Source organism: Aquamicrobium aerolatum DSM 21857 (genome assembly GCF_900113935.1).
Lineage (GTDB): Bacteria > Pseudomonadota > Alphaproteobacteria > Rhizobiales > Rhizobiaceae > Aerobium > Aerobium aerolatum.
The window spans coordinates 111631-155463 of record NZ_FORF01000010.1 but is presented as its reverse complement, the minus strand read 5'-3'; the positions used below and the strand labels follow the sequence as shown (position 1 = coordinate 155463).

Genomic DNA, 43833 nt, shown 5'->3' with positions numbered 1-43833 from the left:
CATCACTGGTCGCAGCACGAGCAGTATCGCCCGCCAGTCGGCGCTTGCCGGCTTCCATGAACTCTTTCGACCAAGTGTAATAAAGGCTCTGCGCGATGCCTTCCTTGCGGCACAGTTCGGCAATGCTGTCTTCGCCGCGCAGACCATCGAGAACGATCCGGATCTTGTCTTCAGCTGAAAAGTGCCGTCGGGTCGCCCGGCGAATGTCCTTCACCACCTGCTCGGCAGGCTTTTTGGTGCTCGGGGATTTAGCAGTCATCTTGGTTCCTTCGTCAGACGACGAGACCAAAACACTCCTTAAAGCTCAACCCTGAATCTGTGCCATGGGCGCTGACGGGGAACACTTGGAAGCACGCGAAGAGCCAGGCGACAGGCTGCTGATCGCGATGATCGATGACTGGGTGGCCGACAATGTCTGACTTTACCCGCAAATGGCTTCCGAGCGAATGGCTCGACGAGACTATCCCCGCACCGCAGGAATCACCCGACGCATTCATCCGCGCGATCGACGGGGGACGGTTCGTGCTCATGCCAGTTGGCAACGATGACGGTGAAGATTTCTATCGCACCGAGATCATCGAAGGCCAGATCGTCGAGTTTTCAGCCGGCGATGACTACGGCAGCATTCGCGTTACGGTCGCCGAGGATCGCAGCTTTACTCTTTCCAGTCTCAACCCAGAAGGCGCAACCCTTTTTTGGATCCCCGGCGAGCCAGACACAATAGCAGGAAGCATCGAAGGCGTCATTAATGACGCACAGGCACCCCTCGAGCCGGGGGAATACACACTCGGAGCATACAGCTGGAAGCACAGCGCCAGCTTCAGGTTCGAAGTTCCTCACGAAAGTGCCCCGCGCCTGGTTCTTTGCGCAGGAGTGAACTGATGGTTCGATCCGTCCCTAAGCCGCAAACTTACAGGCGCTTACGTGCTTCGGCCTTGCTGTTTTGCGATCTTTGCAGGCAAGGAAAACGTGACGTCCATGAGCGTGCGGAGGAACTCGACAAATTCCGCCGCATTATCGCGCTCACCCGTCCCTTCGTGAACCGCCTCATTACCGTCGAGCCTCAACTTGTGCGCCCAATCTGCAATTGGGGTCGTGATGACCGCCCGCGCCTGCAGAAGATTGATTCGCTGGTGCAGCGTTCCCTCGGAAGCACCCAGTTTACGCATCACGACATCAAGAACTGTCCGGCACACGCCTATGATGATCGACGGCGACATATTGCTCATCAGCATGGTCTGCGCATCGCGAAACTGGCGGCGGATTTCAGCCGGCCAATGCGGATCGTCATCGGCCTCCGGTTGAGGCGGATACATGCCCAAAACCGTCACCAGGGACGCACCGCCCTTAAGAGGAGTGGTCTGATCCAGGCATTCAATGATGCTGTCGAGATGATCAGGCCGTGTGCTGAACACGATCATGGACGGCTTGTAGCAACGGATACATTGCGAGATCGCCGCCGCATCGACCTCAGGTTCCGCACTCGCGCGCGACGGCGATCCCGGCGTGCGTCCCACGGGCATGATTCCACCTTGCCGGCCTTTGCCGGCTTCCGGATCTATCGCCGAAAAGCCGAAAGCATGCCTGAACTGGAACTCTCCCAGTTCCTTGCACCACCCACATCTTGCCGTCACCGTAAACATGCGAGGCCCCCTGCGCCATGACAAATCCCACCCACATTGTGAATCGTGTCGACGCCACGATCAAGAGATGCGGTTCCGATTTGTCGGGACTGGAGCAGGAACTACGTCATCTTGCCGACAGGTTCGGCAATGAGGCGCTGATCAGCGCTTTGGCCCAGTGCGCCGCCATCGCCTATCTGCGCCTCAATAGCCAGCAACCATCCGACCAGTGGTCCTTTTTAACGGGATTGAACTGAACCGATGTCAACGAATCCGTCTTTCAACCACGTCTCCGACCTTTCCAAGGCAGCGATCGACATTCTGAACGAACGCGCCCGCCAGATGAACGAGGAAAGCTGGACACCCGCCCACGACGATCAGCATGCCGACTTCAGCCTCTCGCGAGCGGCGATAGCCTATGCAGCCTGCGCCGCCGCGGGGCCGATTGATCGCACCATCATAGACGCCTATGGCGCAGCTGGTCTCACCGCTTTCCTTAAGGCTCTCTGGCCGATCGGCTGGAGCACGCAATGGTTCAAACCCACTTCGCGCCGTCGCGACCTGATCAAAGCAGCAGCGCTGCTGATGGCGGAGATCGAGCGCCTGGACAGACTGGAGCCGCAGCCATGAGCGCGATCTGCTGCAACAACTGCGACTCTCCCATGCCCGACACTGGTCACCGTGCTTGCGCGGACTGCCGGGCCACGTGGCGGCAATATGGTCGTAAGCCCGGCGGCCCTGCCGAGCAAAAAGAAGCTCTGATCGAGCTTGTTGCAGCCGCCAAGGATGTGACGCGCATGCTCGAGGCCGTGCGCTATAGCTCGGGCCTCGGCCAAGGGCAGATTACCCGCCTCATGAATGCGCAAGCTGTCATCGCCAGGGCCGAAGGAGTGCTGCACTCATGAGCATCACGCGCCACGGCGAGCGGCTGCAGGTCTGTTGCGACACCTGCCCCGCGAGCTACCCAAACAAATACCTCGCCGAGGATTTCGGCGTGATGATCGCCGACGCCAGGACTGCCGGCTGGATCATCCGCAAGGCTGTGCCGAAGCGTTCGGACAATGACACGACCGATCTCTTTGGCGCAGCGCCACGTGTAGCCGGCAGAGCTGTCGACGAGCCTTATACCCACACCTGCCCGAGCTGCATCTCGCCGAATCGTGAGGGAGGATTGTTCTGATGAGCGATTCTGCCTGTGAACATCGTGGAAAACTGCCCCAGCCCCTCTTGACGCCGGAAGACGCGGCGCGGGTACTCGGCATCAGCGAAGACACTTTGCGTCAGATGCGAAAGAGCGGCGAGCTTCCATACGTCAATATCGGTCGCGGAAAAAAGCGTGAGACGCCCCGCTACGATGTCGATGACCTCATCGCCTGGAGAGCGAAGCGAAAGGTAACAGCATGTCCGTCTTCATCCGACCCGACACCAAAGACGGCGTCTACTCGTATGACTTCCGGATCCGTGGTCGCCGATTTTCGGGCAGCACTGGCCGAACGACGAAGCGCGAAGCAAAACAGGTAGAGGCTGCCGCCAAAGAAGCCGCGCTCGCGCTGATAGTATCAGAAGCCAGCCTCTCGGGCCCTGACATGACAGTCGAAGCAGCATTGGCGCGCTATTGGCAAGAAGTCGGAACCCATCACGTCAACGCAGACAACACGCTGCGCGCAATGGAATGGCTTCAAAATCATTTCGGCGCGACGACGATGCTTCACAGCATCGGCACCTCAGAGGTTGCTGTGATGGTTGCAAAGCGTCGCGGCGAATACGTCCCGTCGCAGCGTAAACCGGGAAAAAAATACAAGACAGCAGAGATCCGACGCCGCGTGTCGCCCGCGACGGTCAATCGGACAGCCACGCAGCCACTGCGTGAAGTTTTGCTTAGAGCAGCGAAGGTATGGAAGGTTCGTGCTCAGGAGATTGACTGGGGACAGCACCTGCTGGACGAAAGCCAGGAGCGGGTCCGCGAAGCAACGCCCGATGAAGAAGACGCCATCATGCAGCAGGTCGAGCGCGGCTATGATGTCGCGCTGGAATTTGCTTTCCAGACCGGTTGTCGACGAGCAGAAATTATTGCCCTGGTGTGGACGCAGGTAGACTTCTTCAACCGTCAATTCACGGTCATCGGCAAGGGCAACAAAGCCCGCACAATCCCGATGACCGAATCGACCTTCAAAATGCTATGGGCTGAACAGGGGCATCACCCCGAAAAGGTCTTTACCTATGTCGCAAAACGTGCCGTCAAGATGAAGGATGGCAGGCTGCTGTGCCGGGGTAAGCGCTACCCGCTAACCCTCGCTGGCTTCAAGTCGGGATCGAGACGGGCGATTGAGCGCTCCGGCGTGAAGAACTTTCGTCCGCACGATGCCCGGCACACAGCTGCCACGCGCGTGCTGCGCAAAAGCAATTTGCGCGTCGTGCAGAGCCTGCTGGGCCACGCCGACGTCAAGACTACCACGAAGTATGCCCACGCGATGGTCGACGACGTGCGCAACGCACTGGAAGCCGCGACTACCACGAAAACTACCACGGCGAGTGCACCTACGGCAGTCAACAGTTTGAAAAGATGAGATTTTCGGAACGCTGGGCACCATCCCCCCAGTCAAGTGCGCTACCGGGCTGCGCTACGCTCCGAACCGAGGAAAGCCCTACCGCCTCGGCTCGTGCTTCGCAAGTGGCAAATAGGGTAATTCACAAAAGGGACTGAAATTACTTCGCAAATCGGGCGGCACCGACCGAGCACGGGCGCAAGCAGCGGGTCAGGCCTTTGTCTGGTTCCGAAGCTCACGAATTTCCGCTGAGTTCGCTCCCCACACTTTGACCGTGTTTCGACCCGCTTTCTTGGCATCGTAGAGGGCCGTGTCTGCAGCCTGCAGCAGCATCTGGAAAGAGCTTTCCTGCATCAGCACCTCGGCCACGCCAAAGCTGGCAGTCACTGTGCCGCCAATCCCCTTTCCGCGATGATGAATACCCGCAGCTTCGATGTCGACACGCATCTGCTCTGCAAATTCTGCAGCGCGCTCCGCATAAATGCCCGGAAGAAGCACAAGCAATTCCTCCCCGCCAAATCGGAATGCCTTGCCACATGCCCCGACAGTCCCGCGAACGATCTGGCTCACAGCCATGATGCAAGCGTCGCCGGCAAGGTGCCCATGGCTATCGTTGTAGCTCTTGAACAGATTAATATCGATCATGATCGCTGACACCACCGTTGAGGTCGAGTCAGTCGTCCACAGTTCGCGCTCATATCTGGAAAGCGAGCGCCGGTTCAACAGCCCACTCATAACGTCCTGCTCGGACTGCACGCGCAGTTCTTCCTGAAGAAGCTCGCCCCTCAGGCGATGCAGGAAATTCATGCGATCCATATTCTCGTGAAAATAGGCCGAAAGAGCCAAGAACACGACAAGCGTAATGTAAAACGTTACGATTCCGCCATATCTGACCTCGTCGAAATTGCCATTGATATGGATGGTCGTCAGCTGAATGGCGGTCATGACACCCAGCCCCAAAATCACAGTGCGGAACCGCGGGCGCAGTACGATGACGAAAAATGCCAGCGTTCCTACACTCCCGGTCTGATAGATAAACAGATAGGGCCCACTGGCGAATATCAGCGTTACCATAGGCAGCGCAATTCCAAGTACGCCCACGCCGAAGGACAGCATGTCGTAGTTCCGCGCCGTCGGACGAAGCCGCATCACCAGAATCACCAGCAACGCAAAGGGCACGAAGACGCCCAGACGCAGAAACAACATGATGGGGGCGACATCGGGCACCATTGAAAAGTCGCCCGCCAGCGCCATGCAATACATCAAGGTGCCGACCAGCGCCCAGATCGTCACCATCCTGGCACGATTGAAGAGATAGTCTTCCAGGAACAAGCGTTCGATCGACCTGCTAAAACGGAGATTGCTCGCCCCGCGCGAAATCTCGTGGTCAACCTCGACGACCGTAATCGCCGACGGTTCTGAAGCTGCCATTCTGCCTCTCCCGGGCGCTGCTTGCCTGTACTTGAGTAAAGGGCTTTAGTTAACGCTTACATCCCAAAGACAATCAAAAATGCGAAGCAGTTTTGTGTCCGGAATTGCGTAAAAACAATGGGTTGGAGATTTTCCACGTTTCCAGGAAACGCGGAAAAAGCTCTAGCGGACCTGATCCAGCAATCTCTTGCATTCGAGAAGATCGAACAGCGCTTCCTGAAGAAGCGCGCGATTGTCACGAGACAGACGCCCCTCGCCTTCCTGAACAGGACCATCTTCGTCCGGGCGTCCAAGACCAAAAAAGCGTCGTGCAGGTTTGACCTTCGCCTGCCCTACCAGCATCTCATCATCCAGCTTGGGACGCGACGCAGCAACCTGCGCGGCATCCTCCACCTCTTGCAGCTTGCGTTGCGCCATGGCTTCAATAGCAGCCATGTCGCCGCTGCCGATGGATGCAAGAAATTGCGGTCCATTCTCCCGGAGAAGCTTCTGCACGCCCTTAATGGTGTAGCCATGATCGTAGAGCATGTGTCGGATGCCCTTGATAAGTTCGACATCCTGCGGGCGATAATAGCGTCGACCGCCACCACGCTTCATCGGCTTGATCTGAGTGAAACGCGTCTCCCAGAAGCGCAGGACGTGCTGGGGAAGATCCAGTTGTTCAGCTACTTCGCTGATAGTACGAAAAGCGTCGGGACTCTTGTCCATCTGACAGCCGCTCCTGAAGCGTAGCGTCACAATCGGGCAAAGCCCTGACTGACGAATCAATCATCATTCCAGCGATTTACGCGCTGTGATGCAAGCGAGAACAATAGACCGAGTGGCGCGATACCGAATATTCCGGGCGCGCAATGACCAGTCGCATCAAATCAGCGACATGAACCGATGATGAGAGCACTACTCCTGGCTGGAGTGCGCTCCGTCACAAGGAAATCTGCTCGCCGCCGCCCTCGCCCGTCGACAAGATAACATCGCCTACGACTCGGCTTTGGCCTCCACACCCAGATGTCCCTGAAGGATGCGTTGTTTCAACACATTCGATGCCTTGAAGGTCATCACACGGCGCGGCAGAATCGGAACTTCTTCGCCGGTTTTCGGGTTGCGTCCCACGCGCTCGTTTTTGTCACGGACATGGAATGTTGCAAACGAAGAAAGCTTCACGGTTTCACCGCGCACGATAGCTTCGCAAATCTCATCGAGAACCATCTCGACCAGCTCGGCAGATTCCGAGCGCGAGAGCCCGACCTTTTTGTAGACCGCTTCGGCCAGGTCAGCGCGCGTAAGTGTCTTTCCCCCCATTCGGCTGTCCAACCATGTTGAAATTGCTGAAAACTCACAATATTTCGCGACGTTAAGAAATTGCCGTTCGAAGGTCAAGCGCTGAACGTCGTCGACTTGAAGACAGCCAGCCTACCAACGCAGAAGAACAGCGCCCCAGGTAAATCCGCCGCCCATCGCCTCAAGCAATACGAGATCCCCGGCCTTGATACGTCCGTCCGACACTGCCGTCTCCAGCGCCAGCGGAACAGACGCTGCAGACGTGTTTCCATGCAGATGCACCGTCATCACAACCTTTTCCGGTGCAATCCCAAGCTTGCGTGCCGACGCATCGATAATGCGCTTGTTTGCCTGATGCGGCACAAACCAGTCGATGTCCTGCGCCGTGATATTTCCGCGCGCCATCACGTCTTCAACCACATCGGTGATCATGCCTACGGCATGCTTGAAGACTTCCTTGCCTTCCATACGCAGATGACCGACCGTCCCGGTTGTCGACGGACCACCGTCAACAAAAAGCTTGTCACGATGGCTGCCATCGGAACGCAGGCTCGAAGCAAGGATTCCACGGTCAGCCATGGCTCCCGCACCTTCAGCCGCCTCCAGCACCACCGCACCCGCACCATCGCCAAACAGAACACAGGTCGTACGGTCGGACCAATCCAGGATACGGGAAAAGGTCTCCGATCCGATCACCAGCGCGCGGCGCGCAAGGCCGCTGCGCAGATGGGCATCGACGGTAGCCATGGCGTAGACAAAGCCGCTGCAGACGGCCTGCATGTCGAATGCGAAACCATGGGTGATGCCGAGTCGATTCTGGATCTCGACAGCAGTCGCCGGAAACGTATTGTTTGGCGTCGAAGTCGCCAACACGATCAGATCGATATCGTCTGGTGTCAGGTTCGCGCTGGCTAGAGCAGCACGAGCAGCAGCCTCCCCGAGCGAAGCCGTCGTCTCGTCCTCGGACACGATATAGCGCTGCGTAATTCCGGTACGCTGAACGATCCACTCGTCGGACGTATCGACAAGGCTTTCGAACTCGGCGTTCTTCATCACACGCTGCGGAAGGGATGCACCAACCCCACGCACTACAGACCTGATCATATTTCGTCCTAATCGTCAGCTACGGAGTCGTCGTCCGCAGCGCCATGCTTTTCCGCAATACGACCGTGAAAGGCCTCAAGATCGCGTCGAATACTATCCATGAGCTTGCTGCGGCCCATATCGTAGCCCAGTTCCACCGCCGCGGCGAAGCCCTCATCATCCGCGCCGCCATGGCTTTTGACCACCAGACCGTTGAGGCCAAGAAAGACGCCGCCGTTGATCTTGCGCACGTCCATCTTCTCGCGCAGGAACTGGAAAGCATCGCGGGCAAACAGATAGCCGATCTTGGCCATCAGGGTACGGCTCATTGCCTCACGCAAATAGCCCGCGATCTGGCGTGCCGTGCCCTCGGCTGTCTTCAGAGCGATATTGCCGGCAAACCCTTCGGTGACCACGACATCGACAGTACCTTTTCCGATATCACTGCCTTCAACGAAGCCATGATAATTCAGCGACTTGAGATCGGCCTCACGCAGCAAGTGACCAGCGTCCTTGACGTCTTCCTGGCCCTTGACCTCTTCGACACCGACATTGAGCAGGCCGACACTCGGGCGTTCAACGCCAAAGATGGCTCGTGCCATGGCAGCGCCCAATATCGCAAAGTCGACAAGTTGGCGCGAGTCGGCGCCAATCGTTGCGCCTACGTCGAGAACGAGACTTTCGCCGCGGGTGGTCGGCCAGATGGCTACAAGAGCCGGACGCTCGACACCGGGCATCATACGCAGGCAGAACTTGGACATCGCCATCAGCGCGCCGGTATTTCCTGCTGACACGCAGACATCCGCCTCCCTGTCGCGCACCGCCTGAATAGACCGCCACATCGAAGATTTAAGCCGGCCTCGCCGCAATGCCTGGCTCGGCTTCTCATCCATCCCCACAGAGACCTCGCAATGTGTGAACGTGCTGACGGCAGCCACGGCGGGATATTTCTGCAGAACAGGATTTACGACTTCGGCCAGGCCGAAGATCAGGAAGCGCGCATCAGTGCGGCGTTCGACAACCTTCTGGAGACCGGAAATCGTGACTTCAGGTCCGTGGTCTCCACCCATTGCGTCAATGGCGATACGTATCAAGGGGTGCTATCTCGTCTGTTTCCGGGGATCTGTTCAGCTCAAAGAATTCGGGGAAAATAGCGGTTTTGCGGGTCCGCACAACCTAATTCGGGTCCGAAGGGATTCTATTCAAAGCTTGTTTCGCAGCGCGGCCAGCTTTTCGAACAAGGGCCCACGCTCCTCATCGTCCCCCTCATTCGTTACCGCGACCTCCACACCAGCCTTGCGAGGATAGGGGTTGATACCCAACGTAAAGAATTCTTCGGCGATCGCGCCGATGTCGATCTCATCGCCAGTAAAGGTTTCAGGCAAATCTTCGCCTTCGGGGTCCAGAATGATTTCGCCTTCGACAATGTTGTATGGCTTGGCAAGCCGCGACCCGGCGGGCAGATAGACCGCAGAAATAGGTTCTTCGACGGTTTCTTCGACAGGCTCCAGCGTAACCGCACAGGCCTGGACGATCTCGCCGCTGACGTCGCCCGTCACCTTCACGCCGCCCTTTTTCCAGCCGATGATGTCGACCTCGACCACCAGCCTCCTGACCTCGAGCAGATCATGCGCCTTCGCCATTTCAAGGCGTTGTGCATCATTTGCCTCGAACCTGACCGGCATTCCATTTTTAGGCAGCCGGGCAACGTTCACCGAGAATGATATCGGGCTCCGCTCCTGAGGGGTCATTGTCCTGCCTCCATCTGTGCCGCATCCGGGAAACTGATGGTTCCGGCAAGCAATGCTGTGTCGTCCTGTATCGCGAGATATGCAAGCGCCCTGTTCACATAGGCAGCCATTTCATCCGCATGGCTCCAGGATGGCTCCTGGGGGCATATATTGCGAGCCAGCGCCGCCGCAAGGGCCTTGTCATCGCCCGCCGCAACTGCCTCGCGGTACGCTTCTGCGCGGCCGTAGAACATGCGCGCAAGCTTTTTCATCCGCTTGGGAACCCCTTGGTCGCCGATACCAAGCTCCCGCAGCGAATGGTCGACATCCTTGAAAAACTCGTCGGTGACATCCTGCGCCAGCTGAATAAGTGCCTGAGAGCCACCGCGCGTGCGTTCAAGAAACAGGAACATATGGGTTGAGAGCATTTCATAGCGCCCCAACGGGATATCCTGCACGCCCATCTGCGCATAAAAAGCCGGTTGCCGCGCCGAAGCCACGATTTCATTATACAGCGCGTCCGTTACCACACGGTTGGACCGTCGGCCGAAACTGAAGATGGACTTGAACATGCTGCAGGCATCCGAAAGTTCGGTTTCAATCTGCGGCACAGTTGCATCGCCGCGCAAGCTGGTTTACCCGTTTTGCTGCCCGGTGCAAGCCGTGGCCCCAAGAGAGTCATAATGGAGTTGCTTGTGCAATCGCGCGATTTCAAGGCAAGTGCCGTACTTCCCGCCCGAATGGCGCTGATCGCCGTAGGCGCAGCGATGGTGCTGGCAGGCTGCAACGCCACACAGACACTGAAGCCCAGCGAGACGCTGACGCATGGCTACGTCATCGACGAGCAGATGCTGGAATCGGTCCCCGTCGGCTCGAGCCGCGAGCAGGTTCTGCTGGCGCTGGGCTCGCCGTCGACCACGGCGACCTTTGATACAGAGGTCTTGTACTACATTTCCCAGACGCGCCATCGCAGCGTCGCCTTCATGAACCCACGCCTGACCGATCAACGCGTGCTGGCGGTCTATTTGGGAGCTGATGGACGTGTCACCAACATTGCCAACTACGGCATGCAGGATGGACGCGTCTTCGACTTCATCAGCCGTACCACACCGACCGGCGGCAAGGACCAGTCCTTCATCGGCCAGCTGATCAGCGGTGTTGGCGGCGGCGGCGTCCCCTCGAATCTGTTTGGCGGCGGTTAAAGCCAGGATTATCCGTTTTTCATCAGAAAAAGGCCGCAGGATTGCTCCCGCGGCCTTTCTCATGTCTTCGTCCCGAAAGCGGTTCCCACCTTCGGGATACGTGCGCTAATGCGCCAAGACTGCCAACAGCAGCAAAGCCATGATGTTGGTGATCTTGATTGCAGGGTTCACGGCCGGACCAGCGGTGTCCTTGTAAGGATCGCCGACAGTATCACCCGTCACCGAAGCCTTGTGGGCCTCTGAGCCTTTCAGATGCTTGACGCCATCCTTGTCGACGAAGCCATCTTCGAACGACTTCTTCGCATTATCCCATGCGCCACCGCCCGATGTCATCGAGATCGCGACAAACAAGCCGTTGACGATCACCCCGAGGAGCGAAGCGCCGAGGGCGGCAAATGCCGAAGCTTTCGAGCCCGAAATCGCCAGGATGCCGAAATACACGACCAAAGGTGCAAGCACCGGCAGCAGCGACGGAACGATCATCTCCTTGATCGCCGCTCGCGTCAGGATATCCACTGCGCGGGCATAATCGGGCTTCTGAGTTCCCTGCATGATTCCAGGGTTCTCTCGAAACTGCCGGCGAACCTCCTCGACGATTGCCCCGGCCGCGCGCCCGACCGCAGTCATGGCTATCCCGCCAAACAAATAAGGGATCAGACCGCCGAAGATGAGACCCGCCACGACATATGGGTTGGAAAGCGAGAAAGATATCTCACCCATATTCGCAAAATAGGGATAGCGGTCGCTGTTTTCGGCAAAATACTGCAGATCATACGAATAGGCCGCGAAGAGGACGAGCGCACCCAGGCCAGCTGACCCGATCGCGTATCCCTTGGTCACCGCCTTGGTGGTATTGCCGACAGCATCGAGCGCATCGGTGGACTGACGGACTTCTGGTGGAAGACCGGCCATTTCCGCGATCCCGCCAGCATTGTCGGTTACCGGACCGAACGCATCAAGCGCAACGATCATCCCGGCAAGCCCGAGCATGGTGGTGACCGCAATGGCGGTTCCGAACAGGCCGGCCAGCTGGAAGGTGGCAATGATGCCGCCGATAATGACGATCGCCGGTAGCGCAGTCGATTCCAGCGAAACCGCCAGTCCCTGGATCACGTTGGTACCGTGGCCGGTCACGGAAGCCTGCGCGATCGAGTTGACCGGACGCTTGTTTGTGCCCGTATAGTACTCGGTGATCACGACGATCAGACCGGTCACGATGAGCCCGATAAGCCCACAGGTGAACAGCGCCGAGCCGGTAATCGTCTGGCCTGCAACGACACCTACTTCCCCCCAGCCGACGGTGAACTGGTTGGCGATTGCCACCCCCACCACAGTGAGAAGGCCGGTCACGATCAGACCCTTGTACAGTGCCCCCATGATTGAACCATTGGAGCCGAGGCGCACGAAGAACGTCCCGATAATCGACGTGATGATGCATGTCGCGCAAATGGCGAGCGGATAGAGCATGACCGTGCCAAGCAGGTCCGAGCCGGCAAAGAAGATCGCGGCAAGAACCATCGTCGCCACGACCGTCACGGCGTAGGTTTCGAACAAATCGGCCGCCATCCCCGCGCAGTCGCCGACATTGTCGCCCACATTGTCCGCGATGGTGGCCGGGTTACGTGGATCATCTTCTGGAATGCCAGCTTCGACCTTGCCAACAAGGTCACCGCCAACATCGGCGCCCTTGGTGAAGATACCACCACCAAGACGGGCAAAGATCGAAATCAGCGAAGCACCGAAGCCCAGTGCCACGAGCGAATCGATGACCGTCCGGTCACTGGGTGCATAACCCATCGGGCCGATTAGAACCCAGTAATAGACTGCAACCCCCAGCAGCGCGAGGCCAGCCACAAGCATGCCGGTGATAGCGCCTGCCTTGAAGGCGATGTCGAGACCTGCCGACAGGCTGTTCGACGCGGCCTGTGCGGTACGGACGTTCGCCCGAACCGAAACGTGCATGCCGATATAACCGGCCACACCCGACAACACCGCTCCGATCAGAAAACCAATCGCAGCGCTTGCCGAAAGCAGCCACCAGGCGAGGATGAACACCGCAGCCCCAACGACCGCGATCGTGGTGTATTGGCGGTTCAAATAAGCTTGCGCGCCCTCCCGGATAGCGCCTGCAATTTCCTGCATACGTGCATTTCCCTGATCGGCTGCAAGCACCGACTGGGTCGCCCAAATAGCATAGACGACGGACAGCACGCCGCAGAGAATGACGACATAAAGCATGGTCATTTCACGGAATTCCTCGATTGACGGCTCGAAAATACCCCTCCCCGAGCCAGGTTGACCGGGGCGGACGCCAGCAAGAATCCGCCCTTGCGCAGCAGCTTGCGCAAGGGCTGACGCAACGTCAAGCTCAGGTCAGTGTTTTGTCGCCGCTTGAGGAGGCGACACGCGAAAGGGTCGCTGCAGTCAGGCTGCAGCCGGCTCGCGTTTGCTGATGAAGCGCAGAGCACCCAAGGCCACGAGGCAAAGCAGCACGACCGGGAAAATCATCCAGTTCAGCATTTCCCATCCCCAGGCGTTGTAGATGACACCGGAAAGGAATGAGGAGATCGCTACACAGCCGAACAGAACGAAATCATGAAAGCCCTGGACCTTGCCCTTCTCCGAAGTGCGGTAGGCATCTGCAACCATCGCAGTCGCCCCGATGAACCCGAAGTTCCAGCCAACGCCGAGGAGGATAAGTGCGGTCCAGAATTGCCAAAGTGCAATCCCTGAAAGCCCCACCAGAGCACAACCGATCAACAGAAGCAGCCCCACTGCGATCACCGCCTCGCGCCCAAAGCGTGCAATCAGGCGACCGGTGAAGAAGCTGGGTGCATACATGGCCATGACGTGCCAGGAAATTCCAAGCGCAGCTTCGTCAGCGGTGAAGCCACAGCCGACCATCGCCAGTGGCGCTCCGGTCATCACAAGGCTCATCAGCGCGTAAGAGCCGACAGCACATAGAAGTCCGATTGCGAACACAGGCTGTTTGACGATTTCGCCGAGCGGACGCGCTGGCTCTTCAAGGCCTGATACATGACCGCTCGTCGCCTGGCGTGAACGCAGGAACGACAAGATCAGAGCGCCTGCCGCCGCAAGCCCGATAATGGCCACGAAAGACCCGGCAAACATCATCGGCGCAAGCGCCTCGCGGGTGAAGATCACGATCTGCGGCCCGAGAACCGCGGTCACGATGCCTCCGGCAAGCACAAAGGAAATTGCCTTTGCCTTGTAGGCAGGCGGCGCATTGTCTGCTGCGGCAAAGCGGAACTGCTGAACAAACGCTCCGCCCAGACCGATCGAAAGAAGACCGATGGTGAAGATGAGGAAAGAGAATTCGTAAAGGCCCAGCGTCGCAATGGCGCCGCCCAGTGCCGTGATCCCCGTGCCGGCGAGAAATCCGGCGCGCTGCCCTATCGACTTGATGATCGCGGCTGCCGGGATGGCTCCAACCGCCACGCCCAGCGTAAAAGCCGTGACTGGCAGGGTTGCAAGCGATTTATCGGCGCCCAGCAGATAGTGGCCTGCCAGACCGCCGATGGAAAACGAGATCGGCGCAGCAGAGCCGACAATAGCCTGCGACGCCGCAAAGATGATGGAAGTGCGGCGTGCGTCTTTCTCGTTATAGTTCGTCACTCGGGATCCTTACCGCGGCCCTCCCCACGGACGCGACGCGCCACGCGGTCGAGAACTGCATTTACCAGCTTGGGTTCGTCTTCGTCGTAGAACGCCTTGGCGATATCGACATATTCCGAGACAATGACCGCTACAGGCACATCGTTTCGCAACATCAGCTCATAGACACCGGCCCGCATGATCGCGCGCAGCGTCGAATCGAGGCGCGACAACGGCCAATCTTCCGTCAGTGATTGACGGATGATCGGATCGACCTTCGTCTGGTTCTCGACGACGCCGGCAAGGATGGCTCGAAACCATTGCGCATCCGCTTCGCGGTACTGGCTGCCGTCAACTTCCTTGCCGAGTCGGAACTCTTCATATTCTGCAGTGATCTCGAGTATGCCACTGCCGGCAACATCCATCTGGTAGAGCGCCTGGACAGCAGCAAGACGTGCTGCTCCGCGCTTGTTGGCCGGACGAAAAGTAGTCTGTTTCGCGGGGTCCGTTTTCGTCACAATCAGGCTCCGAGACGCGTGCGAAGTTCAATCATCGTCAACGCAGCGCGCGCGGCAAAGCCACCCTTGTCGCTTTCGGTGCGGCGGGCGCGAACCCAAGCCTGCTCTTCGTTTTCAACGGTCAGGATACCGTTTCCGATGGCAATCGACTCTTCCACGGCAAGATCCATCAGAGCACGGCAGGATTCGTTGGCGACGATATCAAAGTGATAGGTTTCACCGCGAATGACAACGCCCAGTGCAACGAAACCGTCATAGTCCGTGCCACCATTATCGGCTCCGTCCAGCGCGAACGAAATCACCGCCGGAACTTCCAGAGCTCCGGGAACCGTGACTACGTCATAATGTGCGCCAGCCTCGTCAAGCGCGGCCTTCGCACCCTCAAGCAGGGCGTCCGACAGATCGTCGTAAAACCGAGCCTCAACGATCAGGATACGTGGGGGATTTTTGCTTGGCATATTCGTCTCCGGGATTGCCGGCTGACTTAGGCCGAAGCATGCATCATAGCAAGCGGTACATTGTGGATGGCCGCCCTGCATCCGATGCAGGGCTGACCGCAATTGCCTTAAAGCCCTTCGGCAGCCGCCTGAACGAGACGCGCAGCGTAACGGGCCATGGTGTCGATTTCGAGATTGATATGGTCGCCGATATTCCGCTCGCCCCAGGTGGTTACGGTGAGCGAATGGTGGATGAGAAGCACGTCGAAACGTGTACGATCCACCTTGTTGACCGTCAACGAAGTCCCGTCCAGCGCGACCGAGCCCTTCGGCGCAATGAACTTGGCCAGATCAGACGGTGCCTCCAGCGTAAAGCGCACTGCGTCGCCCTCGTCCTTTCGGTCGACGATGACCGCCTTGCCGTCGACGTGCCCGGAGACGATGTGCCCGCCCAGTTCATCGCCGATCTTCAAGGCACGTTCGAGATTGAGCGGCGTACCCGCCTCCCACTGTGCGGCGGTCGTAAGGCGCAACGCTTCCTCCCAGGCCTCGACCTCGAACCAGCGTTCGTTCGACGCCGCTTCTGGCAAAGTCACCACAGTCAGGCAGACACCTGAGCACGCAATGGATGCCCCGATATCGATCGTCTGAGGATCATAATTCGTCCGGATGCGAAGCCGAACACCTTCAGGAAGCGGCGCAACAGCGTCAACAGTGCCGACATCAGTGACAATTCCGGTAAACATCAGCTCGTCCTTACAAATTCCAGATAGCGGTCATCGCCAAAAACCTCATCGCGGATCTGGCGAAAACCTTCAGGCAACGTCTCGCGCATCAGCGGTGATGCAACACCGTTGGCACCAATTGCTGCTGGCCCGATGAACAGGGAAATACGATCAACGAGATCTTCCTCCAGTAAGTGTCGCGCCGTCGCCGCCCCACCCTCGACCATCACGCTGCCGATTCCTTTCGCCGCCAGATCTTCAAGCAGTTCCGGCAACGCGATTTCGCCGTCGTGCGTCTCGACCGCGAGGAAACCTACGCCAAGATCAGAGAGTTCGCGCCGTTCGGGCAAAGCCTCTTCCACTTCCGTTGCAACCAGCACTGGCGTCGCGCGCGCCGTCTGCGCCAGTTTCGATGTGGGTGGCAGCCGCAACTTCCGATCCAGCACGATCCTGATCGGCGACCGCGGCTCCAGTCCCTCGAGACGGCACCGAAGATCGGGATCATCTGCAACCGCCGTTCCGATCCCGACGAGAATCGCATCCGACTCCGCGCGCATGACATGAACCTGCCGCCGCGATTCCGGACCAGTGATTGCCACCTGCCCTTCGCCCTTGCGGCCGATCATGCCGTCGGCTGAAACGGCAAGTTTCAGAATCACTTCCGGGCGCTTGTTGACGGATCGGTTCATGTAACCCGCCATAAGATCGGCGGCTTCGGTCGCCAGTACGTGTTCCGTCACCTCAATCCCGCTGGCTCGCAGGATGGCATAGCCTTTCCCCGACACGCGCGAATCAGGATCGCTGGCCGCGCCGACCACGCGCGTCACGCCAGCCGCTACCAGCGCCTCTGCACAGGGCGGCGTCTTGCCGTGATGCGCGCATGGTTCGAGCGTCACATAGGCGGTTGAGCCGCGCGCCAGATCACCGGCTTCGGCAAGAGCCTGCGTCTCGGCATGCGGTCGACCGCCGACAGCAGTGACACCACGGCCAACGATGATGCCGTCGCGCACGATCAGGGTTGCAACAGATGGATTGGTGACGGTGAGTCCGAGATTGCGGCGCGAAAGACGGATCGCGGCAGCCATGAAGCGTTGGTCGATGTCGGCCTGTTCCTTCAGGTAGTCGGCCATCGATCCATCACTCCTCGTCTTCATCACCCTGCAATTCGCCAAGCAGGTCGTGGAAATCCTTCGCCTCGCGGAAATTGCGATAGACCGAAGCAAAACGCACATAGGCAACATCGTCTATGGCTTTCAATGCTTCCATAACCAGATGGCCGATATCGCCTGACGCAATCTCCGTCTCGCCAGAACTTTCAAGCTGGCGCTGGATGCCGGTGACCGCGCGGTCGATCCGCTCGGGATCGACGTTACGCTTGCGAACAGCCGTTTCCAGCGAACGTGCCAACTTGTCCCGGTCGAACGGAACCTTGCGGCCCGACTTCTTGAGCACCACGAGATCACGCAGTTGCACACGCTCGAAAGTGGTGAAGCGCCCCCCGCAGTCAGGGCAGACGCGGCGACGGCGGATCGCCGCCCCATCTTCTGCGGGGCGGGAATCCTTCACCTGCGTGTCTTCAGACTGACAAAACGGACAGCGCATTTTTCATGTTCCCGACGAATCTTTCGTCGCTGTGCTTACCCCAGATATGGATAAAGCGGAAACCGTGCGCAAAGCGCCTCGACCTTCGAACGCACCGCCGCCTCGACAGCCGCGTTGCCTTCGTCCGAATTGGCGACCTTCAGGCCGTCCAGCACTTCCGCGATCAACTGACCAATCTCGTGGAACTCGGCTTCACCAAATCCGCGTGTGGTGCCAGCAGGAGTGCCAAGGCGAATACCCGACGTCACGAACGGCTTTTCAGGGTCGAACGGGATGCCGTTCTTGTTGCAGGTGATGTGACCGCGTCCCAGCGCAGCTTCCGCTCGCTTGCCCGTCGCGTTCTTCGGACGAAGGTCGACCAGCATCAGATGGTTGTCGGTACCGCCTGAGACGATATCGAGGCCGGTTTCCTTGAGGCTTGCCGCCAGGGTCTTTGCGTTGGCGACCACTGCCTTCGCATAGTCCGTGAACTCGGGCTTCAGCGCTTCGCCGAAGGCAACCGCCTTGGCTGCGATGACGTGCATGAGCGGGCCGCCCTGCAAGCCTGGGAACACTGCCGAATTGAACTTCTTGGCGAGCGCCTCGTCGTTGGTCAAAATCATGCCGCCGCGGGGGCCGCGCAGAGATTTGTGCGTCGTGGTGGTCACAACATGCGCATGCGGGATCGGCGAAGGGTGGACGCCTGCAGCAACGAGGCCGGCAATATGCGCCATGTCGACCATCAGATAGGCGCCAACAGCGTCAGCGATCTCGCGGAAACGCTTCCAGTCCCAGATGCGCGAATAGGCCGTGCCACCTGCAAGGATGAGCTTCGGCTTGGTTTCGTGCGCCTGCTTCTCGATTGCGTCCATGTCGAGCAGGTGATCGTCTTCGCGGACGCCGTAGGACACGACGTTGAACCACTTGCCGCTCATGTTTACTGGCGAGCCGTGGGTAAGGTGACCACCGGAATTGAGATCGAGGCCCATGAACGTGTCACCGGGCTGGAGCAGTGCCAGGAACACCGCCTGGTTCATCTGGCTGCCGGAGTTCGGCTGCACGTTGGCAAATCCGGCACCGAACAGCTTCTTTGCCCGTTCGATCGCCAGTTCCTCGGCGATATCGACATACTGGCAGCCGCCATAGTAGCGCTTGCCCGGATAGCCCTCGGCGTATTTGTTGGTCATGATCGACCCCTGCGCCTCAAGGACAGCGCGCGAGACGATGTTCTCGGATGCAATCAACTCGATCTCATCGCGCTGACGACCAAGTTCCTTGCGGATCGCGCCAAAAATCTCGGGGTCGCGAGATTCGAGCGGCTCGGTGAAAAATGCGGAGGCGGACGCTGCTGTATCCAGAGCCATGAGGTCAATCCTTCAATGTGCTGGGAATGGGATTCAGGAATTGGGGGCGCAATAGCACACTTCCCATCAGGCTTCCACGTTCGGGCGGGGAATTTTGCTGTGCCAACGCCAACGAAAAGGGCCACCCGCAGGCAGCCCGTAAATCAGTTCATCATCGCCGCGTTCAAAGCGTCGAAATCTGCAGTTCATCGACGCCATCGCGCCCGTAAATATCATCCCGGAAATGCGCCACACCGTCGCCGGTGGCCCAGGCTGAAATATAGGTCATGTAGATTGGCACGGGATTCGCGACTGGAATCTTCACGTCCGAGTCCACCTGGATCGTCTGCTCAATACGGCGCCGGTCCCATCCCGGCGTGTCTCGCAGTATCCAGGCAACCAGATCGCGAACATTCTGCACCCGCACACAACCAGATGAATCGAAACGCATGAGGTTGTTGAACAGGCTTTGCTGCGGCGTATCGTGGAGATACACGGCGTGAGGGTTGTGGAAGTTGATCTTGATCGTCGCCATCGCGTTGATGCGACCCGGATCCTGCCGGAAGCGGAGCTTGGCTGCCTCGTCGGTCGACCAGTCGATCGTCATCGGATCGACTTCACCGTTTGGCCCGAGAATGCGGATGTTGTTTTCCGCAAGATAGTTCGGGTTCTTGCGCATCAGCGGAATGATGTCGCGACGCACAATCGATTCCGGCGCATTCCAGTACGGATTGATGTTGATCTCGTGGATCTTGGAATTGAGAATCGGCGTCTGGCGGTCGATCTTTCCAACAATCGCCGTATGGCGCTGCGCCACACGATTGGATTCAACGGCTTCGATCTGCGCGGCCGGGATGTTGACCATCACATAGCGGTCGCCGAGGAAACCGGACATCGAACGAAGGCGCACAAGGTTGGTCTCGAGCTGACCGAGACGGACCGGTGCGGAAATATTGAGAGCGGCGTAAGTGTAGCGTCCCGTGACACCGTCGGCGGGAAGTCCATGACGCGTCTGGAAGCGCTTGAGCGCAGCATCGACATAGGTATCGAAGGACTGCGAGATGCCTGCCCGCTCCGACAGATCGCCGGAAGCAATCAGGCGACGCCGCAATGCTTCCACATCGCGATCATTTACGCCGAGGCGCAATGCTTTCGAAGACGGCACAGCAGCCCAGCCGCCGCGCGCGACGATATCCTGATACTGATGGAGCGTCTGCTCGATATGGGAGACCGTTTCCGGGCTGAAAATAGGAGATGTGGACACAACCTTGCCCGCCTGGGCAGAGGCCTTCGCGTCGAATTGATCGTTCCACGTGCCGCGCTGATTCGACGACAGAATGTCATCGATCGCGTTCTGGGCGAATGCAGGTTGCGTTGCTGCGGTCGCTGCTACAGCGCCCGCTCCGGCAAGGAAGGTACGGCGAGATGTCTTCATGTGTGTTCCCGGCACTTTTCTCGTCTGTCGCGAGAGTTCATGGGCGTCATACCGCATTATGGCGTTTATCGTTAAGATTCGCCAAACGCCAACGTCGCCAAGCGTTCACAAACGCAGCCTGTTTCGGTCACACTCCAATATGGCAGGAACGTGGCCGATGCAAATAACACCATGCAATCTGTCGAAAAAGCGAGCCGCAAACCGGGAAACGTCCACGGCTCGAAAGTATCGACCAGATCAGAGACAGATGTCGGCATCTACATGCGGTAGGCGATCGTATCGTTCCAGAAGCGGTCCAGACGCTGCAACGCGCGGTTCATCTGCTGGAATTCTTCGGAATTGATGCCACCGACCTGCTCGATCGAGCCGATATGACGGTCATAGAGCTTGCCGACGACGTCGGCCACTTCCTGCCCCTTCTCGGTCAGGCTGATGCGAACCGAGCGACGGTCAATGCGCGAGCGCTGGTGGTTGATGAAGCCGAGGTCGACCAGCTTCTTGAGATTGTAGGACACATTCGAGCCGAGATAGTAACCGCGTGAGCGCAGTTCACCTGCGGTCAGTTCTGAGGAGCCGATATTGAACAGCAGCAGCGCCTGAATCGCGTTGATGTCGTTGCGGCCGTTGCGATCGAATTCGTCCTTGATGACGTCCTGGAGACGACGATGCAATCTTTCGACCAGCTGAAGTGATTCAAGGTAAAGCGAACGAATAGGGTTCTTGGTTTCAGTATTGTCCGACGGCTTCGCCGCCTGCTTTGCAGTCATCATGATCTAGCCTCGTGTTTAACGCCTGGTGATTTTGTTTTTTGTTCTCACCTTGGCCCGACCATATCGAATGCCTATAAAATTCGACTTAAAACGCAGGCTTAACAAGCGCTTACCAAAGCCAACACTGCAATCACACTGAATGAAGAGTTAATCGGCGACTCGCCGCGACTGGATCAGGAATGCCGCGCGAAAAGTCGCGTAGACAAGCGCGATGCCTGCATGGGCGAATACGACCTGAGGTCGCGCGCCATACAATTCGGGGAAGCATAGATGCATCGCCCATTCCAGCCCGGCGCAGAGGAACCAGATGACCGGCCCCCAGGACGCAAGCATCCACAGGCCGCTCGCCGCAAATGGAAACAGCACCGCCAGGACGACTGACGCAACCTTCCAATGAACCGGCATGAGATCAAATCGCCAGTCTGTGCCGGGATAGAAACCCACCAGCCGCACCCAGTACATCAGCCCAAGGATCAGGCTGTAGGCAGCTACCGCACGCAGGAACCATTCGAACGATATTTGCAATGTCGTCGCGCGAAGTGGCGAATGTTCTAGAGCCTCGTGCATGGGTTGCGGCAACTCACTGTGCGATGCGGTTTGATTCCTACACCATAGTTTCGTCAGTCTGTTTCGCAATCAGGAAGTTCCACGAATCCCTGGCGTCGGCAAAGGCACAGGCTTTCTCCATCACACGCCCTTGGTCCGCAGCTGCGACGATGTTAGAGGAGCAGCACCGAATGTGATCGCCCGATGTCGGCCCCGGCTGGCTTTTTTTGGTGATCGCTGCGCGAGTGACGGAGAACGCCATGAACAAGTTTAGCCCTGCACGCACCACACAGACCCGGGGCGTCGACGAAATCACCGCTTCGCGTCGTTTGCGCCGCATGCGCAAGGCCGACTGGTCGCGCCGTCTCGTCCAGGAGAACAGGCTGACCGTGGACGACCTGATCTGGCCGATTTTCCTCACGGAAGGAGAAAACGTCCGGGAAGAAATCGCGGCCCTGCCCGGAGTTTACCGCCTTTCCGTCGACGTCGCTGTCAAGGAAGCTGAGCGCGCCGCCACGCTTGGAATTCCGGCGATCGCAACGTTTCCGCAAATCGATCTCGCGCTCAAGGATGAAACCGGTTCGCAGATTCTGATCGCGGACAATCTCATCAACCGCGCAACCCGCGCGATCAAAGCCGCTGTGCCCGAGATCGGAATCATCACCGACGCAGCTCTCGATCCGTTCACCAGTCATGGCCATGACGGGATCCTGCGCGACGGCATCATCGTCAATGACGAGACAGTCTTGCAAGTTGCCTCAGCAGCCGTGCTGCAGGCCGACGCCGGAGCCGACATCATCGCGCCTTCCGACATGATGGATGGTCGCATCGGCGCCATTCGTGATGCTCTCGATGCTGCGGGCCACCAGGACGTGGCCATCATGTCCTATGCAACCAAGTTCGCATCCGCATTCTACGGCCCGTACCGCGAAGCGATAGGTACGCAAGGACTTCTGAAGGGCGACAAGAAGACCTATTATCTCGATCACGCCAATTCGGACGAAGCCATGCGCGAGATCGAACAGGATCTTGCCGAGGGCGCCGACATGATCATGGTCAAGCCGGGCCTTCCCTATCTCGACATTATCAGGAGAGCCAAGGACGAGTTCTCCCTGCCGACTTTCGCCTATCAGGTGTCCGGCGAGTACGCGATGATCGAGGCGGCAGCAGCCAATGGCTGGATCAACGGCGAAGCCGCGATGATGGAGAGCTTGCTGGCGTTCAAGCGTGCAGGTTGCGACGGTATTCTCACCTACTTCGCACCCCGTGTTGCCGAGATTCTGAAGGGCTGACGATTAGGGTGTTTTCAACGCGAATTATTGAAATCTCGCGATGATTTACCCATTTGTCGGATGCACTTGATGTCTGAAAGGACCTGCATACGATGAATACGCGTACTTTGGATGGTGAAATTCTTGCCACGCACCTTGATGACTGGCGTCTCTATCAGGGTGTGCGTACACGTCGAATGGTCGCTTTTCTGATCGACTACGCAATAGTGGGATTGCTGCTCATCCCCTTTTCCATCCTCGTTGCGATTTTTGGGCTGATCACGCTTGGTATAGGCTGGGCGCTTTTTTCCATTCTGTTTCCCGCCGTTGCGCTGGCCTACATCTGGAACACCGTTGGCGGGCCGCGCCAGGCAACGGTTGGAATGCGGATAATGGACATTCGCCTCGAGCGGCTCGATGGCAAGCCGATCGACGGGTTGCTGGCCGTCGTCCATAGTGTGCTCTTCTGGGCCGCGAACGTGGTTCTGACGCCCTTCATCCTGCTCGCGACATTGTTCCTTGATCGCAAGCGCACCGTTCACGACCTGCTGTTGGGCACGGTTGTGGTACGAAATGGCACTCGCTAACGCATTTGCCGGTCGGCATCATGTTCGACCGGCATGCTTCAATATTTTGAGGTTGACGTTTTCGCCGCGCATGCCAGCCTGTCGGTGTCATTGGCAGCCACGATAGAAGATGCATCATCACGCGACAAACTCACCACAGTTCTTTCTGACTGCGCCTTCGCCCTGCCCCTATATTGAAGGGCAGCTGGAGCGGAAGGTGTTCACGCATCTGGTAGGTGAAGGTGCGGCACAGATGAACGACCTGCTCACACAGGGTGGATTCCGTCGCTCACAGAATATTGCTTACCGTCCCGCCTGCGAGACCTGCCGCGCATGCATTTCAGTGCGCATCCTCGTCGACGAGTTCAAGATGGGACGCACCATGCGGCGCATCGTTGCCCGTAACGCCGATCTGATCGGCGTCGAGCACACGGCCGAACCGTCTACCGAACAATATTCGCTGTTCCGTCGCTACCTCGACGCACGCCACCATCGCGGGGGCATGTCGGACATGAGCGTGCTCGACTATGCGATGATGGTCGAAGACACCCACGTCGAAACCCGCGTGATCGAATACCGCCGACGCGGGCCCGACACGTTCATGACCGGTCGTGGCGAAGGCGAACTCATTGCCGTGGCCCTGACCGACAAGATGGGTGATGGGCTTTCGATGGTCTATTCTTTCTTCAACCCCGAGATGGAAGACCGTTCGCTGGGCACATTCCTCATCCTCGACCACATCGCGCGAGCGCGCGCAGCGGGCCTGCCCCATGTCTATCTTGGCTACTGGGTTAACGGCTCGAGGAATATGGCCTATAAGGTGCGCTTTCAGCCACAGGAGCATCTTGGCCCCAAGGGCTGGGAACGCTACGTCCCTCAAAAGGACTGAACCTCTCCACATCACTATGAATTGCCGCTGGTCGGCGGGGGCTTGCGCATGTTTTCGTCATGGTCGGATCATTCCAAAGGGCTGTTTCTGACAGCAGTCGGCGGCCTCGCGCTGACCATCGACATACCCTTGATCAAGCTCGCCAATGGCGATGTCTGGTCCATATTGCTGCTGCGTAGCTCTGCGACGCTGACCGCTGCGCTGGTGGCGTGGTTTGTCTGGAACCTGATCTGGCGAAACGCACCGCCACTCATTCCGGGCAAGGCTGGCCTCGCCGTCGCAGCTTGCTATGGCGTCACTTCACTCTGTTTCATGTCCGCAGTTTTCTACACCTCGACCGCCAACCTCGTTTTCCTGGTGGCCTTCAACACCGTATTTGCGACGGTTTTGTCGTGGGTGTTCCTGAGAGAACGGCCCAGGAACCAGACCCTTGCAGCAATGGTCATCATGATCGTTGCAATCGCAATCATCGTGGCGGAAGGGTTCACGGCCGGCGGCTGGTTCGGCAACCTGCTCGCCCTCGGTGCAGCGCTTTCAATTGCCGGTGCAATCGTCCTGTCGCGCAAGAGCGGTGCGGATATGGGGTTCACGCCACTCGTCGCCGTCGTTCTGCCGATGTCCATCGGCGGTTTCATGGTGCTGCAGAACGGTCTGGTTGCCGAGGCTCCGCTCTGGATCATCCTCGACGGACTGATCGTCATCCCGATCGCATTTTTCCTTCTGGCCACCGGCCCGAAATACCTGTCTGGCCCGGAAGTTGCGATGTTCTACCTGCTGGAGACGGTGCTTGCGCCGCTGTGGGTATGGATGATTTTTTCGGAAGTCCCGACAATTTACAGCGTCGTCGGTGGTTCGCTGCTCGTGGTCACGCTGATTTGCCACTCACTTTGGCAGCTGCGGGAAAACCGCAAGCCGCGCAGTGCGCAGACGCTGGGACAGCCGGCCTAGTGCATGTCTTCCGAACGGGGGAGCCGGTTGCGGGATAAAGACATGCGTAGAAACAAGCAGCGAATCTGAAAGATCGCGACGCGCTTTAGCAGGCCAGATATTACTCTGCCGCGTCGCGGGTCTCATCGCCCGTGTCAGGCGCATTTGGATCACCGGGCGCTGTTTCCGCGTCAAGGTCCGGGAAAACGACGATCCGCAAGCCGTGGAAGTCCGTGCGCACGACCAGCAGTCCACGTTCTTCAAAATAGGTCAGGAGCCGGCGGGCGCGCGAAGGCGAGTGCGTGCCGTAAGCCCGAGCCAGCACCGCATCCGACGGGCATGGCTCGCTCGAAATCGCCGCCCGTGCGACGATCAGGAAAACGCCCTGAATGTCATCCGTCAGGGTCTCGGACAATTTCAACGCTTGTTGCCAGCTGTCGCCCGCCGATATCTGCTCGTCCACACCCGCACGCGCGATGGCCAGCCTGCGCTTGAACGCGGCAAGATCAAGAGCTGCGCCGGGCACGCGATGGATACGGCAGCGCACCAGAAAGTCCTGATAAAGCACGGCGACTGAACGGAAGGCAGCTTCCGGATCTTCGACGATCTCACGCATCACAGCATCAAGCGCGGCGCTGCGCTCTTCCTCATCGATCTCGGGAAACAATGAAGGTGCCTCGACCGGGGCAGGTTCCGGTCGAGCCTTCACCAGCTTTTCAAGCAGCTCTGCCGTCGGAATCGGCGGAGGCGGCGCCACCGGCCGGCGCACAGGGAGGAGTTGTTCTTCGGGTGATGCCTTGAAGATCAGATCGGCTGCATCTTCCGGTGCCGTTGTCGGAAGCGGCATCAGTTTCGGGCTGACAGAACGTGCAGACGTCTCCACAGCACCGATGGCTACCGGCAGCGGTCGCCGCGAAATGGCGGGACCGAGCGCAACGAACCGGCCACGGTCGAGATCGCGGAACTGTTCTGCCTGACGCCGATCCATGCCGAGCAGGTCAGCCGCACGCGCCATGTCGATGTCGAGGAACGTGCGGCCCATCAGAAAATTCGATGCTTCCGCCGCAACGTTCTTGGCGAGCTTCGCAAGCCGCTGCGTCGCGATGACCCCGGCAAGTCCGCGCTTTCGGCCCCGACACATCAGGTTGGTCATCGCGCCCAGAGATTGTTTGCGCGCCTCGTCCGACACTTCGCCTGCCGCTGCAGGGGCAAAAAGCTGCGCCTCGTCCACGACGACCAGCACCGGGTACCAATAGTCACGCTCGGCATCGAACATGCCGCCAAGGAATGCCGCGGCAGCTCGCATCTGCTGCTCGACGTCCAGCCCCTCAAGGTTGAGAACAACCGACACGCGGTGCTGCCTGATCCGCGCAGCGATCCGCTGCAATTCAGTTTCGGTGCGCGCGGCATCGACAACGACATGGCCGAATCGATCCGCCAGAGTGACGAAATCGCCCTCTGGATCAATCACACATTGCTGCACCCACGGAGCCGACTGTTCGAGCAGGCGACGTAGCAGATGAGACTTTCCTGATCCGGAATTGCCCTGCACCAACAAGCGCGTTGCGAGCAGTTCTTCAAGGTCGACGGTTGCGGATGCGCCACCGGCGCCCGTCCCCAGATCGATGCCGACCTTCATGGCTGCCTCGGTTCCTATTGCGATGATGCGACTGGCATAGCACCCCACGCCACCGGATGCTTGGTCTTGACATGGACAATTCACAGGAGAGACGCCGATATAGGGCTCATCAGAGCAGGCATCCGCGCGATGCGACCGGCCTTACGCCCCCAAACAAGGAAAACCCAGCTAGCGCGCCATCGCCACCGCCCTTCGCTGCTTGCGCCATGCAAGAACACGCGAGCGAAAAAAGAGGCGGTAGCCGACGAGAACAGCCGCTATCGCCATGTAAATCGCCGGCTCGGGTGTGATCACCCGCACTGCCATCAGATAATGCAGCGCGCCGCCCAGAATGATGACGTAGCTCAGCTTGTGCAGGCTGTTCCAACGTGATCCCAGCTTCCTGATCGACCATGAGTTCGACGTGATTGCGAGGGGAATCAGGAGCGCAAACGAAGCCATCCCGATCGTGATGAATGGACGCTTGGCAATGTCATTGACGATGACCTGAAAATTAAGCGCCTGATCGAGGATCATATAGGTCGAGAAATGCATCACGACGTACCAGAAGGCGAGCAGCCCAAGCGCGCGTCGGTAGCGGATGAGATTGATGCCAAAAAGGTCGCGGATCGGCGTCACCGCCAGCGTGACGAGCAGAAAACGCAGAGCCCAAACGCCGAGCAAATGCTCGAACACCTTGACCGCGTTGCCGGGGATCTGGCCTGTCGCCCCGAGGTAGAAGTACCACGCAGCGGGCACAAAACCCACGACATAGACCAGCCAGACGCTGGCGGAACGCCAAACGCGCGACGCGATCATCGGGCTAGTAGTTCGCTGCAAGATCCATTCCGTCGTAGATGCTGGCAACCTGTTCGGCATAGCCGTTGAAGGGAAGCGTCTCGCGACGGCCAGGGCTCAAAAAGCCCCCTTCCCCGATCCGTATTTCCGTTGCCTGGCTCCAGCGCGGATGGTCTACCGCCGGGTTTACATTGGCGTAGAACCCATACTCGGACGGCTGCAGCCGCTCCCAGCTTGAGACTGGCTGCTCTTCAACCAGCGTCATCTTGACAATCGACTTGATGCCCTTGAAGCCGTACTTCCACGGCACCACCAGACGCACTGGCGCGCCATTCTGATTGGGCAGTGTCTGGCCGTAGAGACCAACTGCGAGGATTGCCAGCGGGTGACGGGCCTCGTCCAGCCGCAGGCCCTCAACATATGGCCATGGGAGCGGTTGAAACAGCCCACGCTGGCCGCCCATTTCCTCGGGCCGCACGACGGTTTCAAATGCGACATACTTCGCGCTGCCCAGCGGCTCAACCTGATCGAGAAGCGCTGACAATGGGAAACCGATCCACGGAATGACCATCGACCACGCCTCAACGCAGCGCATGCGATAGAGGCGATCCTCGAGGTCAAACCCGCGCAGCTCATCAAGGTCGAACGTCTTCGGCTTGGCGACGAGGCCACCGACTTCGAGGGTCCATGGCTCGGGGCGGAAGTCACCACTGTTGCTGGCGGGGTCCGACTTGCCGCTGCCGAATTCGTAGAAATTGTTGTAGTTCGTCACATCCATGAAGGACGTCGGCGTTTCGTCGGTGGAAAATGGACCCGGCTTGCTCTTGAGCGTCTCGGCCGAAGCTTCCACGCCATGAAGCAGCGGGATCGACGCCAGCGCTCCGGCAATCAACGAGCGTCGATTGAGATACGCGCCTTCGGACGTAATTTCAGAGCCGAGCGGGCTCGGATATCGATAGACAGCCATGTCATCGCCTTTCTGCGTCGGTCATCCAATACGCTGTCGACACTATACGTAGCGCCTACATCTCCGGATTTACAACTGCACAGAAAATTCCGTCACGCACGTTTTGTTGTTTCGTGCGTGACAGTCGACAGCCGCCTAGCCGAATTTTCCGGTCCGCGGGAAGCCCTTCGGCACCATCCGGCCAGCGCTTGCCCGTGCGCCGATCCATTCAACCAGCTCGTCTTTTGTGCGGTTGAACGTGCGGTCGGCAGAGTCGAGCCAGGACAGTCCCGTTTCCAGGCTGAATGTCTTGACGTCAGACACTCCCCCGTCCTTGTACTTCTGCAGCCTGACGCCCTTGCCACGCGTCATCTCGGGCATCTCGGCCAGCGGGAACACCAGCATCTTTCGGTTCTCGCCAACGATCGCGACGTGATCACCCGTCACCGGCAGGCACAACTTGGCCTCGTCCGGCAGTTTGACGTTCATCACCTGCCTGCCCTTCCGGGTATTCGCGACGACATCCGTTTCCTTCACAAGGAAGCCGTTGCCCGCATAGGACGCCAGCAGAAGCGTGCGCGCCGGATCGTGGACAAACGCCGTCACGATCGACTGATCGTTTTCCATGTCGACCATGATACGGATCGGCTCACCATGGCCGCGCCCGCCCGGAAGCCTGTCGGCTCCAATCGTGAAGAACTTTCCGCCCGTGGTCAGGAACAGGATCTTGTCGGTGGTCTGTGCGTGGAACGCCAGCTTAAGGCTGTCGCCCTCCTTGAAGGCGAGCGTCGAGAAGTCGGCCATATGGCCCTTCATCGCCCTGAGCCAGCCCTTTTCTGAGACCACCACCGTCACCGGCTCGCGCTCGATCATCGCCTGATGAATATCTTCGACGTCATGATCCGGCGCGTCAGCGAACTGGGTACGGCGGCGACCGAGATCGGTCGTCGAGCCGAAGCGGTCGCGGACTTTCTCGACCTCCCAACGCACCATCTTCCACTGCTTCTCGTCTGAACCGAGAAGAGCTTCGATCTGCGCCTTTTCTTCGGATAGCGCGTCATGCTCCTTGCGGATCTCGAATTCCTCGAGCTTGCGCAACGAACGCAGCCGCATGTTGAGGATCGATTCCGCCTGAAGGTCGGTCAGCTCCCATTTGGCCATCATCACCGGCTTGGGCTCATCTTCCTCGCGGATGATGCGGATGACCTCATCGAGATTGAGATAGGCGATCAGATAGCCGCCAAGAATCTCAAGGCGACGAACGATCTCGTCCAGCCGGAAGCGCGAACGACGTATCAAAACGTCCTTGCGGTGGTCGAGCCACTCTCGAAGCACCTGCTTCAGCGACAGGACACCTGGCACCTTGCCGTGCGATAGAACGTTCATGTTCAGCGGGAACCGGCTTTCCAGCTCGGTCAGCTTGAACAGCGACTCCATCAGGATCGCCGGGTCCACCGTGCGGCTCTTGGGAACCAGCACAAGCCGGACGTCTTCCGCGCTTTCGTCGCGTACATCTTCCAGCAGCGGCAAACGGCGAGCCAGAAGCAACTCAGCGATCTTCTCGATCAGCCGCGACTTCTGTACCCCATAGGGAATCTCGGTGACGACGATCTGCCAGGTCCCGCGGCCCTGATCCTCGGAATGCCACTTGGAACGAACCCGGAAAGAACCCCGCCCTGTCTTGTAGGATTCCAGAATGGAATCGAACGAATCGACAATGACACCGCCGGTCGGAAAGTCCGGTCCGCGCACCATGTTTTCGTCCGGATCGTCATTGGGCGTCGAGGACATCAGATCCTCGACCTCGGCTTCGGGATGGTCGATCAGGTGCAGCGCGGCCTTGCACAATTCGGCGGCGTTGTGAGGCGGGATGGAGGTCGCCATGCCCACCGCGATTCCCGACGATCCGTTCGCCAGAAGATTGGGGAACGCCCCCGGCAGGACGATCGGCTCTTCGTCTTCCTCATTGTATGTCAGACGAAAATCGACGGCGTTCTCGGTAATGCCTTCAAGCAGCGAGGTCGCAACATCGGTCATCCGCGCTTCGGTATAGCGCATCGCAGCTGCGTTATCGCCGTCGATATTGCCGAAGTTACCCTGCCCGTCGACCAGCGGATAACGCACCGAGAATGATTGTGCGAGCCGCACCAGCGCATCGTAGATCGACTGGTCGCCGTGCGGGTGGAATTTACCCATCACCTCGCCGACGATACGGGCACACTTGGCAAACCCCTGATCCGGGTTCAACCTCAGCAACCGCATCGCGTGCATGATCCGGCGATGAACCGGCTTCAGCCCATCGCGAACGTCCGGCAACGCCCGGTGCATGATTGTCGAGAGAGCGTAGGCGAGGTAGCGGTCCTCAAGAGCCTTACGCAGATCGACTGTTTCAATATGATCGCCCCCGCTGGAGCCCGGCGGATTCTGGTTCTTTCCCATGGATTCGGGTTAATGGACGGGGTGATTCGGAGCAAGGGCTCCTTTAGCCGCGCCGTGGTAGTGCAATGTCCTGCGTCATGTTATCCAAAGCTCAACACGATACTTTAGGTTGCGTTTTCACGCAAAACATCGAATCTACCCGCGCCCCGACAACAAATCTCACATTCCGATCACGAGAGGAAATCTCCCCCATGAATTTGAGCTACAGGCATATGCGGGCGCTCCCCCTATCATTTCTTCTCGTAACCACCAGCCTGTCCGGTGCTTTCGCAGACACGGCAGGAATGGCAGCCGAGCGCCTGAAAGAAATCGTGCAGATGCAAGGCGCGATTCTGGAATGGGACCGCATCGACATTCGCGGCGACGATGCCGTGCTGGTCAATGTTCGAGCCGGCACAGCCGACGACAAGCTGTTGATCGGCGACGTCGCACTGAATGGTGTCAGCAACACTGCCGAAGGCTATCTGATCAAAGAGATCGTCTTCGATCCGATGGAAGTCGGCGACGAGACCTCGACGGTGTCGATCGACGATGCGGTCATGGCTGGCGTGCTTCTCCCGGAAGACTCGCAGATCGACCAGTTTGGCGGTTCGATTTTCTACGAAAAAGCCTCCATCGGCAGCATGTCGGTGACGGTGAGCGATGACGAGGTTGTTTCCCTCAGCGATTTCGTCACGCGCATGACAGCGCCCGCAAATGGCGAGCCAATGACCTATTCGGGCAGCGCTGACAAATTCTATCTCAACCTCACTGTCGTGGATGACGAAGACCAGCAAGCAGTCCTGGCAGCGCTGGATCTTGAAGAAGTCACCGGCTCGCTTTCTTTCGACGGTTACTGGCAGCCGACAGATGGACGCTTCGTCCTGTCGCACTACGATACCGTCGTCGACAATGCCGGTACATTTGGCCTTACCTTCGACATGGGCGGGTACACCCCGGCATTCCTGGCATCGCTGCGCGAACTGCAGGCACAGATCGCTGCTAATCCGGATGGCGACACGTCAAGCCAGGGACTAGCTATCCTCGGCCTGATGCAGCAGCTGATTTTCCACAGCACGTCAGTGAAATTCACAGACGCTTCCCTGACCAACAAGCTGCTCAACTATCTGGCCGAAACGCAGGGCATGAAGCCCACCGACATCGCCAATCAGGCGAAGGCTGTATTGCCATTCCTGCTGGGTCAGCTTGGCAATGCTGAACTGACCGCGGAAGCGATGCAGGCTGTCGGCAAATTCCTCGACGATCCGAAGAACCTGACAGTCCGGGCAGCTCCATCCGCACCAGTCCCATTTGCGCTTCTCGCGGCGGATGTGATGTCAGATCCCAAAAAGCTGACCAAGACGCTGGGCGTAACCGTGACGGCCAACGATTGATCAGCTTCTCAATCAACCAAAAGCCCGGCTTGACCGGGCTTTTTTTTGTCTGCCAAAAGAAAACGGCGCGATCGATGTCGCGCCGTTCTCCAAATACCAGAAAGTGAAAGACCTAGGCGTCCTTCTGCGGCGCCACGGTCCGCAGGTGCAATTCGCGCAACTGCGACGGCTGTGCCTCCGATGGCGCGTTCATCAGCAGATCCTGCGCCTGCTGGTTCATCGGGAACAGCGAGATTTCGCGCAGGTTCTTCGCGCCGACGAGCAGCATCACCACGCGGTCGATACCGAATGCACAACCGCCGTGCGGCGGCGCGCCATACTGGAACGCGCGATAAAGACCACCAAAGCGCTCTTCCACATCCGCCTGGCTCAAACCAACCTTCTCGAACGCCTTGACCATCAGTTCCGGCGACTGGTTACGGATCGAGCCCGACGCGATCTCGAAGCCGTTGCAGACGGCATCATACTGATACGCCTTGAGCGACAGCGGATCGGAGCCTTCCAGTGCCTCAAGGCCACCCTGCGGCATCGAGAACGGATTATGCGCGAAATCGATCTTCTTTTCGTCTTCGTTCCACTCGTAGAACGGGAAGTCGACAATCCAGCAAAGCTCGAACCGGTCGCGGTCGACCAGATTGAGTTCCTCACCTGCGCGGGTACGTGCCGCACCCGCAAAGCTGACGAACTTCTTCGGGTCACCTGCCACGAAGAAGCAGGCATCGCCATCGTCGAGACCGAGTTGCTGGCGGATGGCTTCTGTGCGCTCCTCGCCAATATTCTTGGCAAGCGGTCCAGCGCCTTCGAGCTTGTCACCTTCCTTGCGCCAGAAGATATAGCCAAGGCCCGGCTGGCCCTCGCCCTGCGCCCACGAATTCATGCGGTCGCAGAACGCGCGGCTGCCGCCGGTCTTGGCCGGGATTGCCCAGACTTCAGCCTTGTCGCTGCCGGCCAGGATGTTTGCAAACACCTTGAAGCCCGACCCGCGGAAATGGTCAGACACTTCTTCCATGATGATCGGGTTGCGCAGGTCCGGCTTGTCGGAACCATATTTGCGCATCGCGACGTCGTAAGGAATTCGTGGCCACTCCTTGGTCACCGGCTTGCCGTCGGCGAACTCCTCGAACACCGCCGTCATCATCGGCTCCATCGTCGCCCAGATGTCTTCCTGGGTAACGAAGCTCATCTCGACGTCGAGCTGATAGAACTCGCCCGGCAGGCGGTCAGCACGCGGGTCTTCATCGCGGAAGCAAGGCGCAATCTGGAAATACCGGTCGAAGCCGGCAACCATCAGCAGCTGCTTGTACTGCTGCGGCGCCTGCGGCAGCGCAAAGAACTTGCCCGGATGGATACGGCTCGGCACGAGGAAGTCACGTGCGCCTTCCGGCGACGAGGCGGTCAGGATCGGCGTCGTGTATTCAGCAAAGCCGCGAGCACTCATGCCGTTGCGCATCGCCGAAATGATGTTCATACGCTGGACAATGTTCTTGTGCAGCGTTTCGCGACGAAGGTCGAGGAAGCGGTATTTCAGACGGATGTCTTCCGGATAGTCCGGCTCGCCGAACACCGGCAGCGGCAGTTCCTTGGCTGCGGACAGCACTTCCATGTCCTGCGCGAACACTTCGATTTCGCCCGTCGGCAGGTTCGTGTTGATCGTCTCGTCGGTGCGCGCCTTCACCTCGCCATCAACGCGAATGACCCATTCGCCGCGAACGGTTTCAGCCACCTTGAAACAAGGCGAGTCCGGATCGGCGACAATCTGCGTCAGGCCATAATGGTCGCGGATATCGATGAACAGAAGTCCACCATGGTCACGGACACGATGAACCCAGCCGGAAAGACGAACGGCCTGGCCGACATCGGCCTTTCTCAACTGAGCGCAAGTATGGCTGCGATAACGATGCATGGTCATGAGCAAGTCCGGATAGAGAGGTCGAGCCGGAAACGGAATCCCAGCGCCAAATTGGGGCGGAAAAGCGCATGCGCGCGCACTTTTGTCAAGTTGCAGCAGCCTCGTCGGCAACTTCACGAGACTTTTGAACAGGGTGCAATCGACACTGGACCAGCACAGTCCCGCAATTGTCCGTGGCATAGTGCGCAGCATCGACCTATAGAGAAGGTCGACTTGGTTCTCTTACCTGCTGGCGTCAATGAACAGTATACGACCGCTCATTCCCATTCTTACCGCAGCAGGCATCCTGCTGGCAGGGAACGGGCTTCAGGGAACCTTGATCGCGGTGCGCGGCGCCCAGGAGGGCTTTTCGGCCAGCAGCATCGGCTTCATGGGCACCGCATACTTCGCGGGCTTTCTAATCGGATGCCTGATCATTATCCGCATGCTGCGGGCCGTCGGCCACATCCGCGCCTTTTCCGCCCTCGCCGCCATCGCTGCATCCGCGACGCTACTGATGGCCACTGTCGTGGACGAAGGCATCTGGACCGTGGCGCGCTTTTTCAGCGGCATCTGTTTTGCCGGGCTGTTCACGGTGATGGAAAGCTGGCTCAATTCAGGTGTCCCAAATTCGGCGCGCGCACGGGTTCTTGGGCTTTATCGCATCGTCGATCTGGGCGCGGTCACGGGCGCACAGTTCCTGATTCCGATCATCGGACCGGAAGGCTTTCCGATCTTCGCCGTAATGGCGATGATGATTTCGTTGTCACTGGTGCCGGTGTCGCTTGCTGACCGTTCGAATCCGGTCCCGCCGGACGATGTGAAGCTTGATTTGCGCCGGGCCTGGCAAATTTCTCCCATTGCCGCGATTGGCTGCGTGGCGATTGGCATGACCAACAGCGCTTTCCGTACAATGTCACCGGTCTATGCGCAGGCAATCGGCATGTCGGTGGCCGACGTGGCGACATTCGTCAGCCTGTCGATCATCGGTGGCGCGATGATCCAGTATCCGCTCGGCTATGCCTCCGACCGGAGCGACCGGCGCACTGTCCTGTTGGCGACCACCGCGCTCGCACTTGCCGTTGCTATCATTCTGATGCTGGCAGGAAGCAGCGACCGTCTGCTCAATTTCGCGCTGATCTTCGTCTTCGGTGCGTTCGCGATGCCGCTTTTTTCTCTCTCGGCGGCCCATGCGAATGATCGCGCCAAGCCGAACGAGTTCGTCATGATCAACGCTGCGCTCATGTTGTTCTACTCGTTCGGTGCCATCGGCGGACCGTTCGCCGCCGCAGCGATGATGGAGTGGTACGGCCCACACGCACTGTTTTCATTCACGTCCGTGATCTACGCGGTTTTCATCGTCCTAATCCTCTATCGGATGAGAAAGCGCCCGGCCGCTCCCAGCGACGAGCGTGGCCGTTTCACAGCCCTGCTCCGCACGTCCACAATCTTCGCCCGACTTGTCCCCAAACCGACGTCCAGACACGAGAATGAGACCGGAAATACGGAAACGGGGCACGAAAAGAGCCGAAACTCTTGACGTCGGCAGCTGTGGCTGAAATGGAGACTTATTGCCGAAAAAAGAAGCTAGATGCAGCTAATCACCACTCAGGACGAGCTTGAAGCCGTCATCGAAACACTCGGACGATCCGATTTCGTCACCATCGACACCGAGTTCATCCGTGAAACAACTTTTTGGCCGGTGCTCTGCCTGATCCAGCTTGCCAGTCCTGACGCGACTGCGCTGATCGATCCACTCGCGCCGGGGCTGGACCTTGCACCCTTCTTCAAGCTGATGAAGGACGAAACCACGGTCAAGGTTTTCCACGCCGCGCGGCAGGACATCGAGATCGTCTTCCATCTCGGCGGCTTCATCCCGCACCCGGTTTTCGACACGCAGGTGGCCGCCATGGTGTGCGGTTTCGGCGACAGCGTCTCCTACGACCAGCTCGTCCAGAAGATCACCGGAACGCGTCTCGACAAATCGTCGCGCTTCACCGACTGGCGCCATCGCCCTCTCTCGGACAAGCAGCTCGAATATGCGCTTGCCGACGTGACCTACCTCATCGACGTCTACAAGCATCTCAATGAGCAGTTGAAGCGCGAAAACCGTGCGCATTGGCTCAACGAAGAAATGGGCCTGCTGACTGCCGTCGAAACCTATGACCCGCACCCGGACGATGCGTGGCGACGCCTCAAGATGCGCGTGAAGAAGCCGCAGGAGTTGGCGATCCTGCAGGCAATCGCCGCATGGCGTGAGCGTGAAGCACGCGAGCGTGACGTGCCGCGCGGGCGGGTGATCAAGGACGACGCGCTCTTCGAGATTGCACAGCAGGCTCCGGCTACCGCTGAGGCTCTGGCGCGCCTGAGGACAGTTCCCAAAGGGTGGGAGCGTTCGTCCACCGCGACATCATTGCTGGCAGTCGTGAACAACGCGCTCCAGATTCCAAAGGAAGACCTGCCGAAATTGCCCAAGCATGTTCAGCAGCCAGAAGGCACGAGCGCGGCGGCAGAACTGCTGAAAGTCTTCCTGAAGCTTGTTGCCGAAGAGTATGGCGTTGCGCCTAAGGTGCTGGCCTCGTCCGCCGACATCGAAAAGATCGCAGCCAAAGGCGAAGATGCCGTGATTCCTGCCATGCAGGGCTGGCGCAGAGAGGTCTTCGGCGATCGCGCGCTCGCATTGGTGCGTGGCGAGATCGCGCTCAAGTTCGACAAGCGCAAGATCAAGGCTTTCGCGCCAAACGACCCGACCAGCTGAATATCAGGCACCCTGCCTGAACGCGGATGGGATGATTGAAGCGGCAGATCGAAAAGACGCCGCCGCTTAATCCCCGACAACGATCGTGATGGGGCAGCCCAGCACCTTTGCGAGCTGCGCCATCCGTCCGTTTGGCCGCTCGCCCATCAGGCCGGCGTGACTGGCGGGCACGACCATCTGGAAGCCATCGCCGACTCGTCTCCATTTGAGCATCGGCATCATGCCCGGCATCGACGCCGAGAACAGATAGACAACCCGCAGCAAGGCGCCCAGGATGCGCGCACGCTCCAGATGATGCGGACCAGCCAGCGCACGCATCGTCGGCGAAACCACGTCCTCATCGATCCCTTCGTGTCGGAAGAGACTGGTCAGCCCGATAAAGGCACGGCCGGGATGATCGACGCCGATGAATGACGCATGCGCAATGATGTTCAATGACTGCGAGCCGCGATATTCGGGATGGGCACGCCAGCCGATATCAGTCAGCAGGCACGCTGCCTCCCTGTAGCGCCGATCTTCCTCGCTCTCAGTCAGACCAAACATGCGGAAGGCTTCGCCTGTCCATGCAGCAAGCTCGTGTGCGTGGGTGACGGACCTCGAGCGGAGCAGTGCCAATTCCTCCGCTGCCGAAATCAGCGGGTCGGCAGCTTTTTGCTCGTCGCTCAATTGCGAGTAGAGAAACCCCTCACGGACACCGAGAGCGGACACCACGATCCGTGATGGCTTCATCGCCTGGGTGATCGCAAGCAGGACCGCCGCTCCATATGGAAGCAACCCACGGCGGGATTTGGAAACCCGGTTGATCCCCTTCATCTTCGAGATGTCGCCGCTGGCCACCTCGACGAGGAACTCCTCTGCGCCCGGTCCACCCAGCTCATAATTGTGCATCACGTTGAGCGGGTAGCCTGTCGAGCTCATGTGAAGCCGCGCCAGGTTTCGCCACGTCCCACCGACACAGTAAAAATTCCGCCCCTCGCCTGCCGCCAGAAAACTTGCGCGTTTCAATTCGCGCTGCGCAATCCTGAATGCATCGGCCGGCGATCCTTTGGCCATGTCCTGCAAACGCAGCCCGCCAAGCGGCAGCGTGATCTTGTCGCCAATTTCGTTTCCATTGACGTCAACCAGCTCAAGACTGCCGCCGCCCAGATCGCCCGCAATGCCATCGGCGGCGTGGAAACCTGATATAATGCCGAGCGCCGAATAATAGGCCTCTTCGCGCCCGGAAAGAACGTGGATCGGCACCTCGAAGATCTCTTCCGCGCGGCGGATGAAATCCATGCCGTTTTCGGCTTCGCGCGCCGCCGCCGTTGCAATGACATGCAACTCGGACGCGCCCGCCTGCTCCGACAGGGCACGGAAGCGCTTGAATTCTTCAAGAGCACGCAGAACCGCGTCCGGGTCCAGCCGCCCCGTCGAGACAATTCCGCGTCCCAGTCCGGCAAGCATTTTTTCGTTGAACAGGACTGTCGGAGAACGCGCTACGCCTTCGTAGATGACGACGCGAATCGAGTTTGAGCCGATATCGACAACCGACAATGGCAGACGATCCTGAAGGCGGCCTTGCGAGGTTTGAATCATGCGTCCTTCACTGCCGCATGCGTCTTCTTGCGACGCTTGTGCTGGGTAATCCGCTTTGGCGCATTGGATTTCAAGGCATCGCCCCGACCGGAAAGGCTGGGATTTGTCATGAAATATTCCTGCGCGTTGAACGGCTCCTCACCCTCGTCCAGTACCATACGTCGCGAGGTTCCATCCGCCAATACTTCGAAACTTTGCTGATTGTCCATGATGTTTCCGAGCATGATCTGCCCCAAAACCTGCTCGTGCACAGTCGGGTTGGTGATTGGAACCATTGTTTCGACCCGCCTGTCCAGGTTGCGCGGCATGATGTCGGCGGATGCGATGTAGACGATCGCCTCATCGGAAGGCAGACCGGCGCCATTGCCAAAACAGTAGATCCTGCTGTGCTCGAGAAACCGCCCGACAATCGACTTGACCCGGATATTCTCCGATAGTCCCGGCACTTGCGGGCGCAGACAGCAAATGCCGCGCACGACGAGGTCAATCTCCACCCCTTCGCGACTCGCGTCGTAAAGCGCATCAATCACAGTGGGATCGACCAGCGAGTTCATCTTCATCCATATCTGCGCCGGCTTGCCACGGCGGGCAAACTCCTTTTCAGCCTCGATGTGCTCAAGCAGTCGGGTTCGCAGCGTAAAGGGCGAGATCGCCAGCCTCATGTCCAGTGAAGGCTCGGCATAGCCCGTGATGAAATTGAACACCTGCGCAACGTCGCGCGCAATGTCCGCGTCGGTGGTGAAATAGGACAGGTCGGTGTAGATGCGCGCCGTGATCGGATGATAATTGCCGGTGCCGAGATGGACATAATTTCGTAGCTTGCCATCCTCGCGGCGCACCACCAGCGACATTTTCGCATGGGTTTTCAGCTCGATGAAGCCGAACACCACCTGCACGCCAGCACGTTCAAGGTCACGCGCCCAGCGGATATTGGCTTCTTCGTCGAACCGCGCCTTGAGTTCGACCAGTGCAGTGACCGACTTGCCGCCTTCCGCTGCGTCGATCAGCGCGCGCACGATCGGACTATCGTTGGAGGTGCGGTAAAGCGTCTGTTTGATCGCCACCACTTCCGGATCGACCGCGGCCTGGCGCAAAAACTGCACCACCGCGTCGAAGCTCTCATATGGGTGGTGGACGATGATGTCCTTTTCACCGATTGCCGCGAAACAATCGCCACCACGGTCACGAATCCGTTCTGGAAAGCGCGGATTATACGGAACGAACTTCAGATCATCGCGCGGAAGCGATACGATTTCCGAGATCTGGTTGATCGCCAAGGGGGCATGCATGATCGAAATGCGGCCCTCCGCAACGCCCAGTTCCACTGCCACAAAATCGCGGAGCGCCTCAGGAATCTCGTCATCGAATTCAATGCGGATCACCTGCCCACGCCGCCGGCGCTTCAACGCGCTTTCAAAGAGGCGAACGAGATCCTCGGCCTCTTCCTCGACCTCGATATCGCTGTCGCGAATGATACGGAACGTTCCCGAACCCTTGACCTCATAGCCTGGGAAGAGCTTGCCGATGAACAACTTGACCGCGTCTTCCAGCGGGATGAACCGGACGATGGCGTCGCAATCCGGCAACCTGACAAAGCGGCGCAACGCCACGGGCAAGCGCAGCAGCGCAATCATTTCCTCGCCATCGCGCAGATTGCGAAGCTGCAGCGCTTTGGAGAACCCAAGATTCGGTATGAAGGGAAAAGGATGTGCCGGGTCGATGGAAAGAGGCGTCAGCACCGGGAAGACTGCTTCCATGAAGTAGTCTTCCAGCCATTCCAGTTCTGCTGGTGACAGACCCTGGGCACGAATGATCTCGATCCCCTCCGCGCGCAGCAACTGCATCAGCGAATCGTAGCTGGCCTGCTGGTCCTCCTGCAACCGGGCGACCTCCAGCAGCAACAGGTCCAGCTGCTGCTCTGGAGTACGCCCATCAGGGCTACGCACGGTAATGGCCTCACGCACCTGCCCCGCAAGACCCGCGACCCGCACCATGAAGAACTCATCAAGGTTTGCCGCCGAGATGGAAAGGAAGCGGACGCGCTCGAGCAGCGGGTGGTTCGGATTCTGCGCTTCATCCAGCACCCGTCGGTTAAACTGAAGCCACGAGAACTCGCGATTGACGAACCTGTCGGGATTTCCATCCGGCGCGGCGGCAAGCGCCTGCATTTGACCTGTAAACTCGCTGCTGACCGGCTTAAACTCGTTCATGTTCCACCTGATGCTTCGCGGCGACTGCATCAGCAGCCGCAGACCACGTCAAGAGCGTCCTGACACGGTTTTACGACAGTTTGATATCCGCGACTTGCAAAGCCGCGCCAGATGCGGCAAACGCAGGCCTAAGCATGACACCGCAGCATCCGGGAGCTTCTCACATGGCCGGCTACGCGATACCGCACTTCCAGAACGACGCAGGCCATCCGGCCATTGAAATCGGCGTCAAGGAATTCATGTGCGTGGGTGCAAACCCGCCCTTCGATCATCCGCATGTTTTTCTCGACATGGGAGATGACGCGGAGAAGGTCTGCCCCTACTGCTCGACCCTCTACCGATACGATCCCGCGCTGAAGGCGAACGAGACCCGGCCCGAGGGGGCAGTCTTCCACCCGCAGGCGGCCTGACCGGCGGACGCGCAGATGAACCGTGCGAGGCGCATTGCCATCGCAGGGGCTGGCATTGCCGGTCTGACATCTGCGCTGACGCTTGCGGTCCGAGGCTTTTCAGTCGAGCTCTTCGAGCGCTCGCCGAAGGTCGAGGAAGTTGGCGCCGGACTACAGCTTTCTCCGAACGCAACGCACATCCTTCGTCGCCTTGGCGTCTTGTCTCAGCTCAATGACGTCGCGGTCCGGCCACAGGCAATAGAATTGCTGCGCGCCAATAGTCTGCGCAAGGTAGCAAGCGTTCCACTCGGCGATGCTGCCCAGCAGCGCTGGGGCGCGCCCTACCTGACCGTTCACAGAGCCGATTTGCAGCAGGCGCTGCTTGCCGCGGTCAACGCCAATCCGTCCATTGCACTTCATACTGGCATGCTGGTTTCCAGCTATGCGCCTGGTGGACGCATCAACCTGACGTCGCAAAGCGGCGATGAAGTCCGACGAGACGATTTCGATCTGATCGTGGCTGCCGACGGCGTATGGTCAACCCTTCGAAAGCAGATCGGGGGCGCAGAGGCGGGCCAGTACAGTGGTTATCTGGCTTGGCGCGCCGTGGTCGACAGATCCACGTCTCCTGATATCTGGAAGCCGGCCGCAGATCGCGTCACAACCCTTTTGAGTCCGCATTTCCATCTGGTCGCCTATCCCTTGCGTTGTGGCGAACTGATCAATCTGGTCGTGCTCGCCAAAGGTCCTCCGTCTGCCGAGCGCTGGGCGAATGTCGGAAACCCGGAAGAGCTGACACAGCTGATGCGTGGTGCAGATTCACGGGTTCTCGAACTGATCCGCTCTGCCGGTCCCTGGACGACATGGCCACTGCATCAGGTGCGGCCTGACGGCGAATGGATTTCGCCGGATGGCGTCGTTCTGGTCGGTGACGCCGCTCATGCAATGACGCCATTTGCAGCGCAAGGTGCGGCGATGGCGATTGAAGATGCCGCTGTCCTCGCCGACATGCTGGCCCGCCACCCGCAAGACCGGATGACCGCTTTGCGCGCATTCAAGGCAGCGCGAATCCCGCGTGTCCTCCATGCAGCAAGGCGCGGTGCGTTCAATCGCTTCGCCTGGAATGCGGCAGGTCCAATTGCGCTTGGACGGGATATCGTGCTGTCCTTGCGGCCACCGCAATCTCTGGCCGCCGACATGGACTGGCTTTACGGCTGGAAAGAACCGGCACTCTGAAAGCAAATGGCGAGCCTCAGGCCCGCCATTCGTTGTGCGATGGTCACGCGTTCTCAGTGCAGGATCTGGCTGAGGAATAGACGCGTACGCTCATGCTGCGGATTATCGAAGAATTCGTTCGGCGTGTTCTGCTCGACGATTTGCCCCTGATCCATGAAAATCACGCGGTTGGCAACCTGGCGGGCGAAGCCCATTTCGTGGGTGACGCAAATCATCGTCATCCCCTCCTCAGCCAGTCCCACCATCGTCTCCAGAACTTCCTTGACCATTTCAGGGTCGAGAGCCGATGTCGGTTCGTCAAACAGCATGATCTTGGGCTTCATGCACAGCGAACGAGCAATAGCCACGCGCTGCTGCTGCCCGCCTGAAAGCTGGCCGGGATATTTGTTGGCTTGCTCCGGAATCTTCACCCGCTCCAGATAGTGCATGGCGATCTCTTCCGCCTGACGCTTTGGAATCTTGCGAACCCAGATTGGAGCCAGGGTGCAGTTTTCCAGAATGGTGAGATGCGGGAAAAGATTGAAGTGCTGGAAGACCATGCCGACTTCGCGGCGGACCTCGTCGATCTTCTTCAGATCGCCCGTCAGTTCCTTCCCATCGACAATGATCTTCCCCTTCTGATGCTCTTCCAGCCGGTTGATGCAACGGATCATCGTCGATTTTCCGGAGCCGGATGGCCCGCACACCACGATGCGCTCTCCGCTCATCACGCGCAGATTGATGTCCTTCAGCACGTGGAAGTCGCCATACCACTTGTGCATGTTCTGGATTTCAATCGCCACGTCGGTGGACGAAACTTGCATCCTCGACCGGTCTACTGCGATCTGTTCGGCGGAAACGGCGTTTTCAACAGCCATGACAAACCCCTTTGGCACTTTGGCCTTTTTCTTTGATTTTTATCCGGGCGCACACCGGCGAGGCCTTAACTTCGCTGTCCGGTATCAAGCCTTCGCTCCATGTAGATCGAGTATCGCGACATTCCGAAACAGAAGATCCAGAACACAAAACCAGCGAACAACAATCCAGACATTGGCGTCTGCGCGCTCGCCCAGTTTGCGTCGGTGAAATTCTGTCGCACGATGCCG

General features: G+C 58.8%; 45 protein-coding genes and 1 pseudogene (1 of these 46 only partly in view). 17 read left to right on the top strand and 29 right to left on the bottom strand.

Annotated elements, in window-relative coordinates:
* Positions 1-259: transposase (locus BMZ42_RS10260; protein ID WP_139207903.1), on the bottom strand; the 259-nt coding region annotated here is incomplete at its 3' end.
* A 152-nt stretch (positions 260-411) separates the two neighbouring features.
* Here BMZ42_RS10260 and BMZ42_RS10255 point away from each other — a divergent pair.
* Complete coding sequence (locus BMZ42_RS10255) at positions 412-882, top strand: hypothetical protein (protein WP_091521843.1); 471 nt, start codon at positions 412-414, stop codon at positions 880-882.
* A 38-nt stretch (positions 883-920) separates the two neighbouring features.
* On the opposite strand, the gene BMZ42_RS10250 is transcribed toward BMZ42_RS10255, so the two are convergent.
* Positions 921-1517, bottom strand: coding sequence for a DUF4145 domain-containing protein (locus BMZ42_RS10250; protein ID WP_175556690.1), 597 nt, complete (start codon positions 1515-1517; stop codon positions 921-923).
* 143 nt (positions 1518-1660) lie between these two features.
* Between BMZ42_RS10250 and BMZ42_RS10245 the strand changes: the two genes are divergently transcribed.
* The 6 genes and pseudogenes from BMZ42_RS10245 to BMZ42_RS10220 all read left to right on the top strand — a co-directional run bounded on the left by BMZ42_RS10245 (position 1661) and on the right by BMZ42_RS10220 (position 4189).
* Entirely contained in the window at positions 1661-1879 is a 219-nt protein-coding gene (locus BMZ42_RS10245; RefSeq protein ID WP_091521839.1) for a hypothetical protein, read from the top strand.
* A 4-nt stretch (positions 1880-1883) separates the two neighbouring features.
* Positions 1884-2252: a hypothetical protein gene (locus BMZ42_RS10240; RefSeq protein ID WP_091521836.1), complete on the top strand. Its 369-nt coding sequence runs from the start codon at positions 1884-1886 to the stop codon at positions 2250-2252.
* Positions 2249-2527 (top strand): hypothetical protein, encoded by a 279-nt coding sequence (locus tag BMZ42_RS10235; RefSeq protein ID WP_091521833.1) that lies wholly within the window; start codon positions 2249-2251, stop codon positions 2525-2527. Before BMZ42_RS10240 ends, BMZ42_RS10235 begins: the two co-directional genes overlap by 4 nt.
* Positions 2524-2802, top strand: coding sequence for a hypothetical protein (locus BMZ42_RS10230; RefSeq protein WP_091521831.1), 279 nt, complete (start codon positions 2524-2526; stop codon positions 2800-2802). Before BMZ42_RS10235 ends, BMZ42_RS10230 begins: the two co-directional genes overlap by 4 nt.
* A pseudogene (locus BMZ42_RS18475) lies at positions 2802-2999 on the top strand (helix-turn-helix domain-containing protein); the annotation flags it as partial. The gene BMZ42_RS10230 and the pseudogene BMZ42_RS18475, both read left to right, overlap by 1 nt.
* Before the next feature lie 23 nt (positions 3000-3022).
* Positions 3023-4189 (top strand): tyrosine-type recombinase/integrase, encoded by a 1167-nt coding sequence (locus BMZ42_RS10220; RefSeq protein ID WP_091521826.1) that lies wholly within the window; start codon positions 3023-3025, stop codon positions 4187-4189.
* 189 nt (positions 4190-4378) lie between these two features.
* Here the strand turns inward: BMZ42_RS10220 and BMZ42_RS10215 are convergent, their stop codons facing one another.
* The 7 genes from BMZ42_RS10215 to BMZ42_RS10185 form a co-directional block, all read right to left on the bottom strand.
* Positions 4379-5599 carry a GGDEF domain-containing protein gene (locus BMZ42_RS10215; protein WP_091521824.1) on the bottom strand — a complete coding sequence of 407 codons (1221 nt, stop codon included), beginning with the start codon at positions 5597-5599 and terminating at the stop codon, positions 4379-4381.
* Between the two features lie 162 nt (positions 5600-5761).
* Complete coding sequence (locus BMZ42_RS10210) at positions 5762-6307, bottom strand: MerR family transcriptional regulator (protein WP_091521821.1); 546 nt, start codon at positions 6305-6307, stop codon at positions 5762-5764.
* 267 nt (positions 6308-6574) lie between these two features.
* Positions 6575-6898, bottom strand: coding sequence for an integration host factor subunit alpha (locus BMZ42_RS10205; RefSeq protein WP_091521818.1), 324 nt, complete (start codon positions 6896-6898; stop codon positions 6575-6577).
* A 111-nt stretch (positions 6899-7009) separates the two neighbouring features.
* On the bottom strand, positions 7010-7981 hold the full coding sequence (locus BMZ42_RS10200) for a beta-ketoacyl-ACP synthase III (protein ID WP_091521816.1): 972 nt from the start codon (positions 7979-7981) through the stop codon (positions 7010-7012).
* An 8-nt stretch (positions 7982-7989) separates the two neighbouring features.
* Complete coding sequence (plsX, locus tag BMZ42_RS10195; protein WP_091521813.1) at positions 7990-9054, bottom strand: phosphate acyltransferase PlsX; 1065 nt, start codon at positions 9052-9054, stop codon at positions 7990-7992.
* Positions 9055-9162: 108 nt separating this feature from the next.
* Complete coding sequence (locus BMZ42_RS10190) at positions 9163-9711, bottom strand: YceD family protein (protein ID WP_091521810.1); 549 nt, start codon at positions 9709-9711, stop codon at positions 9163-9165.
* Positions 9708-10262, bottom strand: a complete 555-nt coding sequence (locus tag BMZ42_RS10185) for a ubiquinol-cytochrome C chaperone family protein (RefSeq protein WP_091521870.1) — start codon at positions 10260-10262, stop codon at positions 9708-9710. Before BMZ42_RS10185 ends, BMZ42_RS10190 begins: the two co-directional genes overlap by 4 nt.
* A gap of 111 nt (positions 10263-10373) precedes the next feature.
* Between BMZ42_RS10185 and BMZ42_RS10180 the strand changes: the two genes are divergently transcribed.
* Positions 10374-10892 (top strand): outer membrane protein assembly factor BamE, encoded by a 519-nt coding sequence (locus BMZ42_RS10180; RefSeq protein ID WP_091521808.1) that lies wholly within the window; start codon positions 10374-10376, stop codon positions 10890-10892.
* A 105-nt stretch (positions 10893-10997) separates the two neighbouring features.
* On the opposite strand, the gene BMZ42_RS10175 is transcribed toward BMZ42_RS10180, so the two are convergent.
* The 11 genes from BMZ42_RS10175 to BMZ42_RS10125 all read right to left on the bottom strand — a co-directional run bounded on the left by BMZ42_RS10175 (position 10998) and on the right by BMZ42_RS10125 (position 21883).
* Positions 10998-13136: a sodium-translocating pyrophosphatase gene (locus BMZ42_RS10175; RefSeq protein ID WP_091521805.1), complete on the bottom strand. Its 2139-nt coding sequence runs from the start codon at positions 13134-13136 to the stop codon at positions 10998-11000.
* A gap of 180 nt (positions 13137-13316) precedes the next feature.
* The gene (locus BMZ42_RS10170; RefSeq protein WP_091521802.1) at positions 13317-14528 is read right to left on the bottom strand and encodes an MFS transporter; all 1212 of its coding nucleotides are present in this window, start codon (positions 14526-14528) and stop codon (positions 13317-13319) included.
* Positions 14525-15025, bottom strand: a complete 501-nt coding sequence (gene nusB / locus BMZ42_RS10165; protein WP_091521800.1) for a transcription antitermination factor NusB — start codon at positions 15023-15025, stop codon at positions 14525-14527. Before nusB ends, BMZ42_RS10170 begins: the two co-directional genes overlap by 4 nt.
* Before the next feature lie 2 nt (positions 15026-15027).
* Complete coding sequence (locus tag BMZ42_RS10160; RefSeq protein WP_091521797.1) at positions 15028-15483, bottom strand: 6,7-dimethyl-8-ribityllumazine synthase; 456 nt, start codon at positions 15481-15483, stop codon at positions 15028-15030.
* 107 nt (positions 15484-15590) lie between these two features.
* Positions 15591-16208, bottom strand: coding sequence for a riboflavin synthase (locus tag BMZ42_RS10155; RefSeq protein WP_091521795.1), 618 nt, complete (start codon positions 16206-16208; stop codon positions 15591-15593).
* On the bottom strand, positions 16208-17317 hold the full coding sequence (ribD, locus tag BMZ42_RS10150) for a bifunctional diaminohydroxyphosphoribosylaminopyrimidine deaminase/5-amino-6-(5-phosphoribosylamino)uracil reductase RibD (protein WP_091521792.1): 1110 nt from the start codon (positions 17315-17317) through the stop codon (positions 16208-16210). The genes BMZ42_RS10155 and ribD overlap by 1 nt, the downstream gene beginning before the upstream one ends.
* A gap of 7 nt (positions 17318-17324) precedes the next feature.
* A complete protein-coding gene (gene nrdR, locus BMZ42_RS10145; protein ID WP_091521790.1) occupies positions 17325-17789 on the bottom strand; it encodes a transcriptional regulator NrdR in 465 nt (154 codons plus the stop codon).
* Positions 17790-17824: 35 nt separating this feature from the next.
* Positions 17825-19132: a serine hydroxymethyltransferase gene (glyA, locus tag BMZ42_RS10140; protein WP_091521788.1), complete on the bottom strand. Its 1308-nt coding sequence runs from the start codon at positions 19130-19132 to the stop codon at positions 17825-17827.
* A gap of 163 nt (positions 19133-19295) precedes the next feature.
* Positions 19296-20546 (bottom strand): L,D-transpeptidase family protein, encoded by a 1251-nt coding sequence (locus tag BMZ42_RS10135; protein ID WP_091521785.1) that lies wholly within the window; start codon positions 20544-20546, stop codon positions 19296-19298.
* 257 nt (positions 20547-20803) lie between these two features.
* Positions 20804-21316 (bottom strand): transcriptional regulator LdtR, encoded by a 513-nt coding sequence (gene ldtR, locus BMZ42_RS10130; RefSeq protein WP_091521782.1) that lies wholly within the window; start codon positions 21314-21316, stop codon positions 20804-20806.
* 147 nt (positions 21317-21463) lie between these two features.
* Complete coding sequence (locus BMZ42_RS10125) at positions 21464-21883, bottom strand: DUF6163 family protein (protein ID WP_091521779.1); 420 nt, start codon at positions 21881-21883, stop codon at positions 21464-21466.
* A 239-nt stretch (positions 21884-22122) separates the two neighbouring features.
* Between BMZ42_RS10125 and hemB the strand changes: the two genes are divergently transcribed.
* From hemB to BMZ42_RS10100, 4 genes are all read left to right on the top strand, one after another.
* A complete protein-coding gene (gene hemB, locus BMZ42_RS10115; protein WP_091521774.1) occupies positions 22123-23154 on the top strand; it encodes a porphobilinogen synthase in 1032 nt (343 codons plus the stop codon).
* Positions 23155-23246: 92 nt separating this feature from the next.
* Positions 23247-23720, top strand: a complete 474-nt coding sequence (locus BMZ42_RS10110) for an RDD family protein (protein WP_091521772.1) — start codon at positions 23247-23249, stop codon at positions 23718-23720.
* A 109-nt stretch (positions 23721-23829) separates the two neighbouring features.
* Complete coding sequence (locus BMZ42_RS10105; protein ID WP_091521770.1) at positions 23830-24588, top strand: arginyltransferase; 759 nt, start codon at positions 23830-23832, stop codon at positions 24586-24588.
* Positions 24589-24636: 48 nt separating this feature from the next.
* Positions 24637-25536, top strand: a complete 900-nt coding sequence (locus tag BMZ42_RS10100; protein WP_091521868.1) for a DMT family transporter — start codon at positions 24637-24639, stop codon at positions 25534-25536.
* Positions 25537-25636: 100 nt separating this feature from the next.
* Here BMZ42_RS10100 and BMZ42_RS10095 read toward each other — a convergent pair whose 3' ends face one another.
* The 4 genes from BMZ42_RS10095 to parC form a co-directional block, all read right to left on the bottom strand.
* Entirely contained in the window at positions 25637-27154 is a 1518-nt protein-coding gene (locus BMZ42_RS10095; protein WP_091521767.1) for a helicase HerA domain-containing protein, read from the bottom strand.
* 168 nt (positions 27155-27322) lie between these two features.
* Positions 27323-27952, bottom strand: a complete 630-nt coding sequence (gene msrQ, locus BMZ42_RS10090) for a protein-methionine-sulfoxide reductase heme-binding subunit MsrQ (protein ID WP_091521765.1) — start codon at positions 27950-27952, stop codon at positions 27323-27325.
* Between the two features lie 4 nt (positions 27953-27956).
* Positions 27957-28898 (bottom strand): protein-methionine-sulfoxide reductase catalytic subunit MsrP, encoded by a 942-nt coding sequence (msrP, locus tag BMZ42_RS10085; RefSeq protein WP_091521762.1) that lies wholly within the window; start codon positions 28896-28898, stop codon positions 27957-27959.
* 135 nt (positions 28899-29033) lie between these two features.
* Entirely contained in the window at positions 29034-31316 is a 2283-nt protein-coding gene (gene parC, locus BMZ42_RS10080) for a DNA topoisomerase IV subunit A (RefSeq protein ID WP_091521761.1), read from the bottom strand.
* Positions 31317-31507: 191 nt separating this feature from the next.
* On the opposite strand from parC, the gene BMZ42_RS10075 reads away from it, so the two are divergent.
* Complete coding sequence (locus BMZ42_RS10075; protein WP_139207901.1) at positions 31508-32689, top strand: hypothetical protein; 1182 nt, start codon at positions 31508-31510, stop codon at positions 32687-32689.
* A gap of 112 nt (positions 32690-32801) precedes the next feature.
* Here BMZ42_RS10075 and aspS read toward each other — a convergent pair whose 3' ends face one another.
* A complete protein-coding gene (gene aspS / locus BMZ42_RS10070; RefSeq protein ID WP_091521865.1) occupies positions 32802-34592 on the bottom strand; it encodes an aspartate--tRNA ligase in 1791 nt (596 codons plus the stop codon).
* Between the two features lie 244 nt (positions 34593-34836).
* Between aspS and BMZ42_RS10065 the strand changes: the two genes are divergently transcribed.
* Positions 34837-36117 carry an MFS transporter gene (locus tag BMZ42_RS10065; RefSeq protein WP_091521755.1) on the top strand — a complete coding sequence of 427 codons (1281 nt, stop codon included), beginning with the start codon at positions 34837-34839 and terminating at the stop codon, positions 36115-36117.
* Between the two features lie 51 nt (positions 36118-36168).
* A complete protein-coding gene (gene rnd / locus BMZ42_RS10060) occupies positions 36169-37335 on the top strand; it encodes a ribonuclease D (RefSeq protein ID WP_091521753.1) in 1167 nt (388 codons plus the stop codon).
* Between the two features lie 66 nt (positions 37336-37401).
* On the opposite strand, the gene ppx is transcribed toward rnd, so the two are convergent.
* Both ppx and BMZ42_RS10050 read right to left on the bottom strand, forming a co-directional pair.
* Entirely contained in the window at positions 37402-38913 is a 1512-nt protein-coding gene (ppx, locus tag BMZ42_RS10055) for an exopolyphosphatase (RefSeq protein ID WP_091521751.1), read from the bottom strand.
* Positions 38910-41123, bottom strand: a complete 2214-nt coding sequence (locus BMZ42_RS10050) for an RNA degradosome polyphosphate kinase (RefSeq protein ID WP_091521864.1) — start codon at positions 41121-41123, stop codon at positions 38910-38912. Before BMZ42_RS10050 ends, ppx begins: the two co-directional genes overlap by 4 nt.
* 164 nt (positions 41124-41287) lie before the next feature.
* Here BMZ42_RS10050 and BMZ42_RS10045 point away from each other — a divergent pair, with 164 nt between their 5' ends.
* Both BMZ42_RS10045 and BMZ42_RS10040 read left to right on the top strand, forming a co-directional pair.
* Positions 41288-41533 (top strand): zinc-finger domain-containing protein, encoded by a 246-nt coding sequence (locus BMZ42_RS10045; protein WP_091521749.1) that lies wholly within the window; start codon positions 41288-41290, stop codon positions 41531-41533.
* 15 nt (positions 41534-41548) lie between these two features.
* Positions 41549-42748: an FAD-dependent monooxygenase gene (locus tag BMZ42_RS10040; RefSeq protein WP_091521746.1), complete on the top strand. Its 1200-nt coding sequence runs from the start codon at positions 41549-41551 to the stop codon at positions 42746-42748.
* Positions 42749-42801: 53 nt separating this feature from the next.
* Here the strand turns inward: BMZ42_RS10040 and BMZ42_RS10035 are convergent, their stop codons facing one another.
* On the bottom strand, positions 42802-43605 hold the full coding sequence (locus tag BMZ42_RS10035; RefSeq protein ID WP_091521743.1) for an amino acid ABC transporter ATP-binding protein: 804 nt from the start codon (positions 43603-43605) through the stop codon (positions 42802-42804).
* Between the two features lie 65 nt (positions 43606-43670).
* Positions 43671-43833 carry the final stretch of an amino acid ABC transporter permease gene (locus BMZ42_RS10030; RefSeq protein ID WP_091521740.1) on the bottom strand. Its footprint extends 995 nt past the window's final position, so 163 of the gene's 1158 nt are visible here — the last part of the coding sequence; its start codon lies off the right edge, out of view; it ends in the stop codon at positions 43671-43673.

Bases quoted from the DNA above. Each gene is read 5' to 3' on its own strand.
- BMZ42_RS10255 (WP_091521843.1), top strand. From the start codon at position 412: ATGTCTGACTTTACCCGCAAATGGCTTCCGAGCGAATGGCTCGACGAG.
- BMZ42_RS10245 (WP_091521839.1), top strand. From the start codon at position 1,661: ATGACAAATCCCACCCACATTGTGAATCGTGTCGACGCCACGATCAAG.
- BMZ42_RS10240 (WP_091521836.1), top strand. From the start codon at position 1,884: ATGTCAACGAATCCGTCTTTCAACCACGTCTCCGACCTTTCCAAGGCA.
- BMZ42_RS10235 (WP_091521833.1), top strand. From the start codon at position 2,249: ATGAGCGCGATCTGCTGCAACAACTGCGACTCTCCCATGCCCGACACT.
- BMZ42_RS10230 (WP_091521831.1), top strand. From the start codon at position 2,524: ATGAGCATCACGCGCCACGGCGAGCGGCTGCAGGTCTGTTGCGACACC.
- BMZ42_RS10220 (WP_091521826.1), top strand. From the start codon at position 3,023: ATGTCCGTCTTCATCCGACCCGACACCAAAGACGGCGTCTACTCGTAT.
- BMZ42_RS10215 (WP_091521824.1), bottom strand. From the start codon at position 5,599: ATGGCAGCTTCAGAACCGTCGGCGATTACGGTCGTCGAGGTTGACCAC.
- BMZ42_RS10210 (WP_091521821.1), bottom strand. From the start codon at position 6,307: ATGGACAAGAGTCCCGACGCTTTTCGTACTATCAGCGAAGTAGCTGAA.
- BMZ42_RS10205 (WP_091521818.1), bottom strand. From the start codon at position 6,898: ATGGGGGGAAAGACACTTACGCGCGCTGACCTGGCCGAAGCGGTCTAC.
- BMZ42_RS10200 (WP_091521816.1), bottom strand. From the start codon at position 7,981: ATGATCAGGTCTGTAGTGCGTGGGGTTGGTGCATCCCTTCCGCAGCGT.
- BMZ42_RS10190 (WP_091521810.1), bottom strand. From the start codon at position 9,711: ATGACCCCTCAGGAGCGGAGCCCGATATCATTCTCGGTGAACGTTGCC.
- BMZ42_RS10185 (WP_091521870.1), bottom strand. From the start codon at position 10,262: ATGTTCAAGTCCATCTTCAGTTTCGGCCGACGGTCCAACCGTGTGGTA.
- BMZ42_RS10180 (WP_091521808.1), top strand. From the start codon at position 10,374: ATGGAGTTGCTTGTGCAATCGCGCGATTTCAAGGCAAGTGCCGTACTT.
- BMZ42_RS10175 (WP_091521805.1), bottom strand. From the start codon at position 13,136: ATGACCATGCTTTATGTCGTCATTCTCTGCGGCGTGCTGTCCGTCGTC.
- BMZ42_RS10160 (WP_091521797.1), bottom strand. From the start codon at position 15,483: ATGCCAAGCAAAAATCCCCCACGTATCCTGATCGTTGAGGCTCGGTTT.
- BMZ42_RS10155 (WP_091521795.1), bottom strand. From the start codon at position 16,208: ATGTTTACCGGAATTGTCACTGATGTCGGCACTGTTGACGCTGTTGCG.
- ribD (WP_091521792.1), bottom strand. From the start codon at position 17,317: ATGGCCGACTACCTGAAGGAACAGGCCGACATCGACCAACGCTTCATG.
- nrdR (WP_091521790.1), bottom strand. From the start codon at position 17,789: ATGCGCTGTCCGTTTTGTCAGTCTGAAGACACGCAGGTGAAGGATTCC.
- glyA (WP_091521788.1), bottom strand. From the start codon at position 19,132: ATGGCTCTGGATACAGCAGCGTCCGCCTCCGCATTTTTCACCGAGCCG.
- BMZ42_RS10135 (WP_091521785.1), bottom strand. From the start codon at position 20,546: ATGAAGACATCTCGCCGTACCTTCCTTGCCGGAGCGGGCGCTGTAGCA.
- ldtR (WP_091521782.1), bottom strand. From the start codon at position 21,316: ATGATGACTGCAAAGCAGGCGGCGAAGCCGTCGGACAATACTGAAACC.
- BMZ42_RS10125 (WP_091521779.1), bottom strand. From the start codon at position 21,883: ATGCACGAGGCTCTAGAACATTCGCCACTTCGCGCGACGACATTGCAA.
- hemB (WP_091521774.1), top strand. From the start codon at position 22,123: ATGAACAAGTTTAGCCCTGCACGCACCACACAGACCCGGGGCGTCGAC.
- BMZ42_RS10110 (WP_091521772.1), top strand. From the start codon at position 23,247: ATGAATACGCGTACTTTGGATGGTGAAATTCTTGCCACGCACCTTGAT.
- BMZ42_RS10105 (WP_091521770.1), top strand. From the start codon at position 23,830: ATGCATCATCACGCGACAAACTCACCACAGTTCTTTCTGACTGCGCCT.
- BMZ42_RS10100 (WP_091521868.1), top strand. From the start codon at position 24,637: ATGTTTTCGTCATGGTCGGATCATTCCAAAGGGCTGTTTCTGACAGCA.
- BMZ42_RS10095 (WP_091521767.1), bottom strand. From the start codon at position 27,154: ATGAAGGTCGGCATCGATCTGGGGACGGGCGCCGGTGGCGCATCCGCA.
- msrQ (WP_091521765.1), bottom strand. From the start codon at position 27,952: ATGATCGCGTCGCGCGTTTGGCGTTCCGCCAGCGTCTGGCTGGTCTAT.
- msrP (WP_091521762.1), bottom strand. From the start codon at position 28,898: ATGGCTGTCTATCGATATCCGAGCCCGCTCGGCTCTGAAATTACGTCC.
- parC (WP_091521761.1), bottom strand. From the start codon at position 31,316: ATGGGAAAGAACCAGAATCCGCCGGGCTCCAGCGGGGGCGATCATATT.
- BMZ42_RS10075 (WP_139207901.1), top strand. From the start codon at position 31,508: ATGAATTTGAGCTACAGGCATATGCGGGCGCTCCCCCTATCATTTCTT.
- aspS (WP_091521865.1), bottom strand. From the start codon at position 34,592: ATGCATCGTTATCGCAGCCATACTTGCGCTCAGTTGAGAAAGGCCGAT.
- BMZ42_RS10065 (WP_091521755.1), top strand. From the start codon at position 34,837: ATGAACAGTATACGACCGCTCATTCCCATTCTTACCGCAGCAGGCATC.
- rnd (WP_091521753.1), top strand. From the start codon at position 36,169: ATGCAGCTAATCACCACTCAGGACGAGCTTGAAGCCGTCATCGAAACA.
- ppx (WP_091521751.1), bottom strand. From the start codon at position 38,913: ATGATTCAAACCTCGCAAGGCCGCCTTCAGGATCGTCTGCCATTGTCG.
- BMZ42_RS10050 (WP_091521864.1), bottom strand. From the start codon at position 41,123: ATGAACGAGTTTAAGCCGGTCAGCAGCGAGTTTACAGGTCAAATGCAG.
- BMZ42_RS10045 (WP_091521749.1), top strand. From the start codon at position 41,288: ATGGCCGGCTACGCGATACCGCACTTCCAGAACGACGCAGGCCATCCG.
- BMZ42_RS10040 (WP_091521746.1), top strand. From the start codon at position 41,549: ATGAACCGTGCGAGGCGCATTGCCATCGCAGGGGCTGGCATTGCCGGT.
- BMZ42_RS10035 (WP_091521743.1), bottom strand. From the start codon at position 43,605: ATGGCTGTTGAAAACGCCGTTTCCGCCGAACAGATCGCAGTAGACCGG.